Below are 57,671 nucleotides of genomic sequence, written 5' to 3' on the forward strand. Positions count from 1 at the left end.
GTGGCCCCAGCCGTCCCGCTGCGAGTACCACAGCACCTCGTCGGCCAGCACCCGCACGATCGGCGGCTCGTACATCCACTGGTTGGGCTCCACCCGCGTGTCCCCGCTCTCGCTCAGCACGGCGGTGACCTCGCCCGTCGCCGGGTCCATCCGGTACAGGGTGAGGGTGCGCTGGTCGCGGGGGCGGCCGAGGTAGTACACGGCCGAGCCGTCCGCGGCCCACCACGCCCACTTGGTCGTGATCGGCGACAACTGCGGCATGAGCAGCGGCTCGGCCTGCGCCCGGACCACCGTGCCCGAAACGAGGTCCAGTACGACCAGCTCGGCCAGCGGCATGACCTCGTCCCCGGGGTAGGCGTACCGCTGGGTGCGGGTGACGGGCGCGCCGCCGTCTGCGGGCGCGGCCTCCACGAGGTGGGTCAGCCGGACGCCGCGCTCATCGGTCCGGTGCGCCAGCACCTTCATGGAGTCGGGCGACCAGGCCACCGCGGGCGGCAGGTGCGGCAGGCCGATCTTGCGCAGCAGGGTGGCGTTGCCCGTGCACTGCGGGCCGGAGCCGTAGCTGTGGTCGCTCTCGCCGTCGGTGGTCAGTGCCCACTCGCGGCCGTCGGTCAGCGAGCGTGCCCACAGGTCGTGCCCCCGCTGGGACACGGCGGTCTTCCCGTCGGGCGAGGGCACGTCCAGCGGGCTGCCCGGAGGCGTGAACTCGGCCGGCTCGCAGGAGTAGCCGTCCAGCCGGCAGCGCCAGTACTCGCCGAATGCGGCGAACTCCACGGCGTTCCCGGTCAGTTCCACGGCCGCGAACGGCAGGGCCTCGGGATCCACCTGCTGCCCGGAGGCCGCGCCCAGCGCGGCGGCGAGCAGCGCGTGGTCGAAGGCCGGCTCACGGGTACCCGCCGCCGGGTCGACCAGTACGAACCGCCGGCCGGCCCCGTCGCTGACCGCGTACCAGAACCGGGCGCCCCCGTCGATCCACTGCGGCCGGACCTTGTCGCCGACGACGAGCTCGCCGGGGCGGGCAGGGCGGCGGAAGAGCTGCTCGGCGGCCTGGTAGTTCTGCGTGGTGCTCATTCTTCTCGACTTCCTCACGGCAGGGGTGACGACGGTTGGGGCGGGCTCGATCAGGGACGGTGCGGGAGGGACACGGCCGGGGCGGCGGGGTACTCGGGCCGCCCCCGGTCGGGTCACAGGCTCCGGGCGGAGATGTCGCCGTAGGAGGTGGTGGCGCGGATGCTGAGCCCGGCGGCGGCGCCCTCGGCGTTCTGGAGCGCGTTGCGGATGCGGCCGTAGGCGGTGGAGGCGTCGAGGGTCGCGGAGACTCCGCGGGCGGCGCCGACGGTGATGTCGCCCGCCTGGGTGTTCAGTTCGAGAACCCCGCGCAGGGCTTCGGTGATGGTCAGGTCGCCCTTGGCGATGCTGATCTCGGCGGGGCCGCCGAGTCGGCCGACGGTGATGTCGCCCGCCTGGAGGCTGAGGCGGGCGCCGGCGGTCTCGTCGAGCTTTACGGTGCCCTGCGCGCCCTCGATGGTGACGTCGCCGAGGCGTCCGACGCCGCGGATCTCGGCGCTGGCCGTCTTGGCCTCGACGCGGGAGCCGGCGGGCAGCTGGATGGTGACCTCGACGGATCCGGAGTTGCCGAGCACCCGGTTGTCCGCCGGAGCGGCCCCGACGGTCAGGACCCCGTCCGCGTACTCGACGGTGATCCGCTCGGCGGCCTTCACGTCGCGGCTCTTCGAGGCGTCGGCGGGCAGGACCTCGACGGTGGCGTCGTTCCGGTCGGCGGCGATGAAGCGGATGCTGCCCGCGGGGATGTCGAGGATGGCGGCGATCGGGGCGGTGGTGGCGAAGTTCTGCATGACGTTCTCCTGGGCTTCTTGTCTCCTCGCCGGTGTTTCCGACACCGCAAAAGCTACGTTGCGTTCGAGGATCGAGCAACAGGCTCGTTGCACAGGATCCAAGTAGTAGCAGGTCAACCGCGGTATTTCATTGCAACGATCCTGAGGCTTAATGCAACGCATGCCGCCCGCTCGTTGCATTGATCTGAGGCTGAACGCTATGCGGGAGCCTGGGCGCCCTGTTAGGTACTTAGCTAATGTGCTAAATATCTAACATGACAGAAACCCACGACGAGGCCGGCGCCTTCCGTGCGCTCGCCGATCCGACGAGGCGCCAGATCCTCGAGGATCTCCGGGGCGGAGAGCTCGCGGCCGGCGAGATCGCGAGCAGGTTCGCGATCAGTGCGCCGTCCATCTCGCGCCACCTCGGCGTGCTCAAGGGGGCGGGGCTGGTCACCGAGCGCCGGGACGGCAACCGGATCCTCTACACACTCGCCGAGGACCGGCTGGCGACGTCCATCGGCCGTTTCCTCAGCGCCGTCTGCCCCGAGCAGATCGTCCTGCGGCACACCAAATGGCGCCCCGGGGCGCCGGGGGAGGAATCATGAGGCAACCGCACCTGTCCAGCGTCGTCGAGCGACGGCTGCTGGTGAACTACCGGGTCGATCCGGACGTCGCGGCACGTCTGCTTCCCGAGGGGCTGCGCCCGCAACTGGTGCACGGCCACGCGGTCGCGGGCATCTGCCTGCTGCGGCTGGGAAGCGTCCGGCCGACCTGGGCCCCCAAGGCGTTCGGGCTGCGGAGCGAGAACGCGGCGCACCGGATCGCCGTCGAATGGGACGGACCGGACGGAGTCGAGAACGGCGTCTACATCACGCGCCGCGACTCCGCCTCGCGGCTCAACGCCTGGGCCGGAGGACGTGTCTTTCCGGGCGAACACGGCCGGGCCGGCTTCGAGGTGAGCGAAACACCCGACGAAGCGCGTGTCGCCTTCGCGACGCGGGACGGTGACGTCCGGGTGGACGTCACCGTCGAGCACTCCGACGAGCTGCGCGGCAGCGAGCTCTTCGCCGATCTCGCCGAGGCCTCCCGCTTCTTCCAGGGCGGGGCGAAGGGGTACTCGCCCACCAGGTCCGGCCGCCACCTGGACGGCATGGAGCTCCACACCGACGCCTGGCACGTGGAAGCCGGCCGGGTCCGCTCCGCCTCGTCGTCCTTCTTCGAGGACCCGGACCGCTTCCCGCCCGGGAGCGCGACCCTGGACTGTGCCCTGATCATGCGCGACGTTCCCGCCAGTTGGGGGCCGCTCCCGGCCATGGCCACCACTCGGAGTGCCCCATAGGTCGGTCATCGACATATGTCGCTCGAAGGACTATGTTGACCGTCGTGAATGATCAACCTTTGCGAGAGCCGACCTTGTTGATCCTCACGGCGATCGCCGATGCCCCACGGCACGGATACGCGATCGCCCGAGAGGTCGAGAAGATTTCGGAAGGCCGCACGAAGATGCGTACCGGCACGCTGTACGGGGCCCTGGAGCGGCTCCTCGAACAGGAGCTCATCGCCGTGCACGAGGAGGAAGTGGTCGACGGACGCCTGCGGCGCAGCTACGCGCTGGCGCCGCGCGGACGTGAGGTCCTGGCGGCCGAGGCGGCCCGCATCGCCCGCACCGCCCAGGAGGCGACCCGGCGTCTGGGGCTCGGCGGCCTCGGCAGGGCGGTGACCGCATGACCGCACTGCTGAAGCTCTACCCGGCCGCCTACCGGCGGGAGTTCGGCGACGAGATCGCCGACGCCTACCGCAGTGCCACCGAAGACGCGGGCAGGGCGGTACGGCTCCGCGAGGCCAACGACGTCATCGGGCACGCGCTGCGCATGCGGCTCGGGCTGGGGTCGGCCGGACGCGCCGGGCGGTTCCTCTCGGCCCTGGCGCCGTTCGCCGTCATCGTGGTCGGTGCGAACGCGATGCACTGGTCCAGACTGATGGGCCAGCCCCTCGGAGCCGACTACCCGGCCGACTACCCGGCCGACGCCGCGGTCCGCCTGATCGTGACGCTGGCGGCTTCCCTCGTGACGGTCCTGGGCGCCGTACTGGCCCTGACCGGCCGTTGGGCGCCGGGGGCGTGGACCGTGCTGGCGGGCACCGCCGCGACCTTCGCCGCCCAGGCGCTGCGGCCCGGCTTCGGGCTCGAATTCGCGGCCGTCCTCAGCGGGCCGCCCCTCCTCCTGGCCCTGGTGGCCGTGTCGTGCCCGCCCGATCTGCGACCGGTCTCCCGCCTGCGCACGACGACCGGCCCCTACGCCGTCCTCGCAGGGGCGGGCGGCGGTTCTGACGGCCGCGACGGTCATGCTGCCGCTGCCGCACCCGTTCAACGACCTCCACGTGGCCGCACCGGTCGCCGGCGGACTGATCCTGGCCGGACGCCAGGCCTTCGCCCGCCTCCGCACGGCCCCCGCCGTCCTCTTCGCGGGCCTCCCCTTCCTCATCCTCGGCACACTGACCGGCGGCGTGGGAGCCCTGTTCCTGCCCGCCGCCCTCGGAGCCCTACTGGCCGCCTGCGCAACGGTGACCATCCGCCGCCGCCGAGGCGGAGCAGCCCACTGATCCCCACAACCAACCGGCGCCCGCGCCCCATCGAACCCGCGCGGGCGCCGAGGCATCTGGAGCGAAGGCCCGGCGGCCGGATGGTCGTCGAGCGGTTTCGTAGCCGTTCTGGCTCACCGGATCGACCTGATTCCAGGGCTCGCCAACCGTCTGACCTGGGGCGTTCGTAGACAGAGGTGCTGCCGCGCCTCGACGTCCTCGAGGAGTCGACCGGGCCTTGACCGAGGATCCACCAAAACTCATTCCCTCGCCTCCATTCTTGAATCACCCGAAACAAACAGGAGGTAATCCAGATGATTTCCACCGTCAAGATCCCCGCCGTCACCGCCGTCGTCCACAACCGCGCAGTCATCCACAACCGCGCCGTCGTCCACAACCGCGCCGTGGTGCACAACCGCTCGGTCGCCAAGTAACGCCGACCTGCACAGATAGGCGTCGCCAAGGCCCCGGGCCACATGCCCGGGGCCATGGCCTTTTTTGCGGCAGGAATTCAATGAGACGGGGGACCGAAATGGCAGAACTCATGGAGCTCGTGGACGTGGAAATCTACGACATCGAGCAGGACACATGCTTTCTGGTCACCCCGAACGGCGGGGAGTTCTACATATCCGCGCCCACCTCGGAATTCCGCGCATGGGCGGCGCGCTGCGACGGCACCAGGACCCGCGCCGAACTGCTCAAGGGAATGCCCACCGACTACGCCGAGGTGGTCGACGTCCTGCGGCACGACGGCTGCCTGCGCCCGGCCCCGGCCGCGGGCGGCGCCGCACGAGCGGCACTGCTGGCCCGCACGACCGTGCTCGTCACGGGCTCGCCGGCCCTCACGGGCCCCCTGCGCCACGCACTGAGCACCACCGGATACGACCGTGTGGCACCGGCGCCCGAGGACCTCTCCCAGGCCGACGCCCGCGACACCGTACTCGTAGCCGCCTTCGACCACCCCGCCTACGCCGAACTCACCCGGATCGACGAACAGTGCGCCGACCTCGGCCTGCGCTGGCTGCCACTGCGCCGCGAACGCGGCCGCGCGGTCCTCGGCCCGGCGATCGTCCCCGGCACCACGGCGGACTTCGCCGACGTACGGGACCGCCGCCTGTCAGCGGCCCGCGACCCCCGCGTCGTCGAGGCCATCGCGACCTCCCCCCGGACGAACGCCCCCCTGCTGCGTGCCGCCGACGCCCGCTGGGTCCTCTCACAGCTCGACGCACACCTTGAACGCTGGATCGCGGACGGGACCCCCGTAGCCGAAATCGACCTGGACCCGAACGCGTTCACCCAGGTCAGCCGCACCGTACTGCCGCTGCCGACCCGCCCCCGGCCCGTGGTCCGAGGCGACGCCGAGGCGGACCTCCTGGTCGACGACCAGGTCGGCGTGGTCACCGGCGTCCAGGAGCTGGCCCCGCTGCCCGGCACACCGGCCGCGCTGCGGGTCTGCGCCGTCGACGTCGCCGACATGCGGCGCGTCGCGGACTGGCACAACGACCGTCAGGCGTTCGGCACGTCCTGGGGCGACTTCGACGCCGCCCGCCGCAGCGCCGTGGGCGAGGCCGTCGAACGCTACTGCACCAGCAGGCTGCCGCAGGACCGGCTCCGGTACGGCAGCCACGCCGCCCTGCGCCGAGCCGGGGTGCCCGCGCTCGACCCGCGCCGGCTGCACCTGTACTCGCAGCGCCAGTACGACACCGACGGCTTCCCCTTCGCACCGTTCACCGCGGACTCCGAGTGCGCCTGGATCGAGGGCCGCAACTGGACCACCGGCGGGAGCACATGGGTGCCGGCGGCCCTCATCGCCCACGACGAGGCCGACCCGGTCCGCTACTGCGACCCGCTGGTGGCCGGCGTGGCCGCCGGAGTCAACGAGGAACACGCCGTCACCTCGGGGCTGGAAGAGGTCATCGAGCGCGACACCACCATGCTGTGGTGGGCCAACGCCGCCCGCCTCCCCAGGCTTCCGCTGACCGACCGGATCCGGGAGCTGGTCGCCGACAGCCTCGACGCCTACGAGATCACGCTGATCCACCTGGACAACGAGTTCGGGGTCCCCGTCGTCGCCGCCGTCGTACGCGACCGTGCCACCCAATGGCTGACCATCGGCTTCGCCACCCGGCCCGACCCGCAGGAAGCGGCGGAGAAGGCGCTCGCCGAGGGCTTCACCCTGCACCACACCTGCCACTACCTCGACAACGGGAAGGTACTGGAGGAGGGCCAGGCCGAACTGCCGCACCTGGGCAACCTCAAGCCGTACCGCGCCGACCGGCGCTACCTCGACTCCTACCGCGAGGACTTCGCCGATGTCCGGGACCTTCTGTGCCAGCAGCAGCTGCACCTCGACCCCAGGGCCGGCCGACGGGTCGCGCCCTGGCTCGAAGACCTGAAGACCCGCTCCTGGGACGGGCTGCCCGCACTCGCCGAACGGCGCCTGGCCGTCTACCGCGAACGGGTCGAGGCCCGCGGCTTCGAGGTGATCAGCGTAGACATGACCACCTGTGACGTCGACGCGGCCGGGTTCACCGCCACTCACACGCTCGTACCCGGCCTCGTGTCGAACTTCCCCGCCGGCCTCCCCATGTGGGGCGACGGGCGGATCAGCCGGGCCGGGGTCCAGCTCGGCTGGCGCTCCCGGCCGGCGGCCGAGGACGAGCTGAACGTCTTCCCACTCCCCCACGCGTGAGGACATGAGGACACCATGGCTGTCACCGACACACTCGGCCTGCCGAACACCCGGGGGCGCGGGCCCCTGATCGTCGCGCAGATCGTCGACGCACTGGGTACCGGACTCTTCCTGCCGTTCGCCGTCGTCTACTTCCACGCCGCAAAGGACATCCCACTGACCACGGTCGGCCTGATGCTGTCGGCCGCCGCGCTGCTCTCCCTCCCGGCCGGACCGCTGGCCGGCCCGATGATCGACCGCTTCGGGCCGCGCCGGGTGGTCATCGCCGGCAATCTGGTCCGCGTACTGACCTTCACCGGCTACGTGTTCACCGACGTCCCCTGGCAGCTGGTCCTGCTGGTCACGCTCACCATGGCGGGCGACAGCCAGTTCCGGCCCGCGGCCGCCGCCCTGGTGGCCCAGGTCGCCGACGACGGGCAGCGGGCCCGCTGGTACGCCATGGAACGGGCCCTGCGCAACGTCGGGTTCGGCGCCGGCGGCCTGGTGGGCAGCGTGCTGGTCACCTGGGGCGGCACCGCGGGCTACACCGGGGTGGTGGCGCTCAACGCGGTGTCCTTCCTCGTCGCGTCCGCCCTGGTGGCGACCTGGCGCCCGCCCTTCAACCCCGCCCGGGGCCCCGTCACGGACCGCGCCCCCGCCCCCGACCCGTCCGTCAAGCGCGCCGGGTACAAGGAGGTGCTCGCCGACCGCGCCTACCTCGGCGTACTGGCGACCGTCTGCGTGTTCGCCCTGTGCGACCTCGCGCTGACCGTACTGCTGAGCGCCTACGTGATCGAGGCGCGCGGGCTGCCCAGCTGGCAGCCCGGAGTGCTGTTCGCGATCAACACCGTACTGGTCATGCTGGCGCAGACCATGGTGGCCAAGGCCGTCGAGCGGCACCGCAGGCCCAGGGTGCTCCAGGTGGCGGCCGTCCTGTGGGCGGTGTCCTTCCTGCTCTTCGCCGCGGTACCCCGGGGCAGCGCCGGACCGGCATTCGCCGCCCTCGTGGTCGGCATGATCGTCTTCACCATCGCGGAACTGCTCCAGGCACCGACCAGCAGCGCACTGACCGTGGCGATCGCCCCCGAGCACCTGCGGGGCCGCTACCTCGGGCTGGACGAACTGATGTGGGGCGTTGCCAAGGTGCTGGCCCCCGTGGTGTTCACCTGGCTGCTCACCCAGGGGCCGGGCCTGCCGTGGCTCGCGCTCGGCGCCTGCTGCCTCGGAGCGGTGGCGGTACTGCACCGGCTGAGCCGGGTGCTCCCCGCCCGCGCGGTCCGGGAGACGGTCAGTGCCTGAACACCACCCCACGCTCCACGACCCCGCCGAGTACCGCGAGGTCTACCACCGGGTCTACCGGGAACCCCCGTACCACGAGGACGCGGACGCCGCGGACGCCTTCCGCGCACAACTGACCGAACACGCGGCGCTCCCGGGATTCTCCGTGACCACCGTCCACGCCGACGGCGCGCTCGCCGGCTTCGCCTACGGAGTGCGCCGCGACCCGGGATGGTGGCACCCGCGGGCCGCCGCACCCCCGCCGCGCGACCTGCGGGGGCCGCTGTTCTACGTCTACGAGCTCGCGGTCGTACGCGAGCTGCGCGGCCTCGGCCACGGCCGGGCACTGCTCGACCTGCTCCTGACCGAACGGACCGAGCCGTTCGCCGTGCTCGCCGCGTCGACCGGCGCACCGGCGCACACGCTGTACCGGCGATGGGGCTGGTCCGAGGTGGGCCGCCTCACCGGACCGCCGCACGGCGTCGACCTCCTGGCCCGCCCCCTGGCCCACACCCCGCCCAACTCCCTGCCCCACCCGAACGAGGAAGGCCCCCATGCCTGACACCATCACGCCCGCGGGTGGCCTGCTGCCCCGCCAGGTCGCCGACGCCCACGTCGACGCGCTCGTCGACCTGGACCCGCTCCTGGGCACCTACCTCGGCATCGCCGAAAGCTCCGCCCGCCTCCCCGACTTCTCCCCGGCGGGCCAGGAGGAGATCGCCCGGCTCGCCCGCACCACCCTGGAGCGCCTCGCCGAGGCCGAGGTACGGCCCGGCGGCGACAGCGTCGCCGAGCGGCGCTGCGCCCGGCTGCTGCGCGAGCGGCTCACCGCCGAACTGGCCGTGCACGAGGCGGGCGAAGGGCTGCGTACCGTCAGCAACATCTACTCGCCGCTGCACCGCGTCCGGGAGATCTTCACCCTCACCCCCGCCGACACCGAAGCGGACTGGGTGGCGATCACCCGCCGCCTGTGGGCCGTGCCGCGGTCACTGGCGGGCTACCGCAGCTCCCTGGAGGCCGGCCTCAAGCAGGATCTCCCAGCAGGCCCCCGCCAAGTGACCGCCGTGATAGCCCAGTTGGCGGAGTGGATCGGCGGCGGCACGGGCCGCAGCTGGTTCGCGGAGTTCACCGACCCGGGGCCCGAGCGGCTGCGAGAGGAGCTCAACGAGGCCGCCGCGGTGGCCACCGGCGCACTGGTGGAGCTGCGCGACTGGTTCCGGGACAGCTACGCCCCGGCCGTCGAGGGCGCGCCGGACGTGGTGGGCCGGGAGCGCTACGGACTCCTCGCGCGCTTCTTCAACGGCGCCGACCTCGATCTCGACGAGGCCTACGCCTACGGCTGGGCCGAGTTCCACCGGCTCCTGGCCGAGATGCGGGCCGAGGCCGGCAAGGTGCTGCCCGGGGCCGCCGACCCGTGGGAGGCGCTGGCCTGGTGCGACCGGCACGGCGAGGCCATAGAGGGGGTCGAGGAGACCCGCCAGTGGCTGCAGACCCTCATGGACGAGGCCATCGACGCGCTGGACGGAACCCACTTCGAACTGGCCGAGCGGGTGCGCCGGGTGGAGTCCCGCATCGCCCCGCCGGGCAGCGCCGCGGCGCCGTACTACACCGAGCCCTCGCTGGACTTCTCCCGTCCCGGCCGCACCTGGCTGCCGACGATGGGCGAGACCCGCTTCCCGGCCTACGACCTGGTCACCACTTGGTACCACGAGGGCGTCCCCGGCCACCACCTCCAACTGGCGCAGTGGGCACACGTCGCCGACAGCCTCTCCCGCTACCAGACCACGGTGGGCCTCGTCAGCGCCAACGCCGAGGGCTGGGCCCTGTACGCCGAGCGCCTCATGGACGAACTGGGCTTCCTGACCACCCCGGAGCGCCGCCTGGGCTACCTGGACGCCCAAATGCTCCGCGCGGTCCGCGTGGTCATCGACATCGGCATGCACCTGGAGCTGCGGATCCCCGAACACTCCCCCTTCCACCCGGGCGAACGCTGGACCCCGCGACTGGCCCAGGAGTTCCTCGCCCAGCACAGCAGCCGCCCGGCCGGCTACGTCGAAAGCGAAGTCATCCGCTACCAGGGCATGGCGGGCCAGGCCATCGGCTACAAGCTGGGTGAGCGTGTCTGGCTCCAGGGCCGCGAAGCCTCCCGCGCCCGCCACGGCGCCGCCTTCGACCTGAAAACCTGGCACATGAAGGCCCTCTCCCAGGGCTCCCTGGGCCTGGACGACCTGCTGCACGAACTCTCGGCCCTCTGAGGCACCCGGTGGGGTCCGGCGGCCCGTGTGCCGGGCCGCAGCCGGCGTGTGCGCAGAGCTAGGAAACAAACGGTCTGTCCGGTATATTTTCAGCGTGGTGTGTCACTGAAGCCCGGAGGAGCACCGATGACCTTTGAACATCCTGCCGACGTGCTGACCGATCTCGTCGGGGTGCTCGGCGAGGTACTGAGGATCCAGCCGGAGAAGATCGACCCCGAGCAGTCCTTCAAGTCCCTGGAGCTCGACTCCATGCTGGTCGTGGAGTTCGTGGCCGTCGTCAACAGCCGCTACGGACTGCGGGTGCGGGCGAGCGACCTGTACGACCACCCGACCCCGGCGTCCTTCGCGCGGGAGGTCGAGCGGGCGATGAGCAGCGCCGACGCCCGTCCGGCCGCTGCCGCCGCCGCTGCCGCGTCCACGGCTCCCGGCGTCGACCTCGTGGACCCCGTCCGGGCATCGGAACGCGTACCGGACCCCGCGCCCGCGGCGCAGCAGGTCGTGGAAGTGCTGCGGGAGCAGCTCGCGGCGATCCTGTGCTGCGACGCCCGGGACATCGACGCAGGCGCCCCGTTCAACGCGCTGGGCATGGACTCCATGGTCGGCGCGGAGTTCATCGCCGCCGTCAACCGCTCCTTCGGCATGCGGGAACGGTCCGTCCTGCTCTACGAACACCCCAATCTCACCGCCATGGCGGACTACATCGCCGCGCGCACGGGAGCCTCCGCGTACGGGGCCCTGCCCGCGCGGGCACCAGAACCCGCCTCCCCTCCGGCGGCCCCCGACGACCTCGACGTCCTGCTGGACGCGGTCCGTGACGACCGGATCAGCGTCGACGAGGCACTTGTGCTGCTCGCCCGCCGAGGCTGAACCCGTTTCCCGAAGGAGCGCGTCCGGATGGACGAGAAGGAAGTCCTGACCAGGTTCAAGAGCGGTCATCTGAACCGGGCACAGGCAGCTGCACTGCTGACCGGCGCGGGTGCCGGTGCCGGTGCCCGTACCCGCTCGGGCGCCGGTTCCGGAACCGGCGCCGGCGGTACGGTTCCGGCGCCCGTGGCCGTGGCCTTCGCGCGGCCGGACACCGGCCGGAAGCAGGCGGCGGACGAGGAGGCCCCCGCCGGGCGGATCGCCGTGGTCGGGATGGCCGGACGCTACCCGGGCGCGCCCGACCTCGCCTCGTTCTGGCAGCAGGCCTGCGAAGGGCACGGCAGCGCCGGGGCGCCGCCGCCCGGGCGGCCCGGTGACGAGCCGGGCCACTACCTGGAGCGCGTACAGGACTTCGACGCGGAGTTCTTCGGGATCGACGCGTCCGAAGCCGCCCTGATGGACCCACAGGAACGACTGTTCCTGGAGACGGCCTGGGAGGCCCTCGAGCACGCCGGATGCACCGGCGACCGCCTGGACGCCCTCACCGCCGCGGACGGAACCCCGCGCAGCGTCGGGGTGTTCACCTGCGCCGGGACCGGGGACTACGGGCTGCTCGCGGCCCGGACCTGGGAGCGCGGGCAGCCCGTGCGGCTGCCCCGCGGCGGCCACTGGAGCCTGCCCAACCGGTTCTCGGCGCTGCTCGGCCTCACCGGCCCCAGTCAGTCGGTCGACACCGCGGAGTCATCCGTGCTCGTCGCCCTGCACCTCGCGGCGGCCGCCCTGCGCGGCGGTGAGTGCGCCGCCGCGCTCGTGGGCGGCGGGCGGCTGCTGCTGCACCCGTCCAGCCGCCGCCCCGGCGAGGGCGAGGGCGTGGGCGCGCTGCTGCTCAAGCCCCTGGAACGGGCCCTGGCCGACGGGGACACCGTTCACTGCGTGATCCGCGGCAGCGCCGTCGGACACACCGCGCCGGGCCGTACGGTTGCCGGACCCGGCCGGGGGTCCCGAACCGGCCCGGATGCGGATGCGGATGCCCCGGCCGGTGGTGACGGGGTTCCCGGGCAGCGGGTGCTGCGCGAGGCGCTGCGGGCGGCCGCGGTGGACGCCTCCACGGTCGCCGTCCGCGAGGACGCCGATTCCGTACGGGCGTTCGTGGGCGAGGCCGGGGCCGTGACCGGGGCGGCCGCGCTCACCCGGGCCGTGCTCCAGCTGAGCCACCGGGTCCTGGTGCCCGGTCCGGGCCGGGCCGAGGCCCAGGCCTGGGCGGGCGGGGAGTCGGCGCCCCGACGGGCGTCGGTCGGGGCGCACGGAGCCGGCGGCTCGGCCGCGCACGTGATCCTGGAGGAATACCTGCCCGCTGCCGGGCACGACGGGGGCGCCGAGCCGGCCGGGGCCGCCGGGGGTGCCGAGCGTGTCGGGGGCATCAGGGCCGCCGAGCTGGTCGTGCTGTCCGCGCCCACCCCGGCCCATCTCGCCGCCACCGCGGCCCGGTTCGCCGAGCTGCTGCGCGGAGCGGGCCCCGTGCCGGCGCTGGACGTGCTCGCCCGCGCCCTGCGCACCGGCCGCGCCGCCATGGACTGCCGGTTCGCGGCCGTCGTCGGCGATGCCGGCGAACTCGCGGCCGCGCTGCAGCGGTTCGTCGCGGACGGCGGACCGTGCGCCGACCTGCGGGACGGCGGGGCCGACCCGCTGGACATGGGCGCCGTGCCCGAGACGGCCGACTACCTCGCCGCGTTGTGGCGGGCCGGACACCTGCACCAGGTGAGGGGCCTGTGGCTGTCCGGACTGGACGTCAACTGGGGTGCGCTGGAGCGGGCGCACGGGGCGGGCGCCGTAGCCGTACCTCTGCCCGCGTCCGCCTTCCTGCGCACCCCGCTGTGGCTGGGCGGCGAGGAGGAGCGGGCATGACCTCGCTGCCTTACGGGCCGGACGGGACCGGGCCCGTCCCGGTCAACCTGTGGTTCTGTCCCAACGAGGAACTCGCCCCCGGCATCGCCGCCACCCTGGCCTCGTACTGGCTGGACGAGCACGAGCAGGAGGTCGCCGACGGCTTCCTCTTCGAACGCGACCGCCGCCAGTACCTCATCGCGCACTCCCTGGTGCGCCGGGTGCTGGCCCTGGAGACCGGCATCCCCGAGGCCGAGGCGGTCATATGGCGCTCCTCGCGCGGGCGGCCCTTCCTCCAACCGCCCTCCGGAGGGCTGCCGCGCGGCAACGACATGCTGGACTTCAACCTCTCGCACGCCCGCGCGTACAACCTGCTGGGCGTGTCCCGCGAGCACCGCATCGGGGTGGACGTGGAGCGGCTGGACCGGGGCGACCGCGGTCTGGAGAACATCATCACGACGTTCTCCGCCGAGGAGCAGGACTGGATCGCCCGCGCCGCCCCCGGGCGGACGCGCGACCGGCGCGTGCTGCGCCTGTGGACGCTGAAGGAGGCGTACTCCAAGGCCCGCGGCCTGGGACTCGCCCTGCCCTTCGACTCCTTCGCCTTCACCCTCGCCGAGGACCAGGGCGTGCTCTCCTTCCTGCCGCCCGCCGACGACTCGGCGGAGCGCTGGCGGTTCCTCGAGGTCGAGCCGGTGCCCGAGGTGCTGGCGGCCGTGGCGGTGGAGGTCGCGGGCCCCCACCCGCCGGTGGTCCATCTGCACCACGGATTTCCGTGGGGGCGCGGCGCACCGCGCCGCCTGGTGCTGCCGGAACTCGTCGGGGTGTGATCCCAGTGGATGAGATCCGCCGCGGCCCCGGGGCCCGTCAGCGGAAGCGGGCCTTCGGGTGGTCGGCGACATCGGCGAGCATCCCGAAATAGTCGGTGCTCAGCTGCCGGATGCGGGCCTCGGAGAACACGGACGAGTCGTACGTGAACACGCAGTGCGCGGTGCGCTCGTCGTGCCGCAGCATCAGGCTCAGCGGCCGGGCCTCCGGGGCGGGGGCGGCCGTGAACGGCTCGGCGCGCAGCCGGGCGCCCCAGGAGGCCGCACCCCACCGGGGCCCCTCGGCGCCGGGTCCGGCGCTGAACTGGACGTCGCCCAGCTGCTCCACCAGCCGCGGCCGGCGCAACTGCGCGGCGACCGGCTCCAGGGGCACCTCGTGGTGCGCGAAGTCCCAGGCGCTGGTGAGCCGGACCCGGTCGACGACCTCGCCGAAGGTGGGCGCGCCGGTCAGATCGGTCCGCAGCACCACCGCGTGGGACAGCGGACCCAGCATGCGCTGCTCCCCGCCCCGCCCGCGCTCGGGGACGGGCCCCCGGACGCTGATGTCCCGCTGGCCCGACCAGCAGGCCAGCAGCAGCTGGAAGGCGGCCAGGCCCACCACCCGTACGCCGGTACGGTGCCTGCGCGCGGCCTCCGCGACCTTGCCGGCCAGCTCGTGCGGCAGCGGGAACGGCAACACCCTCCCGGTGCCCGGGGTGCGCCCGGGCGCACCCGGCGCGCTCAGGTCCCAGGGCAGGACGGCCGGTTCCGCGCCGTTGAGCCGGTGCAGCCAGTGCTCGGTGCTCTCGTCGTCGCGGCCCTGGGCCGCGCGCTGCAGCTGCCAGGCGGCCAGATCGGCGTACTGGGGGGCCGGAAGGGGCGCCGGAGCGCCGCGGTAGGCGGCCGCGAGTTCCGCGACGAGCAGGCCCAGCGAGGCGGCGTCGGCGATCAGCCCGTGCAGGACGAAGACGGCCACGTGCTCGCCCGGGTCCAGGCGCAGCAGCCGCAGCCGGGCCAGCGGCTCGCGCGCCGGGTCGAAGGGCCGCTCCCGCTCCGCCGCGACGGCCGTGGCCACCTGCGCCGGGCGGACGTCCGCGAGCGAGACCGGCACGGGCGCATCGGGCCTCGCGGCGACGACCTGGGTGAGCTGTCCCTCCTGCACGCGGTAGCAGCTGCGCAGGATCTCGTGCCGGGACGCGACGGCCCGCCAGGCGGCCTTCAGCGCCTGCCCGTCCAGCGCTCCGGTCAGCCGGAGCGCTCCCGTGACCACCGGCGGGCGGGTCCGGTGCGCGAGTCCGGCCCAGAGCGCCTCCTGGCTCGGCGAGGCCGCCCAGAGCAAGGGGCCCGGACCGGCCGGGCGGGGCAGCCGCGGGACGACGTCCGGCTCCGGCTGGGGCGGGGGTCTGTGCTCCGGACCGGGGTCCGCGGCCGGCGGGGCCGCGGTCCTGGTCCCGTCCACGAGTACCGTCGTCACCATCGGTTCAACGCCTCCTCGGCGATCAGCGCTGTGGGGCCCGCCGCCCTCTCGGCGCGTCGGCCGGGCGCGGTGTCCCCCGGCGGGGGTCCGGGTCAGTGCGAGGTCAGGCGAACGGTAGGGGGAGTCGCGAGCCGGGGCCCGATTCCTCGAGCGCCCGTGCACCGCACGTATTGCGCTCGTCGATTCGAGCCACCGCCCGCCGGCCACGGCGACCCCTCCTGCGGGGCGGCCCGAGCATTCTTCGGAACTCCTTCGAGCAAGGGTGCCGACGGCGCCGGCCCCGGCGTCAGACGGCGGTGGCGGCCGCGGCCAGCCGCGCCGACACCGTGCGCAGGACGGCGTCCTGGTGGTCGCTCAGGTAGAAGTGGCCGCCCGTGAACACCTCCGAGTGGAAGGCACCCGTGGTGTGCCGCCGCCAGGCCAGCGCCTCCTCGACGGTGACCTTGGGGTCGCCGTCCCCGGTGAACACCGTCACCGGGCAGTGGACCGTCGCCCCGGGGCGGTAGACGTGCGTCTCCACCGCCTTGTAGTCGGCGCGGATCGTCGGGAGCAGCAGCGCCCGCATCTCGGGGTCGTCCAGCAGATCGGAGCCCGCTGCCCGGTGGGACTTGATCTCGGCGACCAGCTCGGCGTCGCCGACCGCGTGCAAGTGCTCGCGGCCGCTCGCCGAGGGGGCTCTGCGTCCCGAGGCGAACAGCTCGACGGGCCCCTCACCCTGCTCCTCGAGGCGCTGGGCGATTTCGAAGCCGATGACGGCTCCCATGCTGTGTCCGAAGAGGGCGAGCGGCTTGTCCCGGTACGCCGAGAGCGCCCCGGTGATCCGGTCGGCGAGCGTGTGGATGTCCTCGATCAACGGCTCCAGGTGCCGGTCCTGGCGGCCGGGATACTGCACGGCCAGCACTTCGACCGCAGGCGAAAGCGCCTTGGCGACGGGGAAGTAGAAGCTGGCGGAGCCGCCCGCGTGCGGCAGGCAGAGCAGGCGCACGGACGCGTCGGGGGCTGGACTGAAGACGCGGAACCACTCCGGATCGCCGCTGGGCCCGTTCATGACATCTCCCCGTTCATGACATCTCCGCTCGCCGCTCTCGATCGTTCCCGATCACTCCTGATGACCGGCCTCCAGGGTGCAGGGCGGGGTGGCCGCGCGAAACCCCGGACGGGGCGAGGGGGCCGACCGCTCGACGGAGCCTCGACTTGATCTCCGGCAAGCCTCCGGTGGTCCGGGAGACTCTGTTCATGCGGGTGTTACAAAACCCGCCGCGATCCGTACGACCCGGGCCCAACCCCCGTCCCGGTCCTACGGCTCGCAGCGCCCGGCCGGCGCGCTACAGAAGATTCGAGGCCGTCGCCCCTCCTGCCGAGGAGGCGACGGCCTCGCTTCGTTCCACGGGTGACTGCCGCCGGAGACGGCCGCTGGAGCCGGCCGCGCAACTGGCCGCGCGACGGCCGCCCCGGTCACGGCGGACATGATGCAGGGGAACCGGTACGGGGATCACCCGTCCTGGTTCCCCTGCATGACCGCGTGCGCCCGGCGGGTCCCGCCGGGCGCACGCGGGGTCAGTCGGCGGTACGGAAGGCCCGTTGATACCAGAGCAGTGGCCGGCCGGAGCCCGCCATCCGTACCTCGAGCACCCGGCCGACCAGGAGGTCGTGGTCGCCCAGGGTGATCCGGTCCGCGAGCGCGCAGCGCAGTGCGAGCGCGTCGGGAACGTGCGGCAGGCCGGGGCTGTCCGGCCATTCCTCCAGCGGCGCTCCGGCGAACCGGTCGACCCCGCTGGTCGCGAAGCGGCCCGCGAGTTCGCGGTGCTCGTCCCCGAGCACGTTGATCACGAACTCGGGGACCCGCGTCAGCGCCCCGTGGCAGCTGGAGGTGTGCGAGATGCCGACCAGCACGAGGGGCGGCTCCAGCGACACCGAGGTCACCGCACTGGCGGTGAACCCCCAGGGCTGCCCCTGCGCGTCACGTGTGGTGACCACGGTCAGCGGCGCCGCCAGCAGGGACATGGCTTCCTTGAAGGTCGCCCCGTCGACGGCGGGCCACTTCTCTTGCAGTCTGGTCGGCATGGCGTCTCCGTCCGTGGTGGGGGGTCAGCGGGGGGCCGAGGTCTGGGCCGCGGCCTCCCGGGCCTGTGCGGCAAAGCCGGCCTTGTTCTCCGAGACCCACTTCTGGGACGCGCGACGGCTGTCGAGCGCACCGGTGAAGTGCGGAGCCACGTAGCGGGCGAGCAGCTCGTAACTGCGCTTGGTCTGCTCGCGGGTGGCCCAGTCCTGGGTGTTGACCAGCAGGGTTCCGAAGCCGCCGCTCTCACGCTGCATGCGCTCGATGCCCTCGATGACGTCCTCGACGGAGCCGATGATCGCGGTGTGGGTCTCGACGGCCACCTCGGCCTCGCGGCCCTCGGGCAGCTTCGCGGAGGCGCCGACCGTGTCGCGCACGTACTCGCGGAACCAGTGGCTCATTCCGGCGCGGACCTGGTCCAGGGCCTCCTCGCGGGTCTCCGCGACGTGCAGACAGATCGCCACGCGCCACTTGGAGCGGTCCACGCTCTGGCCGTACTTGGCGGCCTCCTCCTCGCCCGCCGCCCACAGCTGTGCCAGCGGGGGCTCCGACATGCCCGGGCGGCCCGCGAAGGTCAGCGCCTCCAGGCCGTACTGGCCCGCCAGGCGCATGCCGCGCTCCGTGCCGGCACTCGCGACGGCCATGTCGAAGCGCGGCTTGGTGTACGGGCGCAGGTGCAGCTGGGCGTCGCGCAGCTCGAACCAGTCGGTCTTCATGTTGACCGGCTCGTCGCCCTCGAACAGGCGGACCAGCGCCTCCAGCGACTCGGCCATCATGCGGCGCTGGTCACCGGCCGAGATGCCCATCATGTGGGCGTCGGCCGGCGAGACCCCGGCGCCCATGCCGAACATGGCCCGCCCGCCGCTCTGGTGGTCCAGCTGCACGATGCGGTTGGCCGCGGTCAGCGGGTGGTGGTACGGGAGGCTCACCACTCCGGTGCCGAGCTTGATGCGGCGGGTGCGCTCGGCCGCGGCGGCGAGGAACACCTCGGGGGAACTGACCGTGGACCAGCCGCCCGAGTGGTGCTCGCCCACCCAGGCCTCGTCCAGACCCAGCTCGTCCAGCCAGCTGATGAGGTCCAGGTCCCGCCAGAAGGACGTCGTGGGGTCCTCACCCAGGGAGTGGAACGGAGGGATGAAGGCACCGAACTTCAGCGTCATGACTGTATTCCTTCGAGGGGTCGGGCCGCCGTTCCGGCGAGCCAGAGGGAGAGCTGGTCGGCCAACTGCCGCAGGAGCGGCGACCGCATGACCGAGTAGTGGTCGCCCGGCAGTGCGACGTAGTGGAAGCCGGAGGGGAACAGCTGCGACCAGGCGGCGACCGCCTCGTCGGTGGAACCGTCCTCGGCGCGCAGGAACGCGGTCTCTCCCGCGTACGGCTGCGGCGCGTAGGCCAGCAGGGCCCGGAAGTTGCGGGCGAAGCGGGTGTAGATCTCGCTGAACATCTCGAGACCGATGCCCGCCGGGAGGACGCCCAGCCCTGCCGCCTCGGTGTACAGGATCTCGAACGCCTCGTCGGGGCAGTCCGCCGCGCGGAACAGCTCCGGGTCCGGCTCCCACGAGGTCCCGGCCAGGCCCGCGAGGTCCCGGCCGAACCACGAGAGCAGGACGGCGTCGTCGATCTCCGCCCGCCGGGGCGCCGGACCCGGGGCCTCGAGCAGGTCGATCAGGGCGAGGTGTTCGACCTCGTGCCCGGCGGCGGTCAGCTGCCGGGCCGTCTCCAGGGCGATGACGCCGCCCATGGACCAGCCTCCGAGCCGGTACGGTCCCTGCGGCACCGCGGCGGTGAGGGCGGCGGCGTAGTGCGCGGCCAGCTCGGGCACGGTCTCGAGGGGCTCGCCGTCCGGCACCTGGAGGGCGTAGAACGGCTGGTCCTCACCGAGCAGCGCGGCCAGTTCGCCGTAGCAGAGAACGTCTCCGCCGACCGGGTGGACGATGAACAGCGGGGTCCGCGTGCCCCCGGTGCGGATGGGCACCAGCGCGGTGCGGCGCACCGCACCGCCGGCCTCCCGGATCGCCGCGGCGAGCAGGGCGATCGTCGGCCGGGCGAACAGCGTGGACAGCGGCAGCGAACAGCCGAGCCGGACCCGGATCTCGGACATCAGCCGGACCGCGAGGAGCGAGTTGCCGCCCAGGGCGAAGAAGTCGGTGTGCACGCCGAAGCCGGTGTCCGGGAAGAACTCGGCCCAGATCGAGGCGAGTTCGCTCTCGGTCAGGTCCCGGGGAGTCTGTGTGGCGTCGCCGTCGGCGGCCTCGGCGCCGGGCACCGGCAGCGAGGAGCGGTCGACCTTGCCGTTGGCGGTCAGTGGCAGCTCGTCGAGGATCAGGATGTACTGCGGGACCATGTACGAGGGCAGGGCCGTGCCGATCGTCTTCGCGAGCAGTTCGGGCGTGACCTCGCAGCCGCTTTCCTTGTCGAGGACGACGTAGGCCACCAGCCGCTTGGCGCCCTGGCGTTCGCCGACCGCCGAGACCACCGCGGCGCGCACCGAGTCGCAGGCCAGCAGCGCGCACTCGATCTCGCCGAGCTCGATCCGGTACCCCTGGATCTTGACCTGGAAGTCCTCCCGGCCCAGGAACTCGATGTTCCCGTCCGGCAGGTACCGGCCCAGGTCGCCGGTGCGGTACAGCCGCTCGCCGGTGGCCGGGTGGCGCAGGAAGGCCGCCCGGGTCTTCGCCTCGTCGCCGAGGTAGCCGCGGGCCAGGCCCGCTCCGGAGATGTACAGCTGGCCGGGCACCCACACCGGGCTGGGCTGCATGGCCTCGTTCAGTACGTGGAACTGCTGGTTGAGCAGGGGCTTTCCGTACGGGACCGAGGTCAGCGCGGGGTCGGCGGGGCCGGTCACCCGGTGCGCGATCGACCAGATCGACGCCTCGGTCGCCCCGCCCAGGCTCCACACGGCCGCCTCGGGCAGCAGCGTGGCGATGCGCTCCGGGAGGGTCAGCGGGATCCAGTCACCGCTCATCATCACCGTGCGCAGGGGCAGGGTGGCGGTCATCCCGGCGCCCAGCGCGTGCTCGGTGAACATCTCCATCAGCGTCGGCACGCTGTTCCAGACGGTCACCCCGTGCGCGGTCACCAGCTCGGCCCAGCGGCCGGGCTCGCGGTGCGCGTCCGGGGCCGGCAGGACGATCGCGCCGCCGGCGGCGAGGACGCCGAACACGTCGTACACCGACAGGTCGAAGTTGAGCGCGGACAGGGCCAGGACCCGGTCCTCGTGCGTGATGCCGAACCGCTCGTTGATGTCGAGACAGGTGTTCAGGGCGCCCGTGTGCTCGATCATCACGCCCTTGGGCTGGCCCGTGGAGCCGGAGGTGAAGATGACGTACGCGAGGTCGTCCGGGCGCGCGGCCGAGGCGGGCAGGGCGCCCGCCGGCACGGCCAGTGCCCCGGGGCCGTCCACGCTCAGCCGGAGGGTCCCCTCCGGCCACGAGGTGTCGGCCTCGACACGGCTCTGAGTCAGGACCAGGCGGATGCCGGACTTCTCCAGGAGCAGCCGCAGCCGCTCGGCGGGCACACCGGCGTCTATGGGCACGTACGCGGCGCCCGACTTCAGCACGCCGATGGTGGCGGCGACCTGCTCCCAGCCCTTTTCCATCACGATGCCGACGAACGTGCCGGGACCGGCGCCCGCCTCCAGGAGCCAGCGGCCCAGCCGGTCGGTGTGCACGTCCAGTTCCCCGTACGTGAGCTCGCGGCCGGGGGCGATCACCGCGACCCGTTCGGGGTGGGCGGCGGCCTGCGCGGCGAACGGCTCGTGCAGCAGGCCCGTGGGCAGCGGCCCGGCCGTCGAGTTGACCGACCGGCGCACGTCGAGCTCGGCGGCCGGGGCCAGGGCGTGCGCCGGGCGGCGCCAGGCGTCCTCCTCGTGGCACAGGCCGCGCAGCACGTCGAGGTACGCGCCGAACATCGCGTCGATCATCCCGCCGGGGAAGAGCTCCTCGATGACGTCCCAGTTCACGATCAGCGCGCCGGCGTCCTCGACCACCTGGTGGTCGAGCCACACCTGCGGGGTCCGGATCGAGCTGGAGACCTCCTGGCCGCCCTCGCCGATGGAGGTGAGGTGCTGGGCCAGGCCCACGGAGGCCGCGGAGTCCTCCTTGGCCGCGAAGTTGACGGTGCTGGCGAAGACGACCGGCATGTTGGCGCGGGCATTGCCGCCGCGGGCCCGGTTGAGCTCGCGCAGTACCGCGACACCACTGACGTGGCTGTGCTCCAGGTCGGTCCACAACTGGCGCTGGATGCGTCCGGCCCGCTCGCCGAAGGCGGTCGAGGCGGTGGAGTCGATCTCCAGCAGGGTGGTGGCACTGAAGTTGCCGAGCACGTTGCCGACCTGCTCGTGCAGCGGCAGCCGGTTGAAGAAGAGCACGTTCAGCGTGAACCGGCTGGACTTGCTCCAGGAGGCCAGCACCTGGGAATACGCCGTGCACAGCGCGGCCGACGGGGTGACACCGGCCGCCGAGGCGTACGCCTTGAAGCGCGACCAGTCCTCGGCCTCGATCCGGCTGGAGCGGTGGGTGAACGCCGGGTGCTCCAGCGCGCCCGGGTCCGTGGCCAGCGGCAGTTCGGGGGCCGGCGGCAGGGTGTCGATCCGCTCGCGCCAGTAGGCGAGCGAGGTCGCGTGCAGGTCGGTCTCCTCGACGGCCTTGGCCGTCACCACGTAGTCCCGGTAGGTGAGCGGGATCTCGGGCAGCGCTCCGGCCTCGCCGCGGTAGGCGGCGGCCCACTCGCGGAACAGCGTCGAGGTGCTCCACGCGTCGATGATCAGCGCGTCGAGCCCGATGTGCAGGCGGGTGCGGCCCTCGGTCACGCGCGTGGCGCGGATGTCGAACAGCGGCCACACGGCGGTGTCGAAGACCTGTCCGGCGACCTCGTCGTGGAGTTCGGCCAGCCGCGCGCCGCGCTCCTCCTCGGCGCAGCCGCGCAGATCGGTCGTGCGGATCTCGTACGGGGCGACCTCGGGCAGCACCCTCTGGTAGCCGTCCTCGGTCATCACGGCGCGGAGCATGTCGTGGCGGCCGATCATCAGGCGCAGGGAGTCCTGCAGCCGGTCCACGTCCACCCCGTCGAGGTCGACCTCGATGAAGAAGTAGGTGGAGACGTTGCCGAGTTCGAAGGCGCTGGAGCGGCCCACCAGATAGGCCTGCTGGAGGTCGGTCAGCGGGAACGGCTCGTAGCGGGCCGCCTCGTCGCGGATCAGCTCCGGCAACCGGTCGCCGCCCGAGGTGAGCGCCGGCCGCGGGGCCGAGCCCTCGGGGCCCGCACCTGCCGGGGCCTCCTCGGGAGTGCCCAGGGTCTCCAGGACCTGGTCGCCGAGCGTGCTGACGCTGCGGCCCTCCAGGAAGGCCACCAGGGGCAGCGAGACCCCGAGCGCGACGGACAGCGCCTCCTTGACCTCCAGCGCCATCAGCGAGTCCAGGCCGAGGTTCTGCAGCGGCTCGTCGCGGTCCACCGCGTCCGGCGAGGTGCCCAGCGCGCGGGCCACGGTCGCTGTCAGCAGCTCCCGTACGCCCGCGGCGTCCAGCTGGGCGGGTACGGCGGCCGGGGCGAGCGGGGCGGCGATGGACGGTACGGGGGTGGTGCCTTCCGTGCGCAGCAGCTGGTCCTTCTCGGCGCGGCGCAGGCACACACCGGTGGCCTCGACCACCGTGCGGCCCCGCTCGTCGTAGAGCGCGGCCTCGGCGAGCAGCATCCCCTGCGGGTCGGGCGACGGCAGCAGCCGCACCCGGCAGTACGTCTCGCCCTGCGCGCCGGAGAACCCGTGGAAGGCGAAGCGGTCGATGCCCACCAGCATGAAGGTGGCGTCTTCGGGGGTGCCCTCGGGCAGGCAGGCGAACAGGGACTGGAACAGCGCGTCGGTCTGGCCGGGGTGCAGCCGGTAGCCGTCGGCCTCGCCCGGGCGCGGGGCGCGCATCCTCGCGACGGCCTCGCCCTCTCCGCTCCACACGTGCTCGATCCACTGGGCGGTGGGGCCGAGGTACAGCTTGCGGCGCCACATCCGGCGGTAGAACTCCTCGCCGGTGGTCTCCTCGGAGAGCGGGGCGCGCAGCGCGTCCAGATCGGTCGCGGCCGGTGTGCCCGCGGGCAGCGGGGCGAGCTTGCCCTGCGAGTGCAGCAGCCAGCCGGCGCCGTCCCGGCGGGCGGAGTAGAAGCGGTACGCGGTGCGGCCGCCGGGCGCCGGGTCCAGTACGAGCTGCACCCGGGCCCGCTGGTCCTCGTCGAGGATCATGCTCTGGAGGACCAGGCACTCCTCGATCAGCGCGCCTGCGCCGCCGCCCTCGGCCCGGGCCGACTCCAGGGCCGACTCCAGGTAGACGCCGATGTTGACGACGGGGAGCCCGTCCATCACGCAGTCGCCCAGACAGGGGTGGCCGGTGGTGTCGAGCACCGCCGAGTACTGCGTCGAGTCCAGCGGCGAGGGCACCAGCTCGCCCAGCAGGCGCGCCGAGCCGGTCCCGCCCACGACGGGCGCGGCCGCCGCCGGGCGGGCGCTCGGCGTGAACCAGTGGCGGGTGCGCTGGAAGGGGTACGTCGGCAGCGCGGCGCGCCGCCGGCCGCGGCCCGCGTCGTACGCGGCCCAGTCGACCGGCGCCCCCAGCGCGTACAGGGCGCCCAGGCTGTCCAGCGCCACCCGGCCGTCGTCGTGGCCCTTGCGCAGCGACGGCAGGAACACCGGGGCCTGTTCGCCGTCGCCCGCACCGGGGACGAACCGTTTGGCCATGCCGGAGAGCGCGGGCTGCGGGCCGGTCTCCACGAAGATCCGGAAGCCCAGCCCGTGCAGGGCGGTCATGCCCCGCAGGAAGTCCACGGGACGGCGGACGTGCTCGCGCAGATAGCCCGCGGAGAAGGCCTGCGGGCCGGTCAGCGGCTCGCCGGTGACGTTCGAGACGACCGGGATGCGGGGGGCCGCGTAGGTCAGGGCGGCCGCCGTGCGCTCGAACTCGTCCAGCACCGGGTCCATCAGCGGCGAGTGGAAGCCCCGGGTGACCGTGAGTCGCTTGGACTTGACGCCCGCCGCCGCAAGCTCGGCCAGCAGCACGTCCAGCGCCCTGGCGCCGCCGGAGACGACCAGGGACTCGGGGCCGTTGACCGCGGCCACCGACAGCTCGCCCTCGTACGGCCGCAGCGCCTCGGCGAGCCGCTCCACGGTGGTGAAGACCGCCGCCATGGCGCCCTCCACCGACAGTTCCTGCATCAGGCTGCCGCGCCGCACCGCGAGGGTCAGGGCGTCCTCGAGGGACAGCACGCCCGCCACGCAGGCCGCGACAATCTCGCCGATGCTGTGGCCGAGCACGGCGCCCGGTTCGATGCCCCAGGAGCGCCAGAGTTCCGCGAGCGCGTACTCGACGGCGAACAGGGCGGGCTGGGTCCAGCGGGTCTCGTCCACCAGCGCGGCGTCGGCGGTCTCCGGGTGGAGCACGGAGAGCAGCGAGCGGTCCGTCAGATCCGAGACGATGGCGTCGCACCGGTCGATCGCGTCCCGGAAGACCGGCTCGCTCGCGTAGAGGCCCGCCCCCATGCCCGCGTACTGCGAGCCCTGGCCGGTGAAGAGGAAGGCGACCTTCGGCCGCGCGCCGCCGGGCACGTGGCCCGTGCGGGCGCCCGCCGGCAGGAGCGCGCCGGGCGCGTACGCGGCCAGCTTCTCGCGCATCTCCTCGGCGGAGTCGGCGACCACGGTCAGCCGGTGCGCCAGCGGGGCGCGGCCGGTGGCGGCGGTGTGGCAGACGTCGGCGAGCGGCGCGGCGTCCGGACCGCCCAGGTACGCGGCGTGGCGCGCGGCCACGTCGGCGAGCGCGGCCGGGCTCTTGGCGGACAGGGCCAGCAGCTGCACGGTGCGCTCGCCCTCGACCTCGCGGCCGGCGGCGGGCACGGGGGCCGGGTCGGCGGGTGCCTCCTCGACGACGACGTGGGCGTTGGTGCCGCTCGCGCCGAAGGAACTGACGCCCGCGAGACGGGGCTTGTCGCCGCGCGGCCAGGCCAGGGCGGTGCGCGGGAAGGTGACCGAGAGGTCCTCGATGCCGATCTCCGGGTTCACCTCCTCCAGGTGAAGCTGCGCCGGGATCTCCTCGTTCTGCAGCGAGAGCACGACCTTGATCAGACCGGCGATGCCGGCGGCGGGCTCCAGGTGACCGATGGTGCTCTTGACCGAGCCGACGACCAGTTCCTCGCCCGGCGCGCGCCCGCCCAGTACGGCGTCCAGGGCGCGCAGTTCCAGCGGGTCGCCCAGCGGGGTGCCGGTGCCGTGCGCTTCCACGTAGCCGATCTCCGCAGGCTCCACGCGGGCCGCGGCGAGCGCGGTGCGGATGACGTCCTGCTGGGCGGCGGCGTTCGGGACGGTGATGCCGCCGCTGCGGCCGTCCTGGTTGACGGCGGAGCCGCGGATGAGCCCGAGGACGCGGTCACCGGCCGCGCGGGCGTCGGAGAGACGCTTGAGGACGACGACTCCGCATCCCTCGCTGCGTACGTAGCCGTCGGCGCGGGAGTCGAAGGTCTTGCAGTGCCCGTCCGGTGCCAGCATGTTCGCCTTGTCGGCGATGCCGAACCACTCGGGCGACAGCAGGACGTTGACGCCGCCCGCCAGCGCCATGCCGGTCTCGCCGGAGCGCAGGCTCTGACACGCCAGGTGCACGCCGACCAGCGAGGACGAACACGCGGTGTCGACGGAGAGGCTGGGGCCCTGCAGGCCCAGCCAGTACGAGAACCGGCCGGCCGCGAAGGTGGAGGCGTTGCTGGTGAGGCTGTACGCCTCCAGGTCGGCCGGGTCGATCTGCTGCATCTGGCTCTGCACGTAGTCGTACGTGGTGACGCCGAAGTACACCCCGGTGTCCGAGCCGGTCAGGCCGGCCGGCGAGATGCCCGCGTGCTCCAGTGCCTCCCAGCCCACCTCCAGCAGCAGGCGCTGCTGCGGGTCCAGGGTGGCGGCCTCGCGCGGCGAGATCCCGAAGAACGGTGCGTCGAACCCGTCGACCCGGTCGAGGAAGCCGCCGAGGCGGCTGCCGTGCCTGGAGGTGTCCCAGCGGTCCTCGGGCACCTCGCGGATGCCGTCGCGGCCCGAGCTCAGGAACTCCCAGAACTCCTCGGGCGTCTCGGCGCCGCCGGGCATCCGGCAGGCGAGGCCGACGATGGCGATCGGCTCGGTGCGGGCGCGCTCGGCGGCGTCGAGCTCCTCGCGCAGGCGGCGGATCTCCCGCACGCTCTGGGCGAGCACGTTCTGCCGCTCGCGATCCTTGTCGGTCATCGGGCTCCTCCGGCTGCGTGCGTCGGGGAACCGGACTCCGCGGCCAGCAGCGCGAGGAGTTCGGCTTCGGGAAGTTCGTCGAGGGACTCGTCGTCGTCCTCGGACCCGGAAAGGTCCGAAGGCACCTGTGGTGCGGAGGCGGCGGCGGGTACGGGTTCGGGCGCGGGCGCGGGTACGGGCGAGAGCGCGGGGGCCTGCGGGCCGGCGGCAGCCGCCCGCTCCGCCAGCGGCAGCAGGTACGCGGACAGCGCCTCCACCGAAGGGTGTTCGAACATCACGGTCGCCGGGATGCGGCGGCCGAGCAGGGTCTCCAGCCGGACCCGGGCACAGCGGGCGAGCGTGGAGTCCATGCCCATCTGGAAGAAGCCGGCGGTCCGGTCGACCCGGTCGGGGCTGAGTTCCAGGGTCGCGGCCACCACCGCGGCGACCTCGGAGCGGACGGCCTCGGAGCGGGCGGCGGGCTCGGCGCCGGCCACGGCCGCCACCAGCGCGGGCAGCTGCCCGCGCTCCTCGGCCTCGTCCGGCTCGGGCACCTCGCCCCCGGCGAGGGCGCCCAGCGGCGCCGGGCCGGCTGCGCCCGAAGCACGGAACCAGAAGCTCTCGTGCTGCCAGACGTACGCGGGCAGCGGTACGGGACGCGCCGGCGCCGCCGGGAGCAGTTCGGTCAGCCGGGCGGGCATGCCGTGCGTGTGCAGGGTGCCCAGGACCTCCAGCAGGCCGTGCGCCTCCGGCTCGTCGCGCCGCATGGACGGCACGGCCAGCCCCTCGCGGCCCGCGTGCTCGAAGGCCTGCTCCACGGCGGACAGCAGCGTCGGATGGGGGCTCATTTCGACGAACACCCCGTGGTCGCTGTCGATCAGCGTGCCCACGGCGTCCCAGAAGAGCACCGGCTCGCGCAGGTTGCCCGCCCAGTACTCGGCGTCGAAACCGGAACCGTCGCACAGTTCGCCGGTGACGGTGGACAGGACCGGCACCTGCCCCGCGCGGGGCTCGATGCCCTTCAGCTCGGCCAGCAGGTCCGCGCGCAGCGCGTCGACCTGGGGGCTGTGCGAGGCCACGTCCACCTTGACGTGGCGGGAGAAGACATTGCGGGCCTCGAGGGTCCGGGCGAGCTCGGCCAGCACCTCCGGGTCGCCGGAGACCACCGTGGAGGTGGGGCTGTTGCTGACCGCGACCGAGACCCGGTCGCTGTGGTCCGCGACGAACTCGGTGGCCTGGTCGAAGGGCAGGCCCACCACCAGCATCGCGCCCTGCCCGCTGATGCGGCGCAGCAGGAAGCTGCGGCGGCAGATGATCCGGGCCGCGTCGTCCAGGCTCAGGACCCCCGCCACGTACGCGGCGGCGACCTCGCCCATGCTGTGGCCGACCACCGCGTCGGGCTCCACACCGAAGGCCTTCGCACGGGCGGCGAGTCCGACCGCGACGGCGAACAGGGCCGGCTGGATGACGTCGATGCGTTCCAGCGGTGCCCCGTCCTCCAGACCCATGATCGTGTCGATGACGGAGAAGCCGCCGTCGGTCCAGCGCTTGAAGGCCTCGTCGCACTCGGCCACGGCGGCCTTGAACACCGGGCAGACGCGCATCAGTTCGCGGCCCATCCCGGCCCGCTGGGCGCCCTGGCCGGGAAAGACGAAGACGACCTTGTCGGCGATGTCGTGCCCGGTGCGGCCGGTGAACACGGAGGCCGGGGACTTTTCCGCCAGCCACATGTCCAGCCGCTCGGCGGCCTCGGCGTGCGTGCTCGCGGCGAACGCGAGCCGGTGCGGATGCCGGGTACGCCGGGTGGCGGCGCCGTGCACCAGCGCGGAGAACGGATCCTGCCGCGCTTCGCGGGTCCGCAGGTGGTCGCGCCAGGCGCGGGCCATCGGGACCAGCGCGTCGGCGGTGCCCGCGTAGACCGGCAGCAGCCAGGGGCCCTGCGCGGCCTGCGGCACCTCGGGGGCCGCGGCCTCCTGGACGCCGTCGTCCTGCGGGGCCGGGCCGAGGACCACGTGGGCGTTGGTGCCGCCCGCGCCGAAGGAGCTGACGGCGCCGTGGCGCCGCTCGGCGGGCTCGTCCCAGCTCGCCGCCGAGGTCGGTATCCGCAGCCGTCCGCCGGCGAGCGAGATGTGCGGGTTGAGCTCCTCCAGGTGGAGGTGGGGCGCGATGGCCCGGTGGTGGATGCTCAGCGCCACCTTGATCAGGCCCGCCAGTCCGGCGCCCGCCTCCAGGTGCCCGATGTTGGTCTTCACGGACCCGAGCGCGCAGCTCCCGCCGGCCGCGTCCGCGGCCCCGTACACCTCGTGCAGCGCCTCGACCTCGATGGGGTCGCCGAGGCTGGTGCCGGTGCCGTGCGCCTCCAGCAGGGTGACCTGCGAGGGCTCCAGCCGGGCGGAGCGCAGCGCCGCCCGGATGACATCGCGCTGGGACAGGCCGCTGGGCGCGGTCAGGCCGTTGGTCAGGCCGTCCTGGTTGACGGCGGAGCCGCGGATGACGGCCCAGATCCGGTCGCCGTCCGCGACGGCGTCCGAGAGCCGCTTCAGGACGAGCACGCCGACGCCCTCGCCGCGGGTGTAGCCGTCGGCCTTCGAGTCGAAGGTCTTGCAGCGGCCGTCGGGGGCGAGCGGCAGGCCCTTGGAGTGGGCGACCGTCATCGTCGGCGACAGGATCAGGTTCATCCCGGCGGCGACCGCGGTGGAGCACTCCTGGGTGCGCAGGGACTGGCAGGCCAGGTGCACGGCCACCAGCGAGGACGAGCAGGCCGTGTCGACGGTCATGCTCGGGCCGCGCAGGTCCAGCTGGTACGAAAGCCGGTTGGAGATGATGCAGTTGGTGCCGCCGACCACGGTGTACGGGTCGAGGCCGGCCGGGTCCTCCAACTGCATCTGGAGGTAGTCGCTGGCGTTGGCGCCGACGAACACGCCCGTCGCGCTGCCCTGGAGCTTCTCCCGGGGCAGGCCCGCGTCCTCCAGGGCCTCCCAGGCCACCTCCAGGAAGTGCCGCTGCTGGGGGTCCATGCGCGCGGCCTCGCGCGGGGAGATGCCGAAGAAGTACGGGTCGAAGCGGTCGACCCCGTCGATGAACCCGCCGAAGCGCATGGTGGTGCGGCCCGGAGCGGCCGGGTCGGGGTCGTAGTAGGCGTCGGCGTCCCAGCGGTCGCCGGGCACACCGGTGATCGCGTCGGTGCCGGAACTGATCATCTGCCAGAACTCGCCGGGGGAGCGGACTCCTCCCGGCAGTCGACATCCCATGCCGACGATGGCTATGGGCTCGTGGCGCTTCTGCTCCAGCGCGTCCAGTCGGCCCCGCAGCATGCGGACGGCGGACAACGCCTTGACGAGGGCGGTCCCGGAGCGGTCTTCGACCGGGGCGGCTTCGGCGGCGGTGCTGCTCATCTAGAAGGTCTCCATCCGCTCGCTCAGTTCCGCGAGTTCACGTCCGAGGAGGGCCTCGAGGCTCTCCGGGTCTGTTTCGTCGTCCATCGCCCGGGGCAGGACGGGGGCTTCGGCCTCGTGGCCCGGCCCGTGGCCCCGCCCGTGGATCTCGTCGCCGTCGAGGGCGATGCCCGTCCTGCCGGCCAGGAACGGCGCGATGTCCCGCACGGTCGGGTAGTTCCAGATGAGCGTGGCCGACAGCTCCACGCCGAAGGCCGCCTCCAGCCGGTTGCGCAGTTCCAGCGACATCAGCGAGTCGATGCCGAGCGAGCGCAGCGGGGTGTCGGGGTCGATCCGGCGGGCGGGGAGCTTGACCACCTGCGCGGTGATCTCCCGTACGGCGTTCTCGAACGCGGCCCGCCGCTCCGCCACAGGCAGTTCGGCCAGCCCTGCGGCGATCGCCCCCTGCGCCGGTCCGTCCAGCGGAACGTCCTGGTCCGCGGCGAGGACGGGTACGGAGTCCAGCCTGACCACGCGCAGGTCCTCGGCCTCGGCCAGCAGGGTGCCGTCGCCGGACAGGATCCGCACGCGGGCCCGCCAGTGCCGGTCGTCGCCGGCCCGCTCGCACTGCGCGTACGCCCACAGCTCGCCGGTGAGGGCTCCGTACACCGTCAGTCGGCCGATGGACTCGCTGACGAAGCACTGGGTGGCGCCCTCGCCCCACTCGGCGCCGAGCAGCGGGGCCACGGCGCTCTGCAGGGCGGAGTCGAGCAGCGAGGGGTGCACCCGGTAGCCGGGGTCGGAGGGCAGGGCCGCCGGGTCCGTTGCGATCCGGGCCAGGGCGGCGCCCCCGCCGCGCGAGACGGTGGTGATCCCCTGGAAGGCGGGACCGTATCCCAGGCCGCAGGCGGCGAGCGCCCGGTAGTAGGCCGGTCCCTCGAGGGTCTCGGTCAGCGGCCCGGCCAGCGCGGCCGGGTCGAGGGGCTCGCCCGGGTCGGCGTCGGCGCCGAAGACCACCCGGGCCTCGGCCGTGCACAGCGGGCCGTCGTCCTCGCGGACGAAGAAGCGGATCTGCGCCCGCCCGGCGTGCGAGCCCTCCAGTACGGCCTGCACCTGGCGCACGCCCCGCGCGGGCAGGATCAGCGGCTCCCGGAACGCGAACTCCTCCAGTACGGGCTGTTCGCCGGGCCGGACCTGGGCGCACATCGCGAGGGCCATCTCGGCGAACGCGGCGCCCGGCAGGACCGCGGCCCCGCCGATGCGGTGGTCCGAGGCGGTGGCGGCCGAGGAGTCGAGGTCCATCTGCCAGTAGTGCGTCCCCGGGGTGACGGGGGAGTCGAAGCGCTCGCCGAGCAGGCCGCGGCGCAGGGCCCGGCCGTGCGCGGCGGCGTCGCCCGGGCCGGGGGCGTCGATCCAGAACCGCTCCCGCTGCCACGGGTAGTGGGGCAGCTTCTGCCCGGCGGGGGCCGGGGTCAGCGCGCGGTCCACGCGGGCCGGGGCGCCCAGCACGTGCAGTCGGCCCAGCGAGCCGAGCAGGGTGTCGCGTTCCTCCTCGCGGCGGCGCAGGGAGGGCAGTGCGGCCACGGCCGTGCCGCTCTCCGAGGCGACCTGCTCCACGGCGGGGAGCAGGATCGGGTGCGGGCTCATCTCGATGAAGACGCTCACGCCGTCCTCGACGAGGCGGGCCACCTGGTCGGCGAAGAGCACGGGCTCGCGCAGGTTGTCGGCCCAGTAGCGGATGTCCATCTCGGCGCCGGAGGCCACGGAGCCGGTCACGGTCGAGTAGACGGGGACCGTTCCGGCCCGCGGGGCGATGCCGTCCAGCGCGGACAGCAGGTCCTCGCGCAGCGGGTCCATCTGCGGGCTGTGCGAGGCCACGTCCACCTTGACCCAGCGGCAGAAGACCTGGTCGGCCTCCAGCCGTCCGGCTATCGCGGTGAGCACGTCGCGGTCGCCGGAGAGCACGGTGGAGCGGGGGCTGTTGTTCACGCCGACCGACACCAGGTGCTCCTGGCCGGCGAGGAGCTCGCGGGCCTGGGCCATCGTCAGTTCGCACGCGAGCATGGCGCCCTGGCCGGCGGCGCGGCGCAGCAGCAGGCTGCGGCGGCAGATGATCCTGGTCGCGTCCTCGACGCGCAGCGCGCCGCTGACGTGCGCGGCGGCGACCTCGCCCATGCTGTGCCCGACGACCGCGTCGGGCTCGATGCCCCACGAGCGCCACAGCGCGGCGAGCGCGACCTCGACGGCGAACAGCACGGGCTGGACCACGTCGATGCGGGTCAGCTGCGAGCTCTCCGCGTCGGCGCGCAGCTCGGCCTCGACGGACCAGTCGATCCAGGCCCGGGCGGCGGCGTCGGTGGTACGGATGGACGCGGCGAACGCCGGTTCCGTGCGCATCAGTTCGCGGCCCATCCCGATCCACTGGGAGCCTTGGCCGGGGAAGACGAACGCGATCCGGGGCCGGGTCTGCGCGGGATTCGCGCCCTCGTACAGCTGCGGCGGGCGCTCGCCGTCGGCGTGGGCTGCCAGCGCCTCGGCCAGCTCGGCCGTGTCGTGGGCGACGAGCGAGAGGCGGTGCGGGTGGTGGGCCCGCTCCAGGCCCGCGCGGGCCAGGGCTGCCAGGTCCGCACCCGGCGCGCCGTCCGCGAGGCCGGCGGCGACGGAGCGGGAGAGGTCCCGCAGGGCCTGCGGGGTGCGCGCGGAGAGGGTGAACAGCTCGGCGCGAGCGGGACCTTCGCCCGGAAGACGCACGTCGAGGCCGAGCCCGGCGAGCGCCCCGAGCGTGTCCACCAGCCCGGCCCGGTCGTCGTCGCCCTCGCGGCTCATGGTGGTCAGTACGGCCGCGCCCCCGCCGTGCTCCTCGGCGGACTGGCGCAGCGCGGGGGCCAGTACGGGGTTGGCGCTCAGCTCCACGAGGACGCCGGTTCCGTGGGCCAGCAGATGGGCGACGGCCGGGGCCAGCAGCACGGGCCGGCGCAGGTTGCGGACGAAGTACGAGGCGTCCGCCTCCCGCCAGTCGAGCGGCTCGCCCGTCACGGAGGAGATCATCGGGATGCGGCCGGGCCGCGGGGTGAGCGTGCCGATGGCCGCTTCGAGGTCGGCGGTGATCGGGTCGATGCCGGCGCTGTGGGCCGGCAGGTCGACGCGGATCATGCTGCACAGCACGCCCTCGGCCTTCAGGTCGGCGACCAGCGCCTCCAGTGCGGCGCGCGAGCCCGCGAGCCCGGTGGCGCGTGGGCCGTTCTGGGTGGCGACCGAGATGTCGCCGCCCCCGTCCCGGGCGTCGAGCCGACGCTGGAGGTCGGTGGCGGAGAGCTCGACCACGGCCATGCCGCTGCCGGATCCGGCGACCCGGCGCTGCTGGTCGCTGTAGTGGTGGATGAGCCGTACCGCGTCCGGCAGGTCGAGGATGCCGGCGATGACGGCGGCGGCGACCTCGCCCAGGCTGTGGCCGACGACGGCGTCCGGTCGCACGCCGGCCGCCTCGAGCCAGGCGGCGATGCCGACCTGGATGGCGAACAGCACCGGCTGCACGACCCCGACGTCACCGCTGCGGGCCTCGGGCTCGTCGGTGTACAGCTCCTCCAGCAGGGACCACCCGGTGTACCGCGCGAGTTCGCGGTCGCACTCCTCCAGTACGGAGCGGAAGACCGGCTCGGTACGGAGCATGGTGCGGGCCATGCCGATCCACTGCTGGCCGTACGGGGAGCACACGAAGGCCACCTGCGGGCGGCCGGTGGAGCCGGCGCCGGCGCCGGTGCCGGGCTTCTCGGTCAGGGTCAGCGGCGCGGGCGCGGTGACGGCCTCGAGCACGACGTGCACGTTGGTGCCGCCCCAGCCGAAGGCGCTCACCCCGGCCCGGGCGGGCCCCTGCCCGGTCACGGGCCACGGCTCCTCGGCGGCCGCGACCCGCAGACCGAGCTCCTCGAAGGGGATGTGCGGGTTGGGCGTCTCGAAGTGGATGCTGGGCGGAATGAGGCGGTGACGCAGCGCGAGGGCGGTCTTGACCACACCGGCAATGCCGGCGGCCGCCTCCAGGTGGCCGATGTTGCTCTTGACCGACCCGATGCGCAGGGCCGCGTCCTCGCCGCGGCCGCGGCCGTAGACCGCGCCGAGGGCGGTGGCCTCGACCGGGTCGCCGAGGGCGGTGCCCGTGCCGTGGGTCTCCACGTACTGGACCTCGGCGGGGGAGACGCCGGCCTGGCGGCACGCGGTGCGCAGGACGGCTTCCTGGGCCAGCGGGTTGGGGGCGGTGAGTCCGTTGCTCAAGCCGTCGTTGTTGGTGGCCGTACCCCGGATCGTGCACCAGATGTCGTCGCCGTCGGCCAGTGCCTTGGACAGCGGCTTGAGGACGACGGCCGCGGCGCCCTCGCCGCGGCCGAAGCCGTCACCCCGGGCGTCGAAGGCCTTGCACCGGCCGTCCGGGGAAAGGCCGCCGAACTTGCTGAGCGAGACCATCGTCTCGGGGCTGAGCAGCAGGTTCACCCCGCCCGCGACGGCGGTCTCGGACTCGCCGGCCCAGATGCTCTGACAGGCCAGGTGGACCGCGAGCAGGGAGGAGGAGCACGCCGAGTCCAGGACGATGCTGGGGCCGGTGAGCCCGAGTACGTAACTGAGGCGGTTGGCGACCATGTTCAGGGCCCGGCCGGTGGCCGAGTGCAGGGAGGCGCCGACCGGGTCGGCCGCGCCGAGGTCGGCGTAGTCGTGCCAGATCGCCCCGGCGAAGACACCGGTCGCGGTGCCGGACAGCCGGCCGTCGGACAGGCCCGCGTCCTCCAGGGCCTCCCAGGCCACCTCCAGGAAGAGCCGCTGCTGCGGATCCATCTCCTGGGCCTCGCGCGGGGAGATGCCGAAGAAGAGCGGGTCGAAGGTGTCCACCGGGCCGCGCAGGAAGCCCGCCTGGGAGGTCACCATCTTGCCGGCGGCGGCCGGGTTGGTGTCCAGGTAGGCGGCGGCGTCCCAGCGCTCGGCCGGCACCTCGCTCACCGCGTCGGTGCCCGAGCGCAGCAGCTCCCAGAACTCCTCGATGCCGTCGGCCCCGGGCAGCCGGCACGCCATGCCCGTGATGGCGATCGGCTCGTGGGTGCGGGGCGCGGACCGGAAGGTGTCCGGCAGCTCGGCGGGCGCTTCGGACTCGCCCGCGACGACGCGGGCGGCGAGCGCCGCGATGCTGGGGTGCGACCACATGAGCGCCGGGGAGAGCCGGGTGCCGGTCACCTCCGAGAGGTGGCCCATGAGGGCGACGGCGCGCATCGAGTCGATTCCGACCGTCGAGAAGAGATCGTCGTCGCGGATCTCTTCGGGCGCGCGGCCCGACCGTACGGCGATCTCGCTGCGCAACCAGTGCGACACGGCCTCGACGGTGTCCATACGGGACGACGCGTCGACGAGCCCAGAACCCTTGCCCATCTGCATGAGAACCCCCTCCGCTTGTACATAACGCTGAAACACTTGAGCGCCGATGGATCAGTGGGACGGCTTGTCCCGGATGCCCTGGATGTGATCAACAACCCCTGAAAGAAGGGGAGTTGGATTCCGTTTTGCGGGAGGGGAAACGGAAAGTGCCCGCCGACCCCGAAGGGTCGGCGGGCACTGGTGACGGCGTGGCGCGCGTCGGGTCAGGAGCGCAGGCTCGGCTCGTCCTTCGCCGGGGCGGGCACGGCCACGGGGGTACCGGGTGCCTGCTGGGCACCCGGCGCGGCCGCGCCCGGCGGGGGTCCGGGCGGGGCCGGCGGGGTCTTGGGCAGCCAGCGCAGGGCCACCAGGGCCGCCGCGAGGGCGACGCCGGCGACCACGAACAGCGTCAGCTGCATACCGCTGACGTAGGCGTCGGAGGCCTTGGCCAGCAGGGCCGGGGCCTGGTCGCCCAGCTTGGCCGCGTGCACGGCGCGCACCGTGCCGCCGATGGATCCGGCGGCCTCGTCGCGCAGGGCCTCCGGCAGGACGTTCACCGCGTCACCGATCGAGGAGCGGTAGCTGGACCCCAGCAGGCTTCCGATGATCGCGACGCCGAGGGCGCCGGCGACCTGGCGTGCGGTCTGCGAGACCGCCTGGCCCGCGCCGGCCTTGACCGGGGGTACGACGGACATCAGCGAGGCGGTGGCGGGAGCCATGATGGAGCCCCAGCCGATGCCCAGGAGCAGCTGGGCGACGATCAGCAGCCAGGTCGGCGTACCGGCGTCGAAGAAGGCCGCGCACACGGCGTACAGGGCGATGGCAGTGGAGCCGGCGGCGACCACCGCACGGGGGCCGAACTTCATCACGAGCTTGGGACATCGGGCCGAGACGACCACGGAACCGATGCCCATGGGCAGGACGAGCAGGCCGGCCTCCATCGGCGTGAAGCCGAGGACGGCCTGGAAGTAGAACTGCGAGATGAAGATCGCGCTGATCAGGGCGAAGAAGCACAGGGCGATGGCACCGGTGCCCGCCGCGAAGCGCGAGTTCTTCAGGAGGCTGACGTCGAGCGAGGGAGCGGCGATCCGCTTCTCGAAGAGGACCAGCGCGATGAGCAGGACCACACCGCCCGCGATGGCGCCGAGGGTGCCGGCGCTCGTCCAGCCGTCCTCGCCGGCGAGGACGATGCCGTAGACCAGCAGGCCGACGGAGACGATGGAGAGCAGCACGCCGAGCGGGTCGAACGCGGTGCGGACCGGGTTCTTCGACTCGGGCACCAGCGCGATCATCAGGACGACGGCGACGGCGATGATCGGGGCGTTGATGAGGAAGACCGAACCCCACCAGAAGTACTCGAGGAGTACGCCGCCGAGCACCGGACCGACCGCCATGGCCACGCCGGCGGCCGCGGCCCAGCCGGCGATGGCCTTGGGGCGCTCGGCCGGCGGGAAGGCGTTCATGAGGATGGCGAGGGTGACCGTGGGCACCACGGCCGCGCCCACGCCCATGACGGCGCGCCAGACGATGAGCTGGACGATGTCGGTCGCGTAGGCGCCGAGCACCGAGCTGACGCCGAAGAGGACGAGACCGGTGATCAAGGTCTTCTTGCGGCCGAACCGGTCGGCGCAGACGCCGCCTGTGAAGAGAAACGCCGCGAAGGTGATCAAGTACGAGTCGAGCGCCCACTGGAGCTCGCCGTTGGTCGCGTCCAGGCTCTGCTGGATGGGATTGAGCGCGACGTTGATGATCGTGAGGTCCATGACCACGACCAGCACCGTGGATGCGAGCAGAGCCAGGATCGCCCGGCGGCGCCCGCTGCTGACTTCGGGATTCATTGCTCGTCCTTCGTTGAGTTTTCTTCTGATGGCCGCTGCCGCGGTCCGCGCGCCGTGACGCGGCGCGCGGACCGGGTTCAGCTCGCCGCGCCGGCCGGGGCTACTCGGCCCAGGGGAGCGGCAGCTTGTTGTCCTCGTTGCCCGGGATGCTGGCCTTGCCGCCGACCGCCATGGCGACGAGCGCCTGGGTGTCGCCGACTGCGGTGAGCTGACGTACGGCGCCCGCGGGGATCGCCAGCGCCTCTCCGGCCTTGACCTGCCCGTCCACGCCGTCGATGGTCACGGTGAAGCCGCCGGACAGCGGCATCCAGACCTGCTCGCGGTCGATGATGTGGACCGGCGTCGAGGAGTCCGCGCCGAGCTCCACCCGCCAGGTGCTGATCTCCGTGCTGCCCTGGCTGGGGGCGGCGAGGCCGAACATCGCACCCGAAGGGGTACGGGTAGTCCGCTGCTCGCTCTCGCTGACCACGTTCATTGCGACCTCCTGTGTAAAGAAGCTTTACTTTGCTTGCTTCGGAAGTAAAGCTGCTTTAGTCACGGGTGTCAAGCGGGAAAGAGGACCGCCCCGTGAGTGTCCTCACGGGTGGCGGAGGGCCGCTTGAGTCCGGCTTGGGCGAAGGGTGGATCGTGGGAGTAAAGCGTCTTTCCAAGGTGTGGGAGCATGGCTGGATGGAGCCCACAGCAGAGACCGGAAACCCCGGAGCGGAAGCCCCTCAGACCGGGGACCCGCTGGCCAGGGCCGAGCTGACCTATCTGCTCGGCATGTCCTTCCAACTCGTCCTGTCCGATTTCGTCTCCCGGCTGGACGAGGCCGGGTACGACGATCTGCGCCCGGTGCACGGACTGGTGTTCCAGAGCCTCTACGGCGAAGGCGCCACCAGCAGCGAGCTGGCGGAACAGCTCGGAGTCACCAAGCAGGCGGCCGGCCAGATCGTCGACGACCTGGCCGCCCGCGGCTACGTGGAGCGGCGCCCCCACCCTGCAGGCGGGCGCCGCAGGCTCGTCGTACTGACCGACAAGGCACTGGAGCACCTCGCGGTCGCCGGACGGATCCTGTTCGACATGGAGAGCGAGCTCGACGAACGCCTGGGAGCCCAGAACCGCCGGGTCCCGCGCGCCGAACTCGCCGCCCTCATCAGAGCCATGACGAACGGAGACCTGCCCCCCCTGCGCCCACTGTGGTGACGCACACCCAATCGCGGAGGCACCACCTCCACACCGGGGACCGCCACCGCACGGCGCAAAAACCGCCAACACCCAGTCCGCAGAAACCGTTACGACGAGCCCACGACCCCAACAACCCCCAAGAGCCGCGCACGCTGCCCGCAGCATCAAGGCCTGATCGCCCCTGCCCACCCCAGCCCCGCCACCGGAAAGCCCGCGCTCGTCCAGGCGCTCACCCCCAAGGCGGCGGCCGCCCGCCTTGGGGGCGGAACCGGGCATCGCGCTCGGCGTCGCCGGGCACCTGCTCAGCGCCGTGCCCGGATCCCGAACCCGACGCCGCTCTGCCGACGGTACGGATCGGTCGGGAGCGTCGGTGACGTCTACGGCAACGCCCCGATGGAGACGATCAACGGCCTCTGCAAGTCCGAATGCATCCGCACCAGCGTCTTCCACGACGGCCCTGGAGAACTGTCTCCGACGTCGAAAGTCGGAGCGGTTCACGGAGCTGCTCGGTGGTGGTGCCTGGTGAAGTGGTTGGTGAGTTGCGCCGTGCCTGGGGCCGGCCCTGTTCGTCCCCTTGACCGGACGGTTTGTCCGGCGTGGTCAAGGGTTTTGGTCAAGGGTCCAGCTGCTCAGGGCCAGTGACGGGCGGTCAACAGTGTCCACAGCACCGGCGACGCGCGAACACATGGGGGGAAATATCGGGGGAGGTATGGGGGGAAATATGGGAGGAAGTATCAGGGGAAACATTAGGGGAAGCCGCATTGGCGGCGCACTCACGTTGTGCCTGGTCAGGGCCCGTTTTCCGGCTGGTGAGTGACCAGACTTTCTTCTGTGTGTGGGGTGGTGGTCTGGGTCTGCGGTGTTGCGGGCCTGGGCGGGGCCCGGCGCTGCACGTGGCTCTGGAACGGCCTCGGGCTCTGGGGCGGGTTCGGGGTTTCTCCGACGGACGGGGGGTGGGGTCTGGCTGGTGTCTGGAGTTCGGGTGTTGCGCGGCTTGGCGCGTGGTTTCGCATGATGCGGTCCTGCGGATCGACCGCGGCACGTTCCGAAAGGACACCATCGTCATGACCACGCTCCCGATCGCCCCCCAGCCGCAGCAGCCGCCGGTGTGGCTCCGGTTCGCCCCGCTGCTCCTGGCGCTCGGCTACCTCGCCCTGGCGCTCACCGCCCCGGCCGCCACGTACGCGGTGCCTGCACTGGGCAACCCCATCCAGAACGCGTTCACCGCGGTCATGTTCGCCGGGAGTCTGCGCCCTACCCGGGTCGTGGTCGTCCAGGGCGTCAGCTCGGCCGGTACCGGTTCTGTCTAGGCGCTGGCGGTGCCCCCGGCGCCGAGCACCCGCCGATGCGGCCCCAGGATGCCCTGGGGCGTCCGTTCCCCGCCCGGGGGCACAGCCGGGCCGGGGCCGACGAGTCCGGCCGCCGGTCGGTCGCGGCGGGTCAGCCCGTCCGGGACGGGGATCCGACGGGGGCCGTGGCCAAGGGGACGACGCTGCGAGCTCACTTCCTCATTCTCGTACGCGCTGGTGGCCCTGCCTGGATACGGGCAGGGCAACCAGCCAGAAGAGACCACGAGAGCTGGCCACAGACCTGCTCCGCGGTGCAGAACGCGTTGGCCCGCGAAGTCGCGGCCGGGAACACCGGGAAGTCGTACGAACTCCTCCGGCTCAGCAAGGAACTGAGCCGGGCCGCTCAGATCGGCCTCCACCGCCCCGGGCCGACCGTCCCGACCGGGAGTCGGGCGGTCACGCTGATGCGGCAGGCCATCGACTGACCGGTGGTCCGTACGGCGGGCGGCATCCGGACCGTGCTTGCCGAGCGGCCGAAGATCCCGGCCACCGACCACCTGCGAATGCTCGGGCTGAGCACGCTGCCTGTGTGGCCGTTGCCGGCCGACGACGCCGCTGAGATCGTGCTCTTCTCCCACACCCACCGAGCCCTGGCCCTGCTCCTGGTCCTCATCGGCGCCGGAGACGAGCAGGCCATCACCAAGGCGGTCGAGACCCTCACCCTCACCCTCACCCGGCCCCTGACCAACGGACCCGCTACTGACCCTGGAAGGGCAACGTCTGGGGCGCGACGGACCGGTGGCCACCGCGACCCATGTGCCGAGCTGACCCTGGCCCGGCGTTCGCTCGTCCCCGCCCTGACCTGCGGTGGGGAGTAAACCGGTTAGTTGACCCCGTGGACCGGTTAGTTCATCTGTGCCGCCTTCGGCTGCTGCCCGCTTGATGACTTCCAGATCAATCCCCCCCATAACAATCTGTGGGCTTGGGGCGGTACCGGGTGCCAGCCACCAGCGGAGACATCAAAGTGAATCTGAGACAAGGGTTATGCCCGGAGGTACGACGACGCTGTCACCTTTCCTTCCAGGGCATACCGAAGTACCGAAGCCGACAAAGTCAGAACGTCGTTCGGGGGGTCCGGCGGCTGGTCTCCCGTACTGACTTCGGCTTTTCGGGGTGGTGTGTGTGGGGGGAGGCGGCCGGGCTGTTCGGGCGAGGAGGCCAGGTCTCGGGAAGTCGCCCGTCGGCTGAGGGTGTTCCACGCGGTCTGCGCGGCTCAGTTACTGCGTGGGGGTGTTCCAGCGCTTCCGTTGTCCAGGTGCGTCATGAGCTGCGCGACGAGGGCGTCCGTTGGTTGGGTACCGTCGAGGACGATCTCCGCGTGGTCGCGGGTTGGGGCGACGTGGCGGGTGTAGGAGCGGTGGCTGTTGCCGTACCCGAGGAGCCCGGGGGCGGGGTCCTGGCCCTCCTGGAGCTTGCGGAGGGTCTTGCGGACGACGCGGATGTCCGCCGGGGTGTCGACGAATACCTTGCAGGTGGCGATGGTGGTGAGCTCGGGCAGAGCGAGCGCGAAGGTGCCCTCCACGATCAGGAGCGGAGCGTCGGCGTGCTCGGCGAGCGCGTTTTTGATGCGGGCGCTGTCGAGGGCGAGCGGGTCGCTGAAGTCGACCACCCGGCCGGGCCCGTTGAGGCGGGGAACGCTCGGGGCCAGGCCGGGGTCGCTGTGGTAGCAGGAGTCGAGGTGAACCAGGGCCGCGCCGGGCGCGGTGTCGGCCAGGGCGCGGGCGAGGGCGGTCTTGCCGGAGCCGGCACCTCCGCCGATGAGCATGATCTGTGGCGAGGGGTGCTGGTTCACGTTCACGTGCGCGCTGCCTCAATCCAGGGGTCGGGTTGAGGCAGCGAGTGTAGTGGTGCAGCGGCGCTAGCTCTTTCGGGTCCGCCGGTGTGCTGCTGCGGTGGCGAGGACGGTTCCGGGGATGGCTCCTACCCCGCCGGTGGGGTTGTCGCTGGTGAGGGTGGGGGTCGGGTCGCTGTCGAGGATGTGGTGGCCGTCATCGGTCAGTAACCCGATGGTGCGGCGTGTCGCTGGGCTGTTCCACATCCGCTGATTCATTGCGGGCTGGAGGTAGACGCCGGGTCCGTGGGCGAGGATCAGCGCGGTCAGGAGGGTGTCGGTGAGGCCGGCGGCCGCGCGGGCCAAGGTGGTAGCGGTGGCGGGGGCGACGATGAACCAGTCGGTCTCCTCGAGGAGCCTGATGTGCAGCGGGTCTTGGGGGTTCGATTTCCAGTGGGTGTCGGTGTAGACGGGCACGGGCAGGTCCGGGAGGAACAGGGCGGCGGCGGTGTCGGTGGCCACGACGGTGACCTTCTGGGCGTAGCGGGCGGCGTCGGCGACGAGCTGTCCGGTGGCGGTGGCGGCGCTGGATCCGCTGACGCCGAGCAGCAGGTGCCGGGCCCGGCTCACGGGACGGTCCGGGGCCGGGGTGCGTCCGCGACCAGGGTCAGCAGTTCCGGGCGGCCGGTGTGGTGGGCCAGGTGTCGGATGCGTTCGGTGAACACGCCTCGCCACCACATGCCCGCGCTCAGCTCGAACCTGTCGAGGACGGTGTCCTCGCAGACGGCGAGGGAGCGGTAGACGGCCAGGACGGAGCCCTTGTCGTTGGTGGTCGCCTGCTGGATTGCGTCGAGGACCCCGAGTAAGGCACCGCCGCCGGGCAGCAGGCCCAGAAGGCTGGGGGAGAGGAGCCATTTGCGGGGCGGGGGCAGCTGGCCGGTCTTGGCGTTGGCGGTCCAGATCAGGAGCTCGACCAGGTGGACGGCCTGGTGGCGCCACACGTGCTCTTCATCGCGCAGGACGCCCTGGTAGACGGAGCGCCAGTACGTGGCGGCGTATCGGCTGGCCAGCTGCGGCAGGAGCCAGTCGCCGAGGGTGTTGATGGTGTGGTGGCACAGCCAGTCCTGGTGGGTGGCGATGATGCCCGCCGGGTCGTGCAGGACTTGCATGGTGGCGTAGTTCTCCAGGTCCTCCAGGTACTGGACGTCCAGGTGCGGGCTCTGGGCGCAGAAATCGGTCAGGATGCGGGTGTGCAGGATCTTGAGGTTGAGGACCTCGGCGTCGGTCAGGACGTTGACGACGGTGTGGTCGGTGAGGGTGTCGTCGCGGCCTTCGAAGAGGATTTCGCACTCGGTGCCGGCGGGGAGGAAGCCGGTGAGGGCGAGGTGTTCGCTGATGGGCTGCTCGTTGCGGCAGAACACCCAGATGTCGCGGTCGGAGTAGACGTCGGCAGTGCCCTGGCGGTGGGAGCCGCACAGGGTGACCGCTTGGACGGCTGGCACGTGGCGGGTGAGATGTTCGATGCAGTGCGCGGTCGTGGTCATCGGGCGGCTCCGCTCCGGTTGCGCAGTTCGGTGATGGCGGTGAGGAGTTCGTTGTCGGTGACGGCGTCCGTGAACGCGACCTTTCCGATAGCGGTGGGCAGCACGTAGTGCAGGGAGCGGCCGCCGCGTTGCAGCGTGAGGCCGTGGACGCGCGCCAGGAGTTGGCGTTCGTCGAAGGCGTGGTCCATGACGGGCAGGCCGAGGTGGTCCATGACGGCCAGGATCCGGTCGAAATCCTTGCCAGTGAGCAGGCTGCGGGCGTGCGAGATGTGGGAGGCCACGGCGATCCCCATACCGACCGCGGTGCCGTGGGGGATCCGGAAGCCGGTGATGTCCTCCAGCGGGTGGGCGACGGTGTGCCCGAGGTTGAGGGCCCGCTCCAAGTCCCGCTCGAAGGCGTTGGCGCCGAGAAGCTCCAGCTTCCTCGTGGTGCAGCGTTGCACGATCGTCTTCAGGACGGGGGTGACCGGGGTGTCGCCGAGCGGACCGGCCAGGAGCTCGAAGAGCTCCGGGTCGTCGACGACGGCGATCTTCAGGGCTTCGCCGTACGCGGAGACGAGCTGCGTCCTGGGCAGGGTGGTGAGGGCGTCGAGGTGGATGTGGACCTCGGCGGGGTGCGCGAACGTCCCAATCAGGTTCTTCTGGCGGGGGTGGTTGACGCCGGTCTTCCCGCCGATCGCGGCGTCGATCATCGCGAGGAGGGTGGTGGGGACGTACGCGGCACGGACGCCACGGAAGTACAGGTTGGCGACCAGGCCGGTGAGGTCGCAAAGCACGCCTCCGCCGACCGCACTCACGGTGGTCCTGCGGTCGACGGCGGCCTCATGGAGCGTGGTGATGATCCGCGCGGCCGCCTCCAGGGTCTTGCCGGGCTCACCGGACTCGACCACCAGGTGCTGGCCGGGGACGAGGACCGGTCCCAGGAAGTCTTCCCAGGCCGCATACAGGCCGCCGTCCAGGATTAGGAAGTCGCCGCGTTCGGCGAGAGCGGCGACCGTCTCGACGAGGCCGGTCTCGGTGACGCGGATCTGCGTGGTGTCGTGCCGGGTGATCTGCGCGGTGAGTTGCTCGCCGTGGGCGGTGACGAGGATGCCTTCGGACGGTGTGGTGTGCATATACGGCTCCTTGCTCGGTCTCGGCGCCATGTGATGGGTCCGGCCCCGGACTCCAGGGAGTCCGGGGCCGGCCAAGGGGGAGAAGGTACTCGGTCAGCAGGGGCGGCCCGAGACGATGACGGGGCGCTTGCGCGGCTTGAGACTGGTCATGGGATTGCCTCCCTTCCGAAAGGCGGGGGGTTGCTGACTCCTCAAGGAAAGCGCCGCGCCCCTCGCCCCGGACAGGGGCGAAAGGGACCCACGGGGACCCTCGGGGAACCACCGGGAACCATCCGGGGCCGACGGGTTCCATTCGCTCCCCGACGAGGGCCTGTTGGTGGACCATCGGGGAAGGGAACACTCTTTGTGGGGGTGGGGCACGTGGACCGCGAACAGCACCCGCTGGCAGCTCTGTTACAGGACAACGGCTGGACCGGAGTTGCCTACCTGCGCCGCCTGGCCGCGCGGCACAAGGCCCTGGGGTACGGCGCGATCGGTGAGGACAAGAAGCGGATCTACCGCTGGCTCAACCGGGATGTCGTGCCGGAATGGACCGCCCAGCTCACCATGGCCGACCTGCATGGCATCCCCGTCGAAGCGCTGCATGAACGGCCCTGGCCGGATTGGCTGCGTTGTATCGGTCACGACGACCGGCTTCTACTCGATCCCGCCTGGACTCCGGCGGCCACCAACACCGTCCTGACCAGCATGGCCGGAGGAACCATGGACCGCCGCAACTTCCTGATCGTCTCCGCCCTCGGCGCCGTCACCGCACAATGGGCCACCGCGCCGCCCGCCACCGCCGCAGGAGCCGGCCGCCGGGTCGACGTCCAGCTCGTCAACCTCCACGACCAACGCCTCGGCGCACTGCGCCGCCTCGACGACCAGGTCGGCTCCGGCGAGGTCTACCAGGCCGCCAAGACCGAACTGCGAATGATCACCGAGACCCTCACGAACCGCTCCTACACCGAACAGGTGGGCCAACGCCTCTACGCGGCGGCCGCGGAAGCCTCACGGATCTGCGGCTGGACAGCCTACGACTCCGGCTACCATGCCGACGCCGAACGCCACTACGTCACCGCCCTGCGCGCCGCCGCCAGCGCCGGCGACCAGATCATCGGCGCGAACACCCTCGCGTTCTGGGCCATCCAGCGCTACAGCACCGGCGACCCCCAAGGCGCCCAGCACCTGATCGACACCGCCCTGCGGGCCGCACCTGGCATCGGCTCACCCCGTATGACCGCGATGCTCCATGCACGCTCGGCCCGCGCCTACGCTCGAGCCGGGGACCGACAGGCCAGCCAGCGCGCCGTCGGCGCCGCCTTCGACGCCTACGACCGGATCGACGGCACCTCCGCCGAACCGGCCTGCACCTACTGGGTCAACCGCGGCGAACTCCACCAGCTCGCCGGCTCCAGCGCCCTCAACCTCTCCGACCCTGCCGGAGCCCTGGCCCACTTCCGGGCCGCAGCCGCCCGGGACAGCGACGCGTACGACGAGACGGCCTTCCCCCGGGGAGCGGCCATCTACCTCGCGCGCGAAGCCGAGGCCCAACTCGCCCTCAACGACGTGGACGGCGCCCTCCACAGTGCCAACCAAGCCGTGGACCACATGGGCGGAGTCACCTCCGCGCGCGGAACCAGCACCCTCAAAGACCTCCGCACCCAGCTGTCCGCGCGCCGAACCATCCCCGCTGTCCGGGACTTCCTCGCCGCAACCGCCTGAACATCATTGGCCCATGGCGCGCACCGCGGTGGGCCTTCAATCGCGCGCACTTTTGTGGCGTTCCGTGAACGCCCACGCCGGTGAAGGCATCAGCGATAGCGTCGTAGCGCCAATCCGGGCGGTGGATGGGGAGAGGCCGATGTCGACGACGGTCTTGGGGTTCCGGCTGGGCAAGGCCGCCACCGCCGCCACCCGGGCTGGGCGGGCCGTACACCCCGCCACGTTGCTGGTGACATGACGAAGCCTCCGTTGCTGGTGTGGTGATCTCACTGATCACATCGGCGCCGGAGGCTTCGACGGTCCCGTTCTCTGCCACCCTGGACGTCCCGTTCAGGCGCCCCGCTGGGCGAGATCGAGGGTGTGTACCAGGTGGGTCTTACAAGATTTTCGTAGCCGGTGATCGCTTCGAGCTGGATGTCAGCTGAGCAGGATGCGTTGGCGTAGGAGGCGGTGCCCGGCGCGGCCGTAGGTCTGGCGTTTGAGCAGTTTGATCTTGTTGTTGACGCCTTCGGTGCGGCCGTTGTGCCAGGGAAGGGTGAGGGCGTGGTCGACGGCCGCACGGTCGCGTTCGAGGCCGGTGGCGTAGGAGTGCAGGAAGGGCAGGTCCGCGGTCCGAACCCTGGTGATCCAGCCGGTCAGCGCGCGGGCGTTGGCCGGTGCCGGGGTGAGCAGGGAGGCGAAGTCGCCCAATGCCGTGGCCAGCGCCGTCATCTGCGGACAGGCTCCGGCGAGCTGGTCGCGCAGTACCAGCTGCTCCTCGCGCAGGTGGACGGGGTCGGTGAGCAGGAGGCGGGCGGCCTTGCGCATGGAGAGGCTGGCGTGGTCGGCCTCGACCCGGCCCTGGGTGATGAAGCGGACCAGGAGGTTCGCGCTGCCGGTGTAGCCCAGCTCCTTGATCTCTCGCAGGAGGTGGGTGACGGGCACTGCCGGGTCCTCGGTCCGGCGTCGGCGCAGGTGGTCGCGGTAGGGGTCGACCAGGGTGGGCCGGTACTGCGGTGCACGGACCATGCGCTCGGGCTTTGCGTGACGGGCATAGCGCTTGACGGTGTTCAACGCGAGGCCCAGGCGGCGGGAGCATTCCAGCAGGCCGGCGCTGGCATCAAGCAGCTGATGGACCTGGTGCCACCGCTCGAGGGTGGTCTGCGCACGAGTGCCCTCCCGAAGCGGCGGACCGGCCTTGGCCCAGCAGGCGCTGTGTGCTGCGACCTCCCTCTGTGCCGCCTCGGCCAGGCCGTGCCACAGGTGCCAGCGATCGCAAACTTGAGTGATCGCGGGGTCGGCATCCGTCGTGGCCTGGGCAAAGCCCCCAGCGCCATCCCGGCAGACCACGTGGATGCCGGGGTGGGCCTGCAGCCAGGCAGTCACCGTCTCCATCCTGCGGTCTGGCAGGACATCGATCCGCTCGCCGGTGGTGGCGTCGATCAGAATGGTGGCGTAGTGGTGGCCCCTGCGCAGGGCGAACTCGTCGATGCCCAGCACCCGCGGGACTGGCCGTGGCGGCGGCGTGATGCGCATCAGGCAGTTCAGTACGCTCGCCCAGGTCAGCACGTGGTGCAGCACACTCAGCAGCCGGGCTCCGGCCGACCCGGCCAGTGCCACGGCGACCGCGTTGACCACCGCCTGCAGGGCCGGAGTGCGGCGCTGGTAACGCCGGGTCAGCCCCGGGACCTGCTCGACGAAGGTGGCCTTCTCGCAACCAGGGTTCTCGCAGTACAAGCGGCGCACCGATAAGTCGATCACGACCGCACGGCCACCCACCGCCTCGTCCGCGACATGCCGCTCGTATCGAGAGTGCGCCCAATTCGACGGTTGCCCACACGCCGGACATGCCACCGGAGCGTCATCCCTGGTCCGGGCCGTGATCCTCAGCAGATCCTCGCTGGCCTCCACCCGCTCGACCTGCACCGCGGCCAGCTGCGGCAGCAGGTCCCCCACCCTCACGACACACACAGCCAGCATCTCACCGACAACCAGCCAACACCACAGGCAAGTTGAAGCGATCACCGGCTACGAAAATCTTGTAAGACCCTACCAGGTTGTGTGAGTGGGGGGACGGTTGCTTACTGCAAGAACCCCGCCGACACTACAAACCACGATGAACGACCACCACCTCAACGACACCGACCTGCAGCATGACGAGCTGATCTACAAGTCAACTTGACCCGGCCCTAAAGGACCGGGCTTGGAGGTAGCGCCCAGCTGGCTGCTGGGTGGGCTCCTCCGTCCAGACACCCCGTTAGGGGGTGTCAGGGACGCGTGACTCACGCCCCGCGGTCCACACGGTTCCGCCCTTGCGGGCGATGTTGTGGGACGCGTTGTCGTCCGCGTTCGCCAAAAACCCGCAGGCCCGGCATGCGAACGTCGCTTGTGACTGGCGGTTGCGCCGGTCGATGTGGCCGCACTCGGAGCACTGCCGGCTGGTGTACGCCGGATCGACGTACACCAGCGGCACCCCGGCCCGGCGCGCCTTGTATTCCACGAAGGCGCCGAGCTGGTGGAAGCTCCACGAGTGCAAGGGGGTCCGCTGGTCCTTGCGGAGCCGTACCCGGCTGCGGATGCCCGTCAGGTCTTCCAGGGCGATACCGGAGCCGGTGCGTTCAGCGGTGGTGACAATGGTCTTCGAGATGACGTGGTTGATGTTGGCGGTGTGCCGGGCTTCCTTCCGCGATCGCTTCTTGAGGAGACGCTTCGCGGACTTTGTGCCCTTGGCCTGGAGCTTGCGGCGCAGTTCGAGCTGCCGGGCGCGGTGCCGGTTCAGCCCCCGGCCGGCGGCACGGTAGCCGGTGGAGGTGGTGGCGATGTTGACGATCCCGAGGTCCACGCCGACGAAGCCGTCCGGCTCGTACAGTTCCGGCTCGGGGATGTCGCAGACCGCGATCAGGTAGAACACGCCGTTGCGTTCGATCAGGTCGGACTCGCCCTTGCGGTGCTCACGCAGCATCTTGAGCGCGTCCGCCGAGCAGACGAAGCGGACGTTCTTCAGCCGCCCGGCCACCGTCCAGATCGACGCCGTCCCGGCGTCGTACTGCCAGGACAGGCACCGGTCGTCGTACGGCTGTGCCGCCTCGGGCCGGAACGTGATCGGCTTCGACTCCGCCTTGACCCGGCGCTTCGACCCGGGCTTGCCCAGGTTCCCGGCCTTGATGTTGGCCTTGAGGGTGGTGTAGGCGTCGCGGGTCTTCTTGATGACGTGCTGGGCGGCCTGCGCCCCCAGCCCCCGCGCCTTCAGCTCGGCGTAGGTGTGCTTGCGCAGCTCGTACTCACGCGGAACACCGTGCTCGAACGCCACGCCGGACACCCAGTTGGCAGCCTCGTTGACTGTGCGCAGGGTGGAGCGCAGCGCGGCGGCCTGGTCGGCCTCCGGCATCAGCTTCACCTGCGTCACGATCTTCATACCGTCGATCGTAGCATTGATCTATGTCACCACGATGGGAGCCAAACCCCAATATCCGCAGGGGTCGTAGCGTCGTCCATACCCTTCACGCCCACTTGGTCTTCACGCCCAAGTATCGGCGCGGCCCCTTCACCGACGAGATCCTTGAGCGCTGCGAAGAAGTCATGCGCGCCGTGTGCGCGGACTTCGAGACCGAACTGGTCGAGTTCAACGGCGAACGCGACCACGTGCACCTGCTCGTCCACTACCCGCCGAAAGTCGCCCTGTCCCGACTGGTCGGCTCCCTCAAGGGAGTGTCCGCACGCCGGCTCCGCCAGGAGTTCCCCGGACACATCCGCAAGTACCTGTGGGGCGCCCACTTCTGGTCCCCGTCCTACTTCGCCTCGTCCTGCGGCGGCGCACCGCTGAGCATCATCAAGGAGTACACCGAGAACCAGAAGCGACCCGACTGACCGTCAAGACGGAGACGCAAAGCACTCCGGCGCTCCGCGCCTCCGGCCCCAGGATGCGATTCCCCCCGGGCCTAAAGGCCCGGGGTTCCTCGCAAGATCATGCTGAAGGGACTGATCACCAGGTGAACCTGACGGCTCCGCTGCTGCCGGGGGAGCCGGGGGACCCACCGGTGGCGGCGCCGGCGGGCGGGGCGCCGCCGGGGGTGAGGCCGTTGCCGCGGTCGACATAGGTGCTCTCTGTGGTGGCGGAGGGGTTGCTCTCTCCCTGGCTGCCTCCACCGCCACCACCGGCTGCGCCGCCGGTGGACATGTCGGCCATGCGGCCGCCCTGGCCTCCTCCTCCGCCTCCCCCTCCACCACAGCCGCTGACGCCTCGGTAACCTCCTCCTCCGGCTCCTCCTGCGCCGCCACCGCCGCCGCCGCTGAGGCCTCCACCTCCACCTCCACCGCCAGCGCTGACACCGCGGGATCCGCCCGCGCCGCCGGCGCCGGCGCTTCCGCCTCCACCAGTGCCGCCGCTGCCGCCGGTGCTATTGCTGCCGCTGCTGCCGGCTCCGCCGTTGGAACCGCCTCCGGAGCCCTGGCCGCCGGGGCCACCGGCGCCTCCGCTGCTGCCGCTGCTGCCGCCGGTACCGCCTCCCGCGCCTCCTCCGCTGCCGCTGCTGCCGGCAGCGTTGCTTCCTCCGGCACCTCCGGCGCCGCCATTGCTGCCTCCGCTGCCGCCGGCTCCACCACCGCCACCGCCACCGCCACCGCCACCAGCTACCAGGAGGCCGTCTCCGGCTGCGGGGTACTGGGTAGATTCACCAGGTCCGCCGATGGAGAAGGTAACGAAGTCGCCTATGTCGGCTGCGTCGACGGTGGTTCTGAGATAGGCGCCCGCCCCGCCCACTCCGCCCACTCCGCCCGGCCCGCCTCCCTCGCCGATGCCGATGCCGTCGGCGCCATTGGCGCCGCCCGCCCCACCGCCTCCCCAGACTTCGATGGTGACCTGGTCCACGCCGGTGGGGACCTTGAACTGCTGGTCGCCGACGCTGGTGAAGATGGCTATGGCTGAGGTGGTGGTGCTGGGGATGACGGGGCACCAGTTGGTGTCTTTGACGAGGCAGCCACTGTCCTGGTAGGTGCCGTCTATGTTCTCTGTGGTGGCAAGGTTCGTCGTGGCGGCCCAGGAGATGCCATTGGTGTAGTCGGCGGTGAGGCCGGTCCAGGCGGTGCTGATAGGGGTGGGGTACTGGCTGTTGTCCCATTGATAATTGTCGTCGGCGACGGGTACACACTGGGAGCCGTTGAAGAACCAGATCTTGTGGTCGTTCGGGGAATACAGGGCAGCGTCGACCGAGCCGAACGCAAATACCTTCCCGTCGCCGGAGTCGTAGCCGAAGACGTCCTTGATGGGGCGGGCGCTGGTGTCGGTGTTTAGTTCTTCTCCGGTGTCCTTTTCAATGGAGACCCGGAAGCACTGGCCTCCCTGGAAGAGCCAGACCTGCGACGGTGTACCCAGGCAGAGGGCGGCGTCCATTTCCTTCGTCCCGTCCAGGCCGGCGGAGTTGTCAGGTGTGAAAATGTTCTGGTTGATCAGATCGGAGAGCTTTCCCGTGTCGGTGGGTTCGTCACCCCACCAGGGCTTGCCCTTGGCCGGATCCCACTCGTAACGGCCATAGGAAGCCTGGCTGCCTGCTCCGTAAAGACAGTACATACTCGGCGGAACCGCGGCATTATGGGCATTCGGGTCCGCGCCCGGCCAAGGATTATGCTTCGGTGCGGAAAATGCCGCGCTATAGGTTTTCATATCGAAACTCCATTTATCATTTTTACGCCGGAATATTCTTAACGGGCTGGGCCAACGGGGATGATGCACCGGACGCGACGCGTGAGGCGACACGCGGTGGCGGAGCCCCAGATGTCTGAGAGCCGGACGTCAGCCCCTGACACGCTTCAGTCCTCACGCTTGTATGTGCGGCCGACGTCGCTACCCCTCGCGTGCCGGCGTTCCCTGCCCGCCGTGGTATCCGCGATCTCAGGGGCCGGGGTGCCCACGATCGCGCCCGGGACGGGCGTGCGGCGGTCGGAATGCAACCGGGAGCGGAGGACCGGCGCGGAGAGGTGGATTCGTGTCGCCTGCTCGCCCAGGCCCACCGGGACCCTGAGGTCGGCGATAGCGCCTGGACGGGTCCGGCTCCGGTTTGGAACGGGCTCCCGTCGAAGGACGAGCCGCAGTCGTTCCAGCGCACCGGTCTGGGCCTGGGCGGTGGTGGTGGCCATGGTGTTCCGCCCGAAGGTCCGGCGTGGTGCCGGTGTGCGGGGCGGGGTGGGGGCAACTGTGCGGGGCCAGCGGCCGGGGGCCGAGTTCTCGCGAATATTCGTTCCGTGCCTGGCCAGAGGCACTGAAGCAAGGGTCTGACGGAGATTCGCGAGGACTTGACACCGGCCGCGACCGACAAGGATTCCAGGGCAGCCCGCATCGTCTCGGTAGTGAGCTCCGGATGGTTGAGCAGCTGCATGCTCGCCAGGACGTGCGTCGCGTCGGTGCGCTGACGTCCGCCCTTCGCCAGGAGGCCGTGCTCCCGCAGGCCTTCCAGTATCCGCGTGAGCAACCGCTCGGCCCGGTGGCCTTCCGCCAGCCGAGCGCGGAACTCGCTGAGTACCGAGGAGTCGAAGCCCGGATCGGTCAATTCCATCGACAGGCAGTACTTCCAGTCCACTCTGCCCGCACGGCGTCGGCCGCCTGGTGGTCCGTCATCCCATCCGCGAACTGCAGCACCAGTACGACCGCCAGTCGTGCCGGCGAGATCGACGGATGCCCGCGCACCGCGAAGTGCTCCGTGAACTGAGCGTCGGCGAACACTTCCCCGAGCATCTCCCGCATCCGCATCGCGAGGCAGCCCTTCGAGAAAGCCGCATGCGCCACTCGAGCCGTCAGCGCCGGAACCTCACAACCCGTCCTAGGCCACATCGGCACCGCAGACCACCCGACCCGAAGAGGACGTGCAAGCACCAGCACGGTCCCACGGCCAAGACGATCACCGCAGCAGTCCATGTGAATTGGCCAGCAGGGTCACTCCGGGGGACACCTCAGTAGGGCCGAACGACCCACTCCTGTCGGGCCGATAGTCCCTGGCGCTCTCCATCCACGTGCCGAAGAATGCATTATTGCTGCAAACCAGAGTAAAGGTGACATGACGTCGAGAGGGGTGACAAATGATTGGGACGATGAATGTTCCGGAAGACATTTCGGATCTGTATTGGGAATGGTAACGAATCAGCCGACGGCAAGCGGATCGTGAGTCGGCTGCAGCATTGAGCTTCTTCGAGTTGGCCACCGATCGGGTGATGGGCCTCCTGCGTCTGTGCAGGGCATAGGCGTTCAGGCTGCTCGCCTGAACCTCAACTCGAAGAGGCTCATTGGGACGGCCGCGCGGGCACGGTGTACGGGTTTGCTCCCGGTCCGTTTCCTCAGGCCGCTCTGACCAGCACACTCACCCCGTCAGAGCCGAGATGAAAAGGGTTCACTGACCGGTGAGTTCACCGGCGCTGGGAAAGGTGGGCGAGTATCAGGAACACTCTGACGCACCATCAACCAGCCACACCACCGATAACGTGACAGCGCCCGACTGAAGGGTCAGACCCCGCATCGCTGCCGGCGGCCTTTCGCAGGCCGGGCATAGGCCACGATCACCAGCACGCCCTCGTCGTCACCGGCCTCCCTCTCTTCGGCCTCGACCTGCTCGATCACCGTCTCACGGAGCGAACAGGGCGATGCCGTTCGGTACGCGCCGTTCCTGCCCCTGGGCGAGGCGGTTGCGGATGCGGACGGACCCGCTGCCGGGATCGCGGGTCGCGAGGGTAGTGGAGCCGCCGCCGTCCAGGTAGAGGCCCTCGTCGCAGTTCAGCGACTTCAGGGCCGTGGCGAGCTCGCGCAGGGTCAGCCCGGAGTTGGTGCCCTCGCGGCCGTCCGTGGCCAGCAGGTAGAGGGTGCGTCCCGCGTCCGCGATCCCGACGGCCGTACGAGGTTCAGCCGTACGGTCATCCAGGCCTGCCAGCACCTGGCGGCCGGTGAGTAGGGAGTGGGCTCCGAGAGCGAAGCGGAACGGGGTGCTGCTGCTGGAGGCCAGGCCGTAGCGGACCCGGACGGGCGTGCCCACACCGAGGGAGCGCAGCGCCCGGGCGCCGGCCTCCCGGCCGAGCAGGACGACGCTGTCGCCGTCGATGGGGCCGGTTCCCGGTGCATGGGCGACCGAGGCGACGATGCCGTGACGGACGGTCACTTCGTAGACGTCCGGGGTGCAAGGAGCGGACCGCCGGGTGTCGGTGCCGCACACCGCACGCGCTCTGGATGCGTTTCCCCACCGCGGATCGAAAACTCCGATGGAGCCGACGGGCAGGGCGTACTGGTTCAGGCCGCGCAGCTCCAGGCGTCCGTGCTGCGACTCGACGTATCCCGACAGAGTCAGCCGCGCGCTCCGGGCCCTGCCGTCCGTACCGACGCCGACGACGTTCTCGGCCGTATCACCGGGCAGTGGCTTCCATCCGAACCGCTGCCCCTGTGGCACCGCGGCCTTCAGCGCCCGCCCGTCCACGACGGAGGGGCCGGAGGCGGCGCCGGTCGCGGGGATGCCGGGGTGCTGCGTCTCAGAGATGTGGAAGAAGTCTCCGTTGACGGCGGCCACCGCACCCTGTGCCCGGGCCATCTGCGACACCGGGGCCCGGCCCGTCACCGTCCCCGTGTACAGCAGGCCGGCCCGTACACCTTTCTGCCTCAGATCGGCCCTGACCAGGTGCACACGGGTCCTGCTGTGCGGGGTGTCCATGGTGAACGCCCGGTACGACACACCCCGCGCCACCACGTCGGCCGCGTCCCCGACCGCCGGCCCCGCGCGCCCCGCACCCACACTCACCGTCGTCAGGAACAGGACCAGGACCAGGCAACGAAATCGTTTCATCGAGCCATCGTCAACGCCCACAGGACCGTCACCGCCGCGACCCGCCGGGAGGCTTGTCAAGTTGCTTATGTTGTAGGTGAGTTGAGGTATGCCGGTGGCGATGGGGGCGGCAAGCTCGGGCGCGAGGAATCTGGCCAAGCAGCTCGTCGACAGCGAAGGCCCCGGCATCCTGTACTGGCTCATCGAAGGCGCCCAGCTCTACCTCGCCACCCGAGACCCCCTGACGGGACCCGCCTCCGTACGGATGGCCACCCAGGCTTACGCGACGACCGAGGACCACATCGGCCGCTTCCTCACCGAATGTTGCACCAGCACCACCACTAGCCGTGCCGGCGATCGAGGCCCGGGTGACCTCAAGGTCGAGCAAGGACTCCTCTACGCGGCCTACAGCAGCTGGTGCAGCACCGGCGAAGGCATCCGGCCCGCCACCGCCCGCGCCTTCGCAACCCGCGTGCGCCAGGAACTCGCCCTGGCCTCACCGGCCGACATGATGAAATCCAGCGGAAGTACTACCCCGGACTCGCACTCCTCGCCGACGACCAACCCGAACATGTCTAAACCAAGCGCCCTACGCACCGGGCTCACACCTCCCTACGATGGACACGGCACGCCCGAACACGACCGGTCCCACACCCACCCCGGCCACCACTCGGCCGCCGACAACGAAAAGGGGACGCAGCCATGAGCTCGCTGCTGAACGAGAGCGACCTCCTCCACGAGAACACAGTGGTGTGGCTGGAGAACCCCGAAGCTCTCGACTACGTACGCCAAGCCCTCGACAAAACCGCCCGCCGCCGCGGAAAGCCCCGCTACGCCCGCGACGGACGCATGGTCGGCTACACCGAACTCGACGAACACGCCGAAGCCGACCCCGACAGCGGGCTCCAGCTCCGACGGGTCTTCTTTCTGCTCCCGCACGACCGCGACACCGACCCCGACGGTGTCTACCACCAAGGGGCGCCCGGGGAGGCGATCGATCCCCGGACGGTCGCGCCGCGCCGAGTGGGAGCAAAGACGCCTCGCTCCCAAGGCGGCCTTCACGTGGCGGCTACTGCCAGGACGGCGTAGCACCTAACGAGCTCGTGCATGGTTGGCGGTGAGGCGTCGAAAGCAGGCGCGTCGCCAGCCTGACCAGGTGGTGAGGCCGGTCCACGGCTTCCCGAGCACCCCCGCCGCAAGCTCCACGCCAAAAGAATCGCCCACACCGACCGCATCACCTACCCAGGCAGGACAAGCACGACCGCTGCGCCCCACAGGCGCTCCCTCACTAGACGGCGAGCCGGACTGGACTCGGCAACGCCCGCGCTACTCCCTAAGGCCGCGCAGTCCTGCCGGGGCTCGGACGTCTTCAAGGGTGGCGGCGAATAGCTTGCTGATCTGGGCGGCTTTCTGAGGCAAAGAAAGTTGCCCAGACCGTTAAAGTTGCTTAATCCAGCAACTTACCAACACTAGGAAAGTTCCAATATTCGGCAAGTTTTTCGATGTGGGCCCACTTGTCATGTCATGCTGAGGGTATGGAGACGAGCGCGCACATGGTTGGGCTGACGCTGGCTGAGCAGGGGCGCCTGTATCTGCAGCAGCTGCTTGGACCGGAGTGGGAGGCCACCCTGCGACCCGAGCAACTGCCCGGTGGGGACCATGGCTGGGATGCGATGCTCCAGATCAAGTCCGATGACGGCGTCTACGTGTCACTGCTCGTCGAGGCCCGGCAGCGAGTCACCCCGAAGGACGCCGGCGGAGTCCTGACGTCAATGGCGCATCTCGTACGTCGGGTGAGCCCGTACACCCGACTGCTGGTGATCTCTCCGTGGATCAGCCCGCTGGCGCAGGAAGCGCTGCGGGCGAATGGAATCGACTACCTAGACCTGACCGGCAACGTTTCCCTGCGGGTGAGCCGGCCCGCCATCGTCATCCATACCCAGGGTGCCGACCGGGCTCCCGCCGGGCACCGACAGCCGTCCAGCAAGCCGCTGCTCACCGGCCTCAAGGCTGGTCGGCTGGTACGGCTGCTGGCCGACTTTGCTCCGCCCTACCGCGCCTCAGCACTAGCCGGGGGGGCCGATTTGAGCCTGCCCTATGTGTCACGGTTGCTCGACACCCTGGACGATCAACTACTGATCGAACGCGACGGCAGGGTCATTGTTTCGGTGGACTGGCAAGGGCTGCTACGTGCCAGGGCAAACCAAACGGACCTCCTACGCACCACTGAGCCGACAGGCATGCTCGCTCCGAACGGCATCAAAACAGTGCTGCGTAGGCTGTCGAAAATGGCCGCCGGAGGCCCTGGCGGCATGCAGCGTGAGGTCCTGGTCACGGGTTCCTACGCGGCTAGATCCCTGGCGCCGCTGTCCGTCGGGGGACAGCTCATGCTCTACGTCCAGGAGCACGAGCTCAACGTGGAAGCGTGGGCAGACGAGCTCGGTCTCATTCCGGTGCCGGAAGGCGCTGATGTGCTGATTCTGCGGGCGAAGGACGACAGCGTGTGGCAGCGGCCGATGTTCGCCGGCGACGTGTGGCAGGTCGGCCTGAGCCAGCTCGCAACGGACTGCCTTTCGGGGCCGGGCCGCATGCCAGCCGAGGGCGAAAAGATCCTGGAATTCATGGCAAAGCACGAACATGTCTGGCGCAGATCTGATCTTTCCCGCCGGGACGAGCCCACCCGCTTCTAGACTTGCGCCACGTCCGGAGGGGGAACGA

General features: G+C 71.5%; 40 protein-coding genes and 1 pseudogene (2 of these 41 cut by a window edge). 21 read left to right on the forward strand and 20 right to left on the reverse strand.

Going from position 1 to position 57,671, the window contains the following annotated elements; genetic code table 11:
* Positions 1 to 1,071, reverse strand: the 5' portion of a protein-coding gene (locus tag AC3IYJ_RS42335) for a S9 family peptidase (RefSeq protein ID WP_489403541.1). Its footprint begins 1,206 nt before the window's first position; the window shows 1,071 of its 2,277 coding nt (coding positions 1–1,071); it begins with the start codon at positions 1,069 to 1,071; its stop codon lies beyond the left edge, outside the window.
* Between the two features lie 113 nt (positions 1,072 to 1,184).
* A complete protein-coding gene (locus AC3IYJ_RS42340) occupies positions 1,185 to 1,856 on the reverse strand; it encodes a DUF4097 family beta strand repeat-containing protein (protein ID WP_489403542.1) in 672 nt (223 codons plus the stop codon).
* A 254-nt stretch (positions 1,857 to 2,110) separates the two neighbouring features.
* Between AC3IYJ_RS42340 and AC3IYJ_RS42345 the strand changes: the two genes are divergently transcribed.
* From AC3IYJ_RS42345 to AC3IYJ_RS42395, 11 genes are all read left to right on the forward strand, one after another.
* The gene (locus AC3IYJ_RS42345) at positions 2,111 to 2,443 is read left to right on the forward strand and encodes a metalloregulator ArsR/SmtB family transcription factor (RefSeq protein ID WP_489403543.1); all 333 of its coding nucleotides are present in this window, start codon (positions 2,111 to 2,113) and stop codon (positions 2,441 to 2,443) included.
* Positions 2,440 to 3,177 (forward strand): DUF2071 domain-containing protein, encoded by a 738-nt coding sequence (locus tag AC3IYJ_RS42350; RefSeq protein ID WP_489403544.1) that lies wholly within the window; start codon positions 2,440 to 2,442, stop codon positions 3,175 to 3,177. Before AC3IYJ_RS42345 ends, AC3IYJ_RS42350 begins: the two co-directional genes overlap by 4 nt.
* A 44-nt stretch (positions 3,178 to 3,221) precedes the next feature.
* Positions 3,222 to 3,566: a PadR family transcriptional regulator gene (locus AC3IYJ_RS42355; protein ID WP_489403545.1), complete on the forward strand. Its 345-nt coding sequence runs from the start codon at positions 3,222 to 3,224 to the stop codon at positions 3,564 to 3,566.
* A 615-nt stretch (positions 3,567 to 4,181) separates the two neighbouring features.
* Positions 4,182 to 4,439, forward strand: coding sequence for a hypothetical protein (locus tag AC3IYJ_RS42360; RefSeq protein ID WP_489403546.1), 258 nt, complete (start codon positions 4,182 to 4,184; stop codon positions 4,437 to 4,439).
* A 511-nt stretch (positions 4,440 to 4,950) separates the two neighbouring features.
* A complete protein-coding gene (locus tag AC3IYJ_RS42365; protein ID WP_489403547.1) occupies positions 4,951 to 7,110 on the forward strand; it encodes a YcaO-like family protein in 2,160 nt (719 codons plus the stop codon).
* Between the two features lie 15 nt (positions 7,111 to 7,125).
* Positions 7,126 to 8,388 (forward strand): MDR family MFS transporter, encoded by a 1,263-nt coding sequence (locus AC3IYJ_RS42370; RefSeq protein ID WP_489403548.1) that lies wholly within the window; start codon positions 7,126 to 7,128, stop codon positions 8,386 to 8,388.
* Positions 8,381 to 8,929: a GNAT family N-acetyltransferase gene (locus tag AC3IYJ_RS42375; protein ID WP_489403549.1), complete on the forward strand. Its 549-nt coding sequence runs from the start codon at positions 8,381 to 8,383 to the stop codon at positions 8,927 to 8,929. The genes AC3IYJ_RS42370 and AC3IYJ_RS42375 overlap by 8 nt, the downstream gene beginning before the upstream one ends.
* Positions 8,922 to 10,622 (forward strand): DUF885 domain-containing protein, encoded by a 1,701-nt coding sequence (locus AC3IYJ_RS42380; RefSeq protein ID WP_489403550.1) that lies wholly within the window; start codon positions 8,922 to 8,924, stop codon positions 10,620 to 10,622. The genes AC3IYJ_RS42375 and AC3IYJ_RS42380 overlap by 8 nt, the downstream gene beginning before the upstream one ends.
* Positions 10,623 to 10,748: 126 nt before the next feature.
* Entirely contained in the window at positions 10,749 to 11,489 is a 741-nt protein-coding gene (locus AC3IYJ_RS42385; protein ID WP_489403551.1) for a phosphopantetheine-binding protein, read from the forward strand.
* Between the two features lie 27 nt (positions 11,490 to 11,516).
* Positions 11,517 to 13,391, forward strand: a complete 1,875-nt coding sequence (locus AC3IYJ_RS42390; protein WP_489403552.1) for a beta-ketoacyl synthase N-terminal-like domain-containing protein — start codon at positions 11,517 to 11,519, stop codon at positions 13,389 to 13,391.
* The gene (locus tag AC3IYJ_RS42395) at positions 13,388 to 14,200 is read left to right on the forward strand and encodes a 4'-phosphopantetheinyl transferase family protein (protein WP_489403553.1); all 813 of its coding nucleotides are present in this window, start codon (positions 13,388 to 13,390) and stop codon (positions 14,198 to 14,200) included. Before AC3IYJ_RS42390 ends, AC3IYJ_RS42395 begins: the two co-directional genes overlap by 4 nt.
* Before the next feature lie 37 nt (positions 14,201 to 14,237).
* Here AC3IYJ_RS42395 and AC3IYJ_RS42400 read toward each other — a convergent pair whose 3' ends face one another.
* The 9 genes from AC3IYJ_RS42400 to AC3IYJ_RS42440 form a co-directional block, all read right to left on the reverse strand.
* Positions 14,238 to 15,653: a condensation domain-containing protein gene (locus AC3IYJ_RS42400; RefSeq protein WP_489403554.1), complete on the reverse strand. Its 1,416-nt coding sequence runs from the start codon at positions 15,651 to 15,653 to the stop codon at positions 14,238 to 14,240.
* Between the two features lie 286 nt (positions 15,654 to 15,939).
* Positions 15,940 to 16,701 (reverse strand): thioesterase II family protein, encoded by a 762-nt coding sequence (locus tag AC3IYJ_RS42405; RefSeq protein ID WP_489403555.1) that lies wholly within the window; start codon positions 16,699 to 16,701, stop codon positions 15,940 to 15,942.
* 509 nt (positions 16,702 to 17,210) lie between these two features.
* Positions 17,211 to 17,717 carry a flavin reductase family protein gene (locus AC3IYJ_RS42410; RefSeq protein WP_489403556.1) on the reverse strand — a complete coding sequence of 169 codons (507 nt, stop codon included), beginning with the start codon at positions 17,715 to 17,717 and terminating at the stop codon, positions 17,211 to 17,213.
* A gap of 24 nt (positions 17,718 to 17,741) precedes the next feature.
* A complete protein-coding gene (locus tag AC3IYJ_RS42415; RefSeq protein WP_489403557.1) occupies positions 17,742 to 18,872 on the reverse strand; it encodes an LLM class flavin-dependent oxidoreductase in 1,131 nt (376 codons plus the stop codon).
* Positions 18,869 to 26,950 (reverse strand): hybrid non-ribosomal peptide synthetase/type I polyketide synthase, encoded by an 8,082-nt coding sequence (locus AC3IYJ_RS42420; RefSeq protein ID WP_489403558.1) that lies wholly within the window; start codon positions 26,948 to 26,950, stop codon positions 18,869 to 18,871. The genes AC3IYJ_RS42415 and AC3IYJ_RS42420 overlap by 4 nt, the downstream gene beginning before the upstream one ends.
* On the reverse strand, positions 26,947 to 30,324 hold the full coding sequence (locus tag AC3IYJ_RS42425; protein ID WP_489403559.1) for a type I polyketide synthase: 3,378 nt from the start codon (positions 30,322 to 30,324) through the stop codon (positions 26,947 to 26,949). The genes AC3IYJ_RS42420 and AC3IYJ_RS42425 overlap by 4 nt, the downstream gene beginning before the upstream one ends.
* Positions 30,325 to 35,718: an acyltransferase domain-containing protein gene (locus tag AC3IYJ_RS42430; RefSeq protein ID WP_489403560.1), complete on the reverse strand. Its 5,394-nt coding sequence runs from the start codon at positions 35,716 to 35,718 to the stop codon at positions 30,325 to 30,327.
* 203 nt (positions 35,719 to 35,921) lie between these two features.
* Positions 35,922 to 37,535 carry an MFS transporter gene (locus AC3IYJ_RS42435; protein WP_489403561.1) on the reverse strand — a complete coding sequence of 538 codons (1,614 nt, stop codon included), beginning with the start codon at positions 37,533 to 37,535 and terminating at the stop codon, positions 35,922 to 35,924.
* A gap of 100 nt (positions 37,536 to 37,635) precedes the next feature.
* Complete coding sequence (locus tag AC3IYJ_RS42440) at positions 37,636 to 38,010, reverse strand: cupin domain-containing protein (RefSeq protein ID WP_489403562.1); 375 nt, start codon at positions 38,008 to 38,010, stop codon at positions 37,636 to 37,638.
* 287 nt (positions 38,011 to 38,297) lie between these two features.
* Here AC3IYJ_RS42440 and AC3IYJ_RS42445 point away from each other — a divergent pair, with 287 nt between their 5' ends.
* The 4 genes from AC3IYJ_RS42445 to AC3IYJ_RS42460 all read left to right on the forward strand — a co-directional run bounded on the left by AC3IYJ_RS42445 (position 38,298) and on the right by AC3IYJ_RS42460 (position 40,869).
* A complete protein-coding gene (locus AC3IYJ_RS42445; RefSeq protein ID WP_489403595.1) occupies positions 38,298 to 38,720 on the forward strand; it encodes a MarR family winged helix-turn-helix transcriptional regulator in 423 nt (140 codons plus the stop codon).
* Positions 38,721 to 39,766: 1,046 nt separating this feature from the next.
* Complete coding sequence (locus AC3IYJ_RS42450) at positions 39,767 to 40,012, forward strand: hypothetical protein (RefSeq protein ID WP_489403563.1); 246 nt, start codon at positions 39,767 to 39,769, stop codon at positions 40,010 to 40,012.
* Positions 40,013 to 40,302: 290 nt separating this feature from the next.
* The gene (locus AC3IYJ_RS42455) at positions 40,303 to 40,476 is read left to right on the forward strand and encodes a hypothetical protein (protein ID WP_489403564.1); all 174 of its coding nucleotides are present in this window, start codon (positions 40,303 to 40,305) and stop codon (positions 40,474 to 40,476) included.
* 3 nt (positions 40,477 to 40,479) lie between these two features.
* Positions 40,480 to 40,869, forward strand: coding sequence for a hypothetical protein (locus AC3IYJ_RS42460; RefSeq protein ID WP_489403565.1), 390 nt, complete (start codon positions 40,480 to 40,482; stop codon positions 40,867 to 40,869).
* A 395-nt stretch (positions 40,870 to 41,264) separates the two neighbouring features.
* On the opposite strand, the gene AC3IYJ_RS42465 is transcribed toward AC3IYJ_RS42460, so the two are convergent.
* Genes AC3IYJ_RS42465 through AC3IYJ_RS42480 form a run of 4 tightly spaced genes read right to left on the reverse strand, consistent with a single transcriptional unit; the run spans position 41,265 to position 44,481 of the window.
* Positions 41,265 to 41,849: a uridine kinase family protein gene (locus AC3IYJ_RS42465; protein ID WP_489403566.1), complete on the reverse strand. Its 585-nt coding sequence runs from the start codon at positions 41,847 to 41,849 to the stop codon at positions 41,265 to 41,267.
* Between the two features lie 60 nt (positions 41,850 to 41,909).
* Complete coding sequence (locus AC3IYJ_RS42470; RefSeq protein WP_489403567.1) at positions 41,910 to 42,452, reverse strand: flavoprotein; 543 nt, start codon at positions 42,450 to 42,452, stop codon at positions 41,910 to 41,912.
* Complete coding sequence (locus tag AC3IYJ_RS42475) at positions 42,449 to 43,366, reverse strand: hypothetical protein (protein ID WP_489403568.1); 918 nt, start codon at positions 43,364 to 43,366, stop codon at positions 42,449 to 42,451. Before AC3IYJ_RS42475 ends, AC3IYJ_RS42470 begins: the two co-directional genes overlap by 4 nt.
* Positions 43,363 to 44,481, reverse strand: a complete 1,119-nt coding sequence (locus AC3IYJ_RS42480) for a 3-dehydroquinate synthase family protein (RefSeq protein WP_489403569.1) — start codon at positions 44,479 to 44,481, stop codon at positions 43,363 to 43,365. Before AC3IYJ_RS42480 ends, AC3IYJ_RS42475 begins: the two co-directional genes overlap by 4 nt.
* Before the next feature lie 360 nt (positions 44,482 to 44,841).
* Here AC3IYJ_RS42480 and AC3IYJ_RS42485 point away from each other — a divergent pair, with 360 nt between their 5' ends.
* Complete coding sequence (locus AC3IYJ_RS42485; RefSeq protein ID WP_489403570.1) at positions 44,842 to 46,185, forward strand: NsdA family TPR-like regulatory protein; 1,344 nt, start codon at positions 44,842 to 44,844, stop codon at positions 46,183 to 46,185.
* A 417-nt stretch (positions 46,186 to 46,602) separates the two neighbouring features.
* On the opposite strand, the gene AC3IYJ_RS42490 is transcribed toward AC3IYJ_RS42485, so the two are convergent.
* Both AC3IYJ_RS42490 and AC3IYJ_RS42495 read right to left on the reverse strand, forming a co-directional pair.
* Positions 46,603 to 48,144 carry an ISL3 family transposase gene (locus tag AC3IYJ_RS42490; RefSeq protein ID WP_489399375.1) on the reverse strand — a complete coding sequence of 514 codons (1,542 nt, stop codon included), beginning with the start codon at positions 48,142 to 48,144 and terminating at the stop codon, positions 46,603 to 46,605.
* A 277-nt stretch (positions 48,145 to 48,421) separates the two neighbouring features.
* A complete protein-coding gene (locus tag AC3IYJ_RS42495) occupies positions 48,422 to 49,579 on the reverse strand; it encodes an RNA-guided endonuclease InsQ/TnpB family protein (protein ID WP_489403571.1) in 1,158 nt (385 codons plus the stop codon).
* Positions 49,580 to 49,602: 23 nt separating this feature from the next.
* On the opposite strand from AC3IYJ_RS42495, the gene tnpA reads away from it, so the two are divergent.
* Positions 49,603 to 50,031: an IS200/IS605 family transposase gene (gene tnpA, locus AC3IYJ_RS42500; RefSeq protein WP_489403572.1), complete on the forward strand. Its 429-nt coding sequence runs from the start codon at positions 49,603 to 49,605 to the stop codon at positions 50,029 to 50,031.
* Between the two features lie 115 nt (positions 50,032 to 50,146).
* Here tnpA and AC3IYJ_RS42505 read toward each other — a convergent pair whose 3' ends face one another.
* From AC3IYJ_RS42505 to AC3IYJ_RS42515, 3 genes are all read right to left on the reverse strand, one after another.
* A complete protein-coding gene (locus AC3IYJ_RS42505) occupies positions 50,147 to 51,823 on the reverse strand; it encodes a hypothetical protein (RefSeq protein ID WP_489403573.1) in 1,677 nt (558 codons plus the stop codon).
* 879 nt (positions 51,824 to 52,702) lie between these two features.
* Positions 52,703 to 53,071, reverse strand: a complete 369-nt coding sequence (locus AC3IYJ_RS42510; RefSeq protein WP_489403574.1) for a transposase — start codon at positions 53,069 to 53,071, stop codon at positions 52,703 to 52,705.
* Between the two features lie 700 nt (positions 53,072 to 53,771).
* Positions 53,772 to 54,974: a phosphodiester glycosidase family protein gene (locus AC3IYJ_RS42515; RefSeq protein WP_489403575.1), complete on the reverse strand. Its 1,203-nt coding sequence runs from the start codon at positions 54,972 to 54,974 to the stop codon at positions 53,772 to 53,774.
* A gap of 127 nt (positions 54,975 to 55,101) precedes the next feature.
* On the opposite strand from AC3IYJ_RS42515, the pseudogene AC3IYJ_RS42520 reads away from it, so the two are divergent.
* From AC3IYJ_RS42520 to AC3IYJ_RS42535, 4 genes and pseudogenes are all read left to right on the forward strand, one after another.
* Positions 55,102 to 55,532 (forward strand): annotated as a pseudogene (locus tag AC3IYJ_RS42520) (DNA primase); the annotation flags it as partial.
* Positions 55,533 to 55,655: 123 nt separating this feature from the next.
* Positions 55,656 to 56,042 (forward strand): DUF6009 family protein, encoded by a 387-nt coding sequence (locus AC3IYJ_RS42525; RefSeq protein WP_489403576.1) that lies wholly within the window; start codon positions 55,656 to 55,658, stop codon positions 56,040 to 56,042.
* 446 nt (positions 56,043 to 56,488) lie between these two features.
* Positions 56,489 to 57,643 carry a hypothetical protein gene (locus tag AC3IYJ_RS42530; RefSeq protein ID WP_489403577.1) on the forward strand — a complete coding sequence of 385 codons (1,155 nt, stop codon included), beginning with the start codon at positions 56,489 to 56,491 and terminating at the stop codon, positions 57,641 to 57,643.
* A gap of 27 nt (positions 57,644 to 57,670) precedes the next feature.
* Position 57,671 carries a 1-nt sliver of a hypothetical protein gene (locus tag AC3IYJ_RS42535; protein WP_489403578.1) on the forward strand. The gene runs 935 nt beyond the window's last position, so a 1-nt sliver of its 936-nt coding sequence is all that appears in the window; the start codon is cut by the window's right edge — 1 of its three bases falls inside, at position 57,671; the stop codon falls past the right edge of the window.

This window comes from Streptomyces sp. GL_140 (assembly GCF_057834465.1).

Excerpts from the sequence above, each read along its gene's own strand:
- AC3IYJ_RS42490 (WP_489399375.1), bottom strand. The coding sequence starts at position 48,144 with ATGCTGGCTGTGTGTGTCGTGAGGGTGGGGGACCTGCTGCCGCAGCTG.
- AC3IYJ_RS42530 (WP_489403577.1), top strand. The coding sequence starts at position 56,489 with ATGGAGACGAGCGCGCACATGGTTGGGCTGACGCTGGCTGAGCAGGGG.
- AC3IYJ_RS42505 (WP_489403573.1), bottom strand. The coding sequence starts at position 51,823 with ATGAAAACCTATAGCGCGGCATTTTCCGCACCGAAGCATAATCCTTGG.
- AC3IYJ_RS42385 (WP_489403551.1), top strand. The coding sequence starts at position 10,749 with ATGACCTTTGAACATCCTGCCGACGTGCTGACCGATCTCGTCGGGGTG.
- AC3IYJ_RS42405 (WP_489403555.1), bottom strand. The coding sequence starts at position 16,701 with ATGAACGGGCCCAGCGGCGATCCGGAGTGGTTCCGCGTCTTCAGTCCA.
- tnpA (WP_489403572.1), top strand. The coding sequence starts at position 49,603 with ATGTCACCACGATGGGAGCCAAACCCCAATATCCGCAGGGGTCGTAGC.
- AC3IYJ_RS42395 (WP_489403553.1), top strand. The coding sequence starts at position 13,388 with ATGACCTCGCTGCCTTACGGGCCGGACGGGACCGGGCCCGTCCCGGTC.
- AC3IYJ_RS42410 (WP_489403556.1), bottom strand. The coding sequence starts at position 17,717 with ATGCCGACCAGACTGCAAGAGAAGTGGCCCGCCGTCGACGGGGCGACC.
- AC3IYJ_RS42495 (WP_489403571.1), bottom strand. The coding sequence starts at position 49,579 with ATGAAGATCGTGACGCAGGTGAAGCTGATGCCGGAGGCCGACCAGGCC.
- AC3IYJ_RS42400 (WP_489403554.1), bottom strand. The coding sequence starts at position 15,653 with ATGGTGACGACGGTACTCGTGGACGGGACCAGGACCGCGGCCCCGCCG.
- AC3IYJ_RS42510 (WP_489403574.1), bottom strand. The coding sequence starts at position 53,071 with ATGGACTGCTGCGGTGATCGTCTTGGCCGTGGGACCGTGCTGGTGCTT.
- AC3IYJ_RS42415 (WP_489403557.1), bottom strand. The coding sequence starts at position 18,872 with ATGACGCTGAAGTTCGGTGCCTTCATCCCTCCGTTCCACTCCCTGGGT.
- AC3IYJ_RS42380 (WP_489403550.1), top strand. The coding sequence starts at position 8,922 with ATGCCTGACACCATCACGCCCGCGGGTGGCCTGCTGCCCCGCCAGGTC.
- AC3IYJ_RS42365 (WP_489403547.1), top strand. The coding sequence starts at position 4,951 with ATGGCAGAACTCATGGAGCTCGTGGACGTGGAAATCTACGACATCGAG.
- AC3IYJ_RS42340 (WP_489403542.1), bottom strand. The coding sequence starts at position 1,856 with ATGCAGAACTTCGCCACCACCGCCCCGATCGCCGCCATCCTCGACATC.
- AC3IYJ_RS42515 (WP_489403575.1), bottom strand. The coding sequence starts at position 54,974 with ATGAAACGATTTCGTTGCCTGGTCCTGGTCCTGTTCCTGACGACGGTG.
- AC3IYJ_RS42525 (WP_489403576.1), top strand. The coding sequence starts at position 55,656 with ATGAGCTCGCTGCTGAACGAGAGCGACCTCCTCCACGAGAACACAGTG.
- AC3IYJ_RS42435 (WP_489403561.1), bottom strand. The coding sequence starts at position 37,535 with ATGAATCCCGAAGTCAGCAGCGGGCGCCGCCGGGCGATCCTGGCTCTG.
- AC3IYJ_RS42370 (WP_489403548.1), top strand. The coding sequence starts at position 7,126 with ATGGCTGTCACCGACACACTCGGCCTGCCGAACACCCGGGGGCGCGGG.
- AC3IYJ_RS42440 (WP_489403562.1), bottom strand. The coding sequence starts at position 38,010 with ATGAACGTGGTCAGCGAGAGCGAGCAGCGGACTACCCGTACCCCTTCG.
- AC3IYJ_RS42450 (WP_489403563.1), top strand. The coding sequence starts at position 39,767 with ATGACCACGCTCCCGATCGCCCCCCAGCCGCAGCAGCCGCCGGTGTGG.
- AC3IYJ_RS42420 (WP_489403558.1), bottom strand. The coding sequence starts at position 26,950 with ATGACCGACAAGGATCGCGAGCGGCAGAACGTGCTCGCCCAGAGCGTG.
- AC3IYJ_RS42425 (WP_489403559.1), bottom strand. The coding sequence starts at position 30,324 with ATGAGCAGCACCGCCGCCGAAGCCGCCCCGGTCGAAGACCGCTCCGGG.
- AC3IYJ_RS42475 (WP_489403568.1), bottom strand. The coding sequence starts at position 43,366 with ATGACCACGACCGCGCACTGCATCGAACATCTCACCCGCCACGTGCCA.
- AC3IYJ_RS42480 (WP_489403569.1), bottom strand. The coding sequence starts at position 44,481 with ATGCACACCACACCGTCCGAAGGCATCCTCGTCACCGCCCACGGCGAG.
- AC3IYJ_RS42345 (WP_489403543.1), top strand. The coding sequence starts at position 2,111 with ATGACAGAAACCCACGACGAGGCCGGCGCCTTCCGTGCGCTCGCCGAT.
- AC3IYJ_RS42360 (WP_489403546.1), top strand. The coding sequence starts at position 4,182 with ATGCTGCCGCTGCCGCACCCGTTCAACGACCTCCACGTGGCCGCACCG.
- AC3IYJ_RS42445 (WP_489403595.1), top strand. The coding sequence starts at position 38,298 with ATGTCCTTCCAACTCGTCCTGTCCGATTTCGTCTCCCGGCTGGACGAG.
- AC3IYJ_RS42350 (WP_489403544.1), top strand. The coding sequence starts at position 2,440 with ATGAGGCAACCGCACCTGTCCAGCGTCGTCGAGCGACGGCTGCTGGTG.
- AC3IYJ_RS42430 (WP_489403560.1), bottom strand. The coding sequence starts at position 35,718 with ATGCAGATGGGCAAGGGTTCTGGGCTCGTCGACGCGTCGTCCCGTATG.
- AC3IYJ_RS42390 (WP_489403552.1), top strand. The coding sequence starts at position 11,517 with ATGGACGAGAAGGAAGTCCTGACCAGGTTCAAGAGCGGTCATCTGAAC.